General features: G+C 39.7%; 51 protein-coding genes, 11 tRNA genes, 1 pseudogene, 1 riboswitch and 1 other annotated feature. Of the genes and pseudogenes, 54 read left to right on the top strand and 9 right to left on the bottom strand.

What is annotated here, in order from left to right:
* Positions 1-281: 281 nt before the first annotated feature.
* The 3 genes from argS to mgtE all read right to left on the bottom strand — a co-directional run bounded on the left by argS (position 282) and on the right by mgtE (position 5,058).
* The gene (gene argS / locus J2S17_RS25000; protein WP_307479125.1) at positions 282-1,967 is read right to left on the bottom strand and encodes an arginine--tRNA ligase; all 1,686 of its coding nucleotides are present in this window, start codon (positions 1,965-1,967) and stop codon (positions 282-284) included.
* A gap of 49 nt (positions 1,968-2,016) precedes the next feature.
* Positions 2,017-2,237 (bottom strand) — a binding site (T-box leader).
* A 43-nt stretch (positions 2,238-2,280) separates the two neighbouring features.
* Complete coding sequence (locus tag J2S17_RS24995) at positions 2,281-3,471, bottom strand: FtsW/RodA/SpoVE family cell cycle protein (protein WP_307479114.1); 1,191 nt, start codon at positions 3,469-3,471, stop codon at positions 2,281-2,283.
* Positions 3,472-3,699: 228 nt separating this feature from the next.
* Positions 3,700-5,058, bottom strand: a complete 1,359-nt coding sequence (mgtE, locus tag J2S17_RS24990) for a magnesium transporter (protein WP_307479112.1) — start codon at positions 5,056-5,058, stop codon at positions 3,700-3,702.
* A 541-nt stretch (positions 5,059-5,599) separates the two neighbouring features.
* Here mgtE and J2S17_RS24985 point away from each other — a divergent pair.
* The 17 genes from J2S17_RS24985 to J2S17_RS24905 all read left to right on the top strand — a co-directional run bounded on the left by J2S17_RS24985 (position 5,600) and on the right by J2S17_RS24905 (position 20,970).
* Positions 5,600-6,379, top strand: a complete 780-nt coding sequence (locus J2S17_RS24985) for a hypothetical protein (protein WP_307479109.1) — start codon at positions 5,600-5,602, stop codon at positions 6,377-6,379.
* A gap of 63 nt (positions 6,380-6,442) precedes the next feature.
* Positions 6,443-6,642: riboswitch (cobalamin riboswitch) on the top strand.
* Between the two features lie 122 nt (positions 6,643-6,764).
* A complete protein-coding gene (locus J2S17_RS24980; protein ID WP_307479106.1) occupies positions 6,765-7,727 on the top strand; it encodes an ABC transporter substrate-binding protein in 963 nt (320 codons plus the stop codon).
* Positions 7,728-7,773: 46 nt separating this feature from the next.
* Positions 7,774-8,751, top strand: a complete 978-nt coding sequence (locus J2S17_RS24975) for a FecCD family ABC transporter permease (RefSeq protein ID WP_370875121.1) — start codon at positions 7,774-7,776, stop codon at positions 8,749-8,751.
* A gap of 2 nt (positions 8,752-8,753) precedes the next feature.
* Entirely contained in the window at positions 8,754-10,226 is a 1,473-nt protein-coding gene (locus J2S17_RS24970) for a heme ABC transporter ATP-binding protein (RefSeq protein ID WP_307479099.1), read from the top strand.
* Positions 10,223-11,188, top strand: a complete 966-nt coding sequence (gene cbiB, locus J2S17_RS24965) for an adenosylcobinamide-phosphate synthase CbiB (protein ID WP_307479098.1) — start codon at positions 10,223-10,225, stop codon at positions 11,186-11,188. The genes J2S17_RS24970 and cbiB overlap by 4 nt, the downstream gene beginning before the upstream one ends.
* Positions 11,163-12,236, top strand: coding sequence for a threonine-phosphate decarboxylase CobD (gene cobD, locus J2S17_RS24960; protein ID WP_307479096.1), 1,074 nt, complete (start codon positions 11,163-11,165; stop codon positions 12,234-12,236). The genes cbiB and cobD overlap by 26 nt, the downstream gene beginning before the upstream one ends.
* Positions 12,221-12,793, top strand: coding sequence for a bifunctional adenosylcobinamide kinase/adenosylcobinamide-phosphate guanylyltransferase (locus J2S17_RS24955; RefSeq protein ID WP_307479094.1), 573 nt, complete (start codon positions 12,221-12,223; stop codon positions 12,791-12,793). Before cobD ends, J2S17_RS24955 begins: the two co-directional genes overlap by 16 nt.
* Positions 12,790-14,301: a cobyric acid synthase gene (locus J2S17_RS24950; RefSeq protein WP_307479090.1), complete on the top strand. Its 1,512-nt coding sequence runs from the start codon at positions 12,790-12,792 to the stop codon at positions 14,299-14,301. The genes J2S17_RS24955 and J2S17_RS24950 overlap by 4 nt, the downstream gene beginning before the upstream one ends.
* Positions 14,298-15,089 carry an adenosylcobinamide-GDP ribazoletransferase gene (cobS, locus tag J2S17_RS24945; RefSeq protein ID WP_307479088.1) on the top strand — a complete coding sequence of 264 codons (792 nt, stop codon included), beginning with the start codon at positions 14,298-14,300 and terminating at the stop codon, positions 15,087-15,089. The genes J2S17_RS24950 and cobS overlap by 4 nt, the downstream gene beginning before the upstream one ends.
* Entirely contained in the window at positions 15,047-15,682 is a 636-nt protein-coding gene (locus J2S17_RS24940) for a histidine phosphatase family protein (RefSeq protein ID WP_307479085.1), read from the top strand. The genes cobS and J2S17_RS24940 overlap by 43 nt, the downstream gene beginning before the upstream one ends.
* Complete coding sequence (locus J2S17_RS24935; RefSeq protein ID WP_307479082.1) at positions 15,616-16,053, top strand: bifunctional adenosylcobinamide kinase/adenosylcobinamide-phosphate guanylyltransferase; 438 nt, start codon at positions 15,616-15,618, stop codon at positions 16,051-16,053. Before J2S17_RS24940 ends, J2S17_RS24935 begins: the two co-directional genes overlap by 67 nt.
* Before the next feature lie 13 nt (positions 16,054-16,066).
* Positions 16,067-16,651 (top strand): cob(I)yrinic acid a,c-diamide adenosyltransferase, encoded by a 585-nt coding sequence (locus J2S17_RS24930; protein ID WP_307479081.1) that lies wholly within the window; start codon positions 16,067-16,069, stop codon positions 16,649-16,651.
* Between the two features lie 3 nt (positions 16,652-16,654).
* Positions 16,655-17,149, top strand: coding sequence for an ECF transporter S component (locus J2S17_RS24925; RefSeq protein WP_307479077.1), 495 nt, complete (start codon positions 16,655-16,657; stop codon positions 17,147-17,149).
* Positions 17,146-17,859, top strand: coding sequence for an AIR synthase related protein (locus tag J2S17_RS24920; protein ID WP_307479074.1), 714 nt, complete (start codon positions 17,146-17,148; stop codon positions 17,857-17,859). Before J2S17_RS24925 ends, J2S17_RS24920 begins: the two co-directional genes overlap by 4 nt.
* Positions 17,860-17,868: 9 nt before the next feature.
* Positions 17,869-18,477, top strand: a complete 609-nt coding sequence (locus tag J2S17_RS24915; protein WP_307479071.1) for a histidine phosphatase family protein — start codon at positions 17,869-17,871, stop codon at positions 18,475-18,477.
* A 145-nt stretch (positions 18,478-18,622) separates the two neighbouring features.
* A complete protein-coding gene (locus J2S17_RS24910) occupies positions 18,623-19,006 on the top strand; it encodes a VOC family protein (protein WP_307479068.1) in 384 nt (127 codons plus the stop codon).
* Between the two features lie 497 nt (positions 19,007-19,503).
* Entirely contained in the window at positions 19,504-20,970 is a 1,467-nt protein-coding gene (locus J2S17_RS24905) for a SulP family inorganic anion transporter (RefSeq protein WP_307479065.1), read from the top strand.
* A 140-nt stretch (positions 20,971-21,110) separates the two neighbouring features.
* Here the strand turns inward: J2S17_RS24905 and J2S17_RS24900 are convergent.
* Positions 21,111-21,371: pseudogene (locus tag J2S17_RS24900) on the bottom strand (cation:dicarboxylate symporter family transporter); the annotation flags it as partial.
* Positions 21,372-21,759: 388 nt separating this feature from the next.
* On the opposite strand from J2S17_RS24900, the gene J2S17_RS24895 reads away from it, so the two are divergent.
* Together J2S17_RS24895 and J2S17_RS24890 are read left to right on the top strand one after the other, a co-directional pair.
* The gene (locus tag J2S17_RS24895) at positions 21,760-22,839 is read left to right on the top strand and encodes a D-alanine--D-alanine ligase (protein ID WP_307479061.1); all 1,080 of its coding nucleotides are present in this window, start codon (positions 21,760-21,762) and stop codon (positions 22,837-22,839) included.
* A 98-nt stretch (positions 22,840-22,937) separates the two neighbouring features.
* The gene (locus J2S17_RS24890) at positions 22,938-24,311 is read left to right on the top strand and encodes a UDP-N-acetylmuramoyl-tripeptide--D-alanyl-D-alanine ligase (RefSeq protein ID WP_307479058.1); all 1,374 of its coding nucleotides are present in this window, start codon (positions 22,938-22,940) and stop codon (positions 24,309-24,311) included.
* Between the two features lie 494 nt (positions 24,312-24,805).
* Here the strand turns inward: J2S17_RS24890 and J2S17_RS24885 are convergent, their stop codons facing one another.
* From J2S17_RS24885 to J2S17_RS24875, 3 genes are read right to left on the bottom strand one after another with little or no spacing between them, the layout of a single operon-like run.
* A complete protein-coding gene (locus tag J2S17_RS24885) occupies positions 24,806-25,051 on the bottom strand; it encodes a hypothetical protein (RefSeq protein WP_307479056.1) in 246 nt (81 codons plus the stop codon).
* Positions 25,029-25,550, bottom strand: coding sequence for an RNA polymerase sigma factor (locus J2S17_RS24880; protein WP_370875120.1), 522 nt, complete (start codon positions 25,548-25,550; stop codon positions 25,029-25,031). The genes J2S17_RS24885 and J2S17_RS24880 overlap by 23 nt, the downstream gene beginning before the upstream one ends.
* 22 nt (positions 25,551-25,572) lie before the next feature.
* Positions 25,573-25,944 (bottom strand): group-specific protein, encoded by a 372-nt coding sequence (locus J2S17_RS24875; RefSeq protein ID WP_307479051.1) that lies wholly within the window; start codon positions 25,942-25,944, stop codon positions 25,573-25,575.
* 166 nt (positions 25,945-26,110) lie between these two features.
* Between J2S17_RS24875 and J2S17_RS24870 the strand changes: the two genes are divergently transcribed.
* The 9 genes from J2S17_RS24870 to J2S17_RS24830 all read left to right on the top strand — a co-directional run bounded on the left by J2S17_RS24870 (position 26,111) and on the right by J2S17_RS24830 (position 36,129).
* Entirely contained in the window at positions 26,111-26,836 is a 726-nt protein-coding gene (locus J2S17_RS24870; RefSeq protein ID WP_307479048.1) for a hypothetical protein, read from the top strand.
* 27 nt (positions 26,837-26,863) lie between these two features.
* Positions 26,864-27,289 (top strand): GntR family transcriptional regulator, encoded by a 426-nt coding sequence (locus J2S17_RS24865; protein ID WP_307479045.1) that lies wholly within the window; start codon positions 26,864-26,866, stop codon positions 27,287-27,289.
* A complete protein-coding gene (locus J2S17_RS24860) occupies positions 27,273-28,136 on the top strand; it encodes an ATP-binding cassette domain-containing protein (protein ID WP_307479044.1) in 864 nt (287 codons plus the stop codon). The genes J2S17_RS24865 and J2S17_RS24860 overlap by 17 nt, the downstream gene beginning before the upstream one ends.
* Positions 28,133-29,062 (top strand): ABC transporter ATP-binding protein, encoded by a 930-nt coding sequence (locus J2S17_RS24855; protein ID WP_307479042.1) that lies wholly within the window; start codon positions 28,133-28,135, stop codon positions 29,060-29,062. Before J2S17_RS24860 ends, J2S17_RS24855 begins: the two co-directional genes overlap by 4 nt.
* Entirely contained in the window at positions 29,055-30,263 is a 1,209-nt protein-coding gene (locus tag J2S17_RS24850; protein WP_307479041.1) for an ABC transporter permease, read from the top strand. Before J2S17_RS24855 ends, J2S17_RS24850 begins: the two co-directional genes overlap by 8 nt.
* Before the next feature lie 1,131 nt (positions 30,264-31,394).
* Positions 31,395-32,081 (top strand): alpha/beta hydrolase, encoded by a 687-nt coding sequence (locus J2S17_RS24845; RefSeq protein WP_307479122.1) that lies wholly within the window; start codon positions 31,395-31,397, stop codon positions 32,079-32,081.
* A 391-nt stretch (positions 32,082-32,472) separates the two neighbouring features.
* Positions 32,473-33,945 (top strand): degradosome RNA helicase CshA, encoded by a 1,473-nt coding sequence (gene cshA / locus J2S17_RS24840; RefSeq protein ID WP_307479039.1) that lies wholly within the window; start codon positions 32,473-32,475, stop codon positions 33,943-33,945.
* 266 nt (positions 33,946-34,211) lie between these two features.
* Positions 34,212-34,691 carry a PH domain-containing protein gene (locus J2S17_RS24835; RefSeq protein WP_307479036.1) on the top strand — a complete coding sequence of 160 codons (480 nt, stop codon included), beginning with the start codon at positions 34,212-34,214 and terminating at the stop codon, positions 34,689-34,691.
* On the top strand, positions 34,684-36,129 hold the full coding sequence (locus tag J2S17_RS24830) for a PH domain-containing protein (RefSeq protein ID WP_307479033.1): 1,446 nt from the start codon (positions 34,684-34,686) through the stop codon (positions 36,127-36,129). The genes J2S17_RS24835 and J2S17_RS24830 overlap by 8 nt, the downstream gene beginning before the upstream one ends.
* A gap of 68 nt (positions 36,130-36,197) precedes the next feature.
* Here J2S17_RS24830 and J2S17_RS24825 read toward each other — a convergent pair whose 3' ends face one another.
* Positions 36,198-36,917 (bottom strand): rhomboid family intramembrane serine protease, encoded by a 720-nt coding sequence (locus J2S17_RS24825; RefSeq protein ID WP_307479030.1) that lies wholly within the window; start codon positions 36,915-36,917, stop codon positions 36,198-36,200.
* 256 nt (positions 36,918-37,173) lie between these two features.
* Between J2S17_RS24825 and acpS the strand changes: the two genes are divergently transcribed.
* The 14 genes from acpS to J2S17_RS24755 all read left to right on the top strand — a co-directional run bounded on the left by acpS (position 37,174) and on the right by J2S17_RS24755 (position 48,420).
* Positions 37,174-37,530, top strand: a complete 357-nt coding sequence (gene acpS / locus J2S17_RS24820) for a holo-ACP synthase (protein ID WP_307479028.1) — start codon at positions 37,174-37,176, stop codon at positions 37,528-37,530.
* A gap of 160 nt (positions 37,531-37,690) precedes the next feature.
* Positions 37,691-38,704 (top strand): LolA family protein, encoded by a 1,014-nt coding sequence (locus J2S17_RS24815; RefSeq protein ID WP_307479025.1) that lies wholly within the window; start codon positions 37,691-37,693, stop codon positions 38,702-38,704.
* 235 nt (positions 38,705-38,939) lie between these two features.
* Complete coding sequence (gene alr, locus J2S17_RS24810) at positions 38,940-40,097, top strand: alanine racemase (RefSeq protein ID WP_307479119.1); 1,158 nt, start codon at positions 38,940-38,942, stop codon at positions 40,095-40,097.
* 207 nt (positions 40,098-40,304) lie between these two features.
* Positions 40,305-40,586 carry a CopG family ribbon-helix-helix protein gene (locus J2S17_RS24805; RefSeq protein ID WP_307479023.1) on the top strand — a complete coding sequence of 94 codons (282 nt, stop codon included), beginning with the start codon at positions 40,305-40,307 and terminating at the stop codon, positions 40,584-40,586.
* A 4-nt stretch (positions 40,587-40,590) separates the two neighbouring features.
* Positions 40,591-40,941, top strand: coding sequence for a type II toxin-antitoxin system PemK/MazF family toxin (locus tag J2S17_RS24800; RefSeq protein ID WP_307479020.1), 351 nt, complete (start codon positions 40,591-40,593; stop codon positions 40,939-40,941).
* Positions 40,942-41,311: 370 nt separating this feature from the next.
* Positions 41,312-42,136 (top strand): RsbT co-antagonist protein RsbRA, encoded by an 825-nt coding sequence (rsbRA, locus tag J2S17_RS24795; protein ID WP_307479016.1) that lies wholly within the window; start codon positions 41,312-41,314, stop codon positions 42,134-42,136.
* Entirely contained in the window at positions 42,133-42,489 is a 357-nt protein-coding gene (locus tag J2S17_RS24790; RefSeq protein ID WP_307479013.1) for an STAS domain-containing protein, read from the top strand. The genes rsbRA and J2S17_RS24790 overlap by 4 nt, the downstream gene beginning before the upstream one ends.
* Before the next feature lie 4 nt (positions 42,490-42,493).
* Entirely contained in the window at positions 42,494-42,895 is a 402-nt protein-coding gene (locus J2S17_RS24785; protein ID WP_307479009.1) for an anti-sigma regulatory factor, read from the top strand.
* Between the two features lie 10 nt (positions 42,896-42,905).
* Entirely contained in the window at positions 42,906-43,916 is a 1,011-nt protein-coding gene (locus J2S17_RS24780) for a PP2C family protein-serine/threonine phosphatase (RefSeq protein WP_307479006.1), read from the top strand.
* A gap of 57 nt (positions 43,917-43,973) precedes the next feature.
* Complete coding sequence (locus J2S17_RS24775) at positions 43,974-44,306, top strand: anti-sigma factor antagonist (RefSeq protein WP_307479003.1); 333 nt, start codon at positions 43,974-43,976, stop codon at positions 44,304-44,306.
* Positions 44,303-44,776 carry an anti-sigma B factor RsbW gene (gene rsbW / locus J2S17_RS24770; protein WP_307479001.1) on the top strand — a complete coding sequence of 158 codons (474 nt, stop codon included), beginning with the start codon at positions 44,303-44,305 and terminating at the stop codon, positions 44,774-44,776. Before J2S17_RS24775 ends, rsbW begins: the two co-directional genes overlap by 4 nt.
* Complete coding sequence (sigB, locus tag J2S17_RS24765; protein ID WP_307478998.1) at positions 44,754-45,548, top strand: RNA polymerase sigma factor SigB; 795 nt, start codon at positions 44,754-44,756, stop codon at positions 45,546-45,548. Before rsbW ends, sigB begins: the two co-directional genes overlap by 23 nt.
* Entirely contained in the window at positions 45,545-46,135 is a 591-nt protein-coding gene (locus J2S17_RS24760) for a PP2C family serine/threonine-protein phosphatase (protein ID WP_307478995.1), read from the top strand. The genes sigB and J2S17_RS24760 overlap by 4 nt, the downstream gene beginning before the upstream one ends.
* Before the next feature lie 113 nt (positions 46,136-46,248).
* Positions 46,249-48,420 (top strand): Tex family protein, encoded by a 2,172-nt coding sequence (locus tag J2S17_RS24755; RefSeq protein ID WP_307479116.1) that lies wholly within the window; start codon positions 46,249-46,251, stop codon positions 48,418-48,420.
* A gap of 35 nt (positions 48,421-48,455) precedes the next feature.
* Here J2S17_RS24755 and cmpA read toward each other — a convergent pair whose 3' ends face one another.
* Positions 48,456-48,566: a cortex morphogenetic protein CmpA gene (gene cmpA / locus J2S17_RS24750; RefSeq protein WP_307478993.1), complete on the bottom strand. Its 111-nt coding sequence runs from the start codon at positions 48,564-48,566 to the stop codon at positions 48,456-48,458.
* A gap of 166 nt (positions 48,567-48,732) precedes the next feature.
* Here cmpA and J2S17_RS24745 point away from each other — a divergent pair, with 166 nt between their 5' ends.
* The 12 genes from J2S17_RS24745 to J2S17_RS24690 all read left to right on the top strand — a co-directional run bounded on the left by J2S17_RS24745 (position 48,733) and on the right by J2S17_RS24690 (position 50,715).
* Entirely contained in the window at positions 48,733-49,206 is a 474-nt protein-coding gene (locus J2S17_RS24745; RefSeq protein ID WP_307478991.1) for a SprT family protein, read from the top strand.
* Between the two features lie 248 nt (positions 49,207-49,454).
* Positions 49,455-49,529, top strand: a tRNA-Asn gene (locus J2S17_RS24740).
* 3 nt (positions 49,530-49,532) lie between these two features.
* A tRNA-Ser gene (locus J2S17_RS24735) sits at positions 49,533-49,623 on the top strand.
* Positions 49,624-49,657: 34 nt separating this feature from the next.
* A tRNA-Glu gene (locus J2S17_RS24730) sits at positions 49,658-49,729 on the top strand.
* A gap of 26 nt (positions 49,730-49,755) precedes the next feature.
* A tRNA-Asp gene (locus J2S17_RS24725) sits at positions 49,756-49,832 on the top strand.
* 12 nt (positions 49,833-49,844) lie between these two features.
* A tRNA-Gln gene (locus J2S17_RS24720) sits at positions 49,845-49,919 on the top strand.
* A gap of 154 nt (positions 49,920-50,073) precedes the next feature.
* A tRNA-Lys gene (locus J2S17_RS24715) sits at positions 50,074-50,149 on the top strand.
* A gap of 13 nt (positions 50,150-50,162) precedes the next feature.
* Positions 50,163-50,244: transfer RNA gene (locus tag J2S17_RS24710), tRNA-Leu, on the top strand.
* Positions 50,245-50,306: 62 nt separating this feature from the next.
* Positions 50,307-50,393: transfer RNA gene (locus J2S17_RS24705), tRNA-Leu, on the top strand.
* A 59-nt stretch (positions 50,394-50,452) separates the two neighbouring features.
* A tRNA-Arg gene (locus tag J2S17_RS24700) sits at positions 50,453-50,529 on the top strand.
* Positions 50,530-50,535: 6 nt separating this feature from the next.
* Positions 50,536-50,612: transfer RNA gene (locus J2S17_RS24695), tRNA-Pro, on the top strand.
* A 29-nt stretch (positions 50,613-50,641) separates the two neighbouring features.
* Positions 50,642-50,715 (top strand) — tRNA-Gly (locus J2S17_RS24690).
* Positions 50,716-50,861 lie beyond the last annotated feature (146 nt).

Below are 50,861 nucleotides of genomic sequence, written 5' to 3'. Positions count from 1 at the left end.
TGGTGAGGAAAAGCTCAAGAGGGTAAACTAGATGGAGCAACTAGTGCCCGGATGGTGAGGAAAAGCTCAAGAGGGTAAACTAGATGGAGCAACTAATGCCCAGATGTAAGGAAAAACAAAAAAGGGGAATTAGAATAAACAGTCTAATTGAATTCCACCCAGCCTATAAAATCAGTAAAAACACTCTACAGGCTGAATGTCTTCAAAATAAATTTGTCCTACCAAACACTGATTGTATTACTGTTTCATCTATCTTTAAATACCACTATTTTTCAGCACTTCTACATTTCTTCCGGTGCATCCATTCCCAGGAGTTTCATGCCATCAGCTAATACAATCATTACAGCTTTTACGAGTGCGAGCCGCTCTTGTAATTCATTGTCTTTTTCCAATATGCGTACATTTCCATAGTATTTATTAAACGCTTGTGCCACATCAATTAAATGCTTGGCAATGGTTGAAGGGGAAAGCTGATTGTATGCCTGCTTTACCTTATTCGGATATTGCTGTAACAATTTTGCCGTTTCCCAGGCGTAAGCATTCTCTAGTCCAGCTTCGCTCAAGGGAAGTGCTCCTGTTTTTCGGAGTAAAGAACAAGCTCTAGCGTGTGTATATTGAAGATATGGTCCAGTTTCGCCCTCAAATGTAAGCATATCTTTTAATGAGAATTCGATATTATTCATACGGTCATTCTTTAAGTCATGGAAGAGGATGGCGCCGATACCTACGGACTGAGCAATCTTCTCCTTATTCTCCAAGCTTGGGTTCTTCGCTTCTATATTTGCACTTGCCTGCTGGATCGCTTCATTAAGGACGTCTTCTAAAAGAATAATCCTGCCTTGACGAGTGGACATCTTCTTGCCATCCTTCAAATATAATCCAAAGGGGATATGTGTCACTTTCTCATACCAATCCAGGTGAAGCCTTTTTAGCACAGCTTTGATTTGTTTAAAGTGGACCGTTTGCTCCTGGCCAACGATATATAATGCTTGATCAAAGGCGTAAGTTTCCTTCCTGTAGATGGCAGCTGCTAAATCACGAGTGGCGTACAGTGTGGCTCCATCTGATTTTTTAATAAGGTAAGGAGGGAGTTCTTCCTCAGGTAATGTAACAACTTCGGCTCCATCAGACATAGTGAGGAGTTGCTCTTGCTGCAGGCGATTGACCACTGTCTCCATTTTGTCATTATAGAATGCCTCTCCGTTATAAGAATCAAAGTGGATATTCAATAGGCGATAGATGCGTTCAAACTCCTTTAACGAGTCCGCTCTAAACCAGCTCCATAGCTCAGCAGCCTCTTCGTCTCCGTTTTCTAGCTTTTTAAACCAAAGACGAGCTTCATCATCCAGCTCTGGATGATCCTTTGCTTCTTCATGAAACTGTACATAGAGCTTAAACAGTTCCTCAATGGGACTTTCCTTTACCTTATCGAAGTCTCCCCATTTTTTATAAGCAGTGAGGAGTTTGCCGAATTGTGTTCCCCAGTCACCTATATGGTTGATTCGGACGGTTTGATAGCCCTGCTTTTCGGCGATATTAGCCAGAGCCTGGCCAATGACTGCTGAGCGAAGATGTCCCATTGAAAAAGGTTTTGCTATATTGGGCGAGGAGAAATCGACGACGATTGTTTTACCCTTGCCAGTTGTCGAACAGCCATATTGCTCCCCAGTTTCCAGTACGCTGTTTACAATATGAGCACTTCCGCTCTTTTTTGCAAAGAATATATTAAGATAAGGACCCACTGCTTCCGTTTTCTCAATTAACGGATGGGCAAGTTGTTTGGCCAGCTCTTTCGCGATGATCGCAGGAGGCATTTTCATAGTCTTTGCTAAGATAAAGCATGGAAAGGCAAGATCCCCATGCTCGCTATTCTTAGGAATTTCTATGACTCGGCGAATGTCATTTACCTGTATTTCTTTACTTGTCATGTCGCTTATTTGCTTAATGAAAATTTCTTTAAAGTCTATCACCTTTTCCACCTCCAAAAAAAATAGAAAAAGCCCGTCTCTATATAAAAATAGAGACGAGCTTTATTGACCCGCGGTACCACTCTGATTGTCCAAAAGGACCCCTTAAGAAATGTTTATAACGGAAACATTGGTCCGGCACAGCCTAATGGATTGTTCAGCCATGAATCTAAGAAGTGCGGTTCGGCAAAGGATTTCAACAGGCTTCCACCCACCCTGTCTCGCTGAAAGGAAATGTTCTTTGCTTACTCTCTTCGTCAGTGATTGTAGTTATTGTTTCAATATTATACGTTGTTTTTTCGAATTTGCAACATCAAGATGCACGAATATATTTGGAACTATCTGAGAACATATAACTTCTTTGATGGTAACGCATCCCAAATATTAATCCCATCGCCATCATATTACCCATGAGCGAGCTCCCTCCATAGCTAATAAAAGGAAGAGGAATTCCGGTAATCGGCAGCACTTGAATCGTCATGCCGATGTTTTGGAAGACATGGAACGTAATCATGCTAATAACACCGACGCAGACATAGGTGTTAAAAGGATCAGCTGCAGCTAATGCTGTTTTCGTTAAATGATAGATCAGGACAAAGAAAAGGCAGATGACCAGACTGGCGCCTAAAAACCCGTATTCTTCACCAATGACACTAAAGATAAAGTCGGTATGAACATCCGGTATGTAGACTTGCCGATCATTAAATCCCTTCCCGGATAAGAGGCCAGAGCCAATAGCATGAAGTGAATTATAGAGCTGCAACCCGTCATCTTGTCTATGAGTGTATGGATCAAGCCATGAATAAATCCTTCTCATTTGGTATGGGTCTATATCAAGGTATTTGTTTAAAAATTCAGGAGCCCAAATAATCAGCGAAATCAGTGTGCCGCCAACTGCCCCTACAATACCGTATATCGGGAAAATGATTTTCCATGAAATCCCTGATACAAGGATAATGCCTGTAAATATGGCGATAATTACAAGTGCTGTTCCTAAATCCTCAATAATGATTAACCCTAGCGGTACAGATGTAACAAGTCCTAGCTTAATTAATAAAAAGAAATCTGTCTTTAAACTCTTATTTACATTTTTTTCTGTGTGCTCAACAATCACCTTACTTAATGCCAGGATTAAGAATACTTTAAAAAACTCAGAAGGCTGAATGGATGGGACACCCTTAATTCCGTTGTACCATAACTTTGCACCTTTGACAGAGTATGCAAGGCTTTCAGGTGCGATAAAGAGCCCGGCTTGAAGCACAACGCCAATTCCAAACAAAATCCATGTCATTCTTTTTACTTGATCTGTATCGAAATACATAATAACAGCAATAATAGTTATTCCGATGACATAAAAAACAACTTGCTGCAGCACAAAGTTATCGGGATATTGAGCTGTTCTTTGCCCGCTATAAATAGCTACACAGCTAACCAAAAAGAATAAAAATAATATCAGACATAATGTCCAGTCAAACCGGTCAGCAACTTTTTTCTTTGGATTCATTAATTAAACACCTAGCTCCTACACATTGTATTGTTAATATTATTTGAGTAAGAAACGAATTTTATTTTTCAAAAAAATGACAGTTTTATCCTATCAAAGGTGATTCACTTTTACAATGGGGTTTCATTAAAGCGAAGCTGTAAAATCTGTTTCTGTCTATTTAGACGAAAGCGGGAGATTAATAGTTTCCATTTCTTTAAAAAAACACACGGGTTCTTTTCCCGTGTGTTACATGAGATGTTTAATAAACATTGTTGCGATGCCAAAGTAAGTAATGAGTGAGAAAATATCATTTAGTGTCGTGATGAGCGGCCCAGATGCGATAGCTGGATCAATGTTCAGGCGATAAAGAATCAGTGGAATAATGGCTCCGGATAAAGTTCCAATAATTAGGGTGAAGAATAATGATACACCTACAACAAGCCCGAGTACCGCATTGCCTTGCCAAAAGTAGGCGATAAGAGAGATGAGGACGCCGCATGTCAGACCGATGATCAATCCAACACCAAGCTCACGGAAGATCAGGTTAGTGACGACTTTTTTATTAATATCATTTGATACAAGTCCGCGGACAACAACAGCAAGTGATTGTGTTCCCGTGTTTCCTGTCATCCCTGAAATCATCGGCATAAAGAAAGCAAGTGCCACTACTTGAGCTAATGTATCTTCATAGCCTGAGATAATACTGCCTGAGATAATCCCGATAAATAAAAGCAGAATGAGCCATGGCAGCCTTCTGTAGGCGGCAACAAAAGCCTTTGTATCAAAATCAATTGATTTACCTGATGCGGATAATTTTTCGATATCTTCATTTGCTTCTTGGACAATGACATCCATCAAGTCATCGACTGTGGCAATTCCCATTAATACATTATCATCGTTCACAATGGGAATGGCGAGAAAGTCATATTTCTGTACCATATTGGCAACTTCCTCTTGGTCAGTCGCCAAGTTAGCCGAAATGACGCGCTCATACATAATATCGTGAATAAGATCAAGCGGCTCCGCAATGAGTAAATCTCGGTAAGAAACTACTCCGACCAGCTTTCTATCTTGATCAATCACATACAAATAATTGATGGTTTCAGCGTATTCTGCAAAGGTTTTTAATTTATCAACCGCTTCTCGGACAGTATAGTAATCACGAATCCAAACAAAACGGTTGGTCATGAGCCTACCTGCCGTTTCAGACGGGTAATTCATCATGTCCTGGATGATTTTTGATTCACTTTTTTTCATTCCAGATAGAAGGGAAGCAATTCTTTCTGGAGACATGTCATCTAGTAGTAAGGCTAAGTCATCGTTATCCATTAAATCGAGAACTTTACCTGTTCGTTCAATTTCAATTATATTTAAGACCTCAAGCTGCTTTTCTTTATTTAGTTCTTCAAGAAGGTCAGCGAGACGATCAATATTCATAAATAGTAAAAAGCGCTTTTTATGCTTTTCCGGCAGGGTATCATAAACTTGCGCAATATCATATGGTTGAAGTTCGTCTAGTATTCGCTCGAATTCCTTTTTCTTATTTTCTTTCAAGGATTTGATAATTAGAAGTGTGATTTGATTTTCGGTCATATTTTGAATCAAAATTCTCACGTCCTTTCTGCCGAAATAGGTGTCATCTTACTATGAAGAAAGGCGCTTTTGCAGGTTTCTAATGCAACATGATTTATAGCTGAATCTTCATTGGTTACAGGTGTTTATACTCATCGTGATGCCACACGCTTATCTTACCATTGTTCTGCATAAATAATAATGGATTATGTTAAAAAAAATCAAAAATGAAAAATGAATATTTTTGTAATAAAAATGTCTGTGTATGGAAATGGAATGGGGAAATTGTAATGTTTTTTTAATAACCTATTTCACATTCTATTTGTTAAAATAAAGAAGATGTAAGGATACATTAAAAATAGTGGTATTTCAGCTTTTTTCAAAGATAGCTTGTTCTTAGAGAGTGTTTTTTTATAAAAACTACCCTCTTTTTTATGAGTTAAATCCTATACTAAGAAAATAATTTTATAGCTCTAAAGTTTGTGACTAGCATTTTTCACTACAATGAATATATGATGAATAGTGGATTGAGCTAAAGACACGTCTTTTTATTATGCATTCGGAGGTTTCTAAATTGAAAAAGAGAAATCATAGTATTCGAGATCTCATCTACATTCTTTTAAATGAACAGGATCAATATGTCATTTCCTATGGCATAGAATTTACCGAATTTACTTATTCGTTGTCAGATTCAATGAATAACCTTCTTCTTTTGAAACATCATTTTGAAGAGGGTGATATCAATATGCACACAATGTTCGAATATGTTTCTCGGGATGACCTGAAAAAGTTAGCAGAAGATGATGTCTATGGATATGGTGATTTTTGCTGGATTGATTTTGAAGAGGAGGAATCTTTGAATGAACTTCCAGGGCAAGTCATTGCTGAACTTCTGTATTTAGGGCATACCAAGGAGCATTTGCGCAAACCCTTTTATAATTATATAAGAAACCGATTCGTTTATTTAGCACATGATGACGGTTGGTTCAACAAGGTTTTTTATCGTGATTTTAATGACTTTTACCAAATGCTAGGTGATGTCATTCCAGGGAAATTGGAGCAAATGAAGGTTGAAAAGTCTTTGCTCGGGTTAAAGAAAAAGAAATCCTATCCGGCTGTGCCCAAGGATTTACTTCTTTCATTAAAGAAATTAATGAAAGAAGGCATGGTGATTTCACTAAATAATTGTGAACATACACGGTCGAGAATCAGTATTCCGCTATGGACAATTGGTGATTTTGCAAATATGGACGATATGTATGAAGAATTTGAAGTGACTTCTGCTCAAAACCAATGTGAAGCAAAACTAATATTGGATAAAAAGACGAAGGAATGGCAAATTGTTAGCTGTTAGTGCTGGAAATAGATAGATGCTTTATCGCTTTAGGTAGTATATAATAAAACAGACAGAAAATTTCATATTTTTACAAGATCAGGTGTCAATAAAAAAAGAGATTCTTTTTATGACTTAATAGGGAAGTTGGTGAAAAGCCAACACGGTCCCGCCACTGTAAATGGGTAGTCAACTGCCATAATGCCACTGTACAAATGTATGGGAAGGTGCAGGAGACACGATTATCCATGAGTCAGGAGACCTGCCTGATCTTAAAGCACCATTAAACCTACGAGGATAGGAGGTGTTTGTTAAGGTCATTATGGTTATTTTTATTTATGACATCCAAACATCTCCGTATCAACTTGGGGATGTTTTTTATTTATTTTTGGGGGTTGAATGAAGGATGAAAAAACTTTATCGATTATTTATTGTGTTATTGCTTGCAGGAGCTGTACTCGCTGGCTGTGGTAATGAAGCACAAGAGACAGAAGATAATAAACAAGAAGGAAATCAGCAGGAACAATCCGCGTTTCCAACTACGATAACAGATGCCCAAGACCGGGAGATTGTTATTGAGAATAAGCCAGAAAAAATTGTTTCATTAATACCAAGTAATACAGAAATCGCCTTTGAATTAGGATTAGGCGATGAAATTGTTGGTGTATCCGATTTTGATAATTATCCTGATGAAGCAAATGATAAAGAGAAAATAGGCGGTCAAGAGTTCAATGTAGAGAAAATTATTTCTTTAAGTCCTGATCTCGTGCTTGCCCATAATTCAAGTGCGCATAATGGCGAAGCGGGGCTCCAGCAATTAAGAGATTCTGGGATTACAGTCCTGGTAGTTAATGATGCGGCTAGCTTTGACGAAGTGTTTGAATCCATTACGATGATAGGAACTGCTGCAGGGGAGAAGGAAAAGGCGGAAGAGCTTATTAAACAATTGAAGGATAGACTTGTAGAAGTTGAAGAAAAAGCGAAAAGTATTTTGCCTGAAGATAGAAAAACAGTGTTTGTTGAGATTTCACCGGCGCCTGAGATTTATGCAGTGGGACAAGAAACCTTTTTAAATAATATGCTTCAGCTTATACAGGCCGATAATGTAGTTACGGAAGAGGGCTGGCCAAAATTGGATGAGGAATCAGTGATTGAGAGAAATCCGGAAGTGATTATTACAACATATGGTTATTATACAGAGAATGCTGAGGGACAAGTATTAAATCGCAATGGCTGGCAAGATGTCACGGCGATAAAAAATGAGCAAGTGATAGATGTACATTCTGATAAGGTTACACGCACAGGCCCGAGGCTCATTGAAGGAGTAGAGGAGCTTGCTAAAGCAATTTACCCGGAAGTTTTTAAATAATAAAGGTGTTGCGTATTTAACGGCATTTATATTCCTGATTATTACCATGTTAATGGGTATTTCAATTGGAACGGTATCTGTACCCGCTTTAGATATCGTGAAAATCATAGGATCAGAAATTTTTCGGTTAGCTCCAAGTGGAGAAATCGACCCGATGCATGCGAATATTGTGATGAATATCAGGCTACCTAGGGTGATATTAGCTGGAATTGTTGGGGCATCACTTGCGATTGCAGGTGCTGCCTTTCAAGGTTTATTAAGGAATCCGCTTGCAGACCCTTACACATTAGGTGTTTCCTCAGGTGCATCTGTAGGAGCAGTACTGACGCTTTTCTTCGGAATTTCTATTCCTTTTGCTGGAGCGTTTACATTGCCGTTACTCAGCATTTTATTTGCTTTCGTTACGATCTTTGTCGTATTGATCTTTGCGCGTCAAATTGATCGTTCGATGAAGGTGGAGACGATTATACTTACTGGAATCATTTTCAGTTCTTTTTTAGGCGCTTTTATTTCTCTTATGATTGCGCTTACGGGGGACGAATTACGGCAAATCATTGGCTGGCTACTCGGAAGCGTGTCCATGCGAGGATGGGAATATATCAAAATCATTCTGCCATTCTTCTTGATAGGATCAGTGATATTACTTGCCAATAGCCGCGAGTTGAATGCCATGTCCTTTGGAGAAGAGCGGGCACAGCATATTGGTGTAAATGTACAAAGGCGAAAAATGGTCATATTATTTGCTGGTTCTATTTTGACAGGTGCGGCTGTAGCAGTATCAGGAACGATTGGTTTTGTTGGTCTGGTGATTCCGCATTTAACAAGATTACTATGGGGGCCAGACCATTTACATTTGCTTCCGCTTTCAATCATGACAGGAGGGGGATTCCTCATCTTGGCTGATCTTGTTGCCCGTACGATCATTTCCCCAACCGAACTTCCTATAGGTGTGATTACAGCACTCATTGGTGCACCAGTGTTTGCGATGATACTTATGAAGAGAAGAGTGGAAAGAAGAGGTTAAATATGTATAGTATTGAAAAGTTAACAGGTGGATATGCGAGTAAGCCTGTGATTGAGGATATCACCTTTGAAATTGAAAAAAGTCAGCTATTCGGCATATTGGGACCAAATGGAAGCGGGAAGACAACGTTGTTAAAAATGTTAAGCGGCATTCTTCCCTACTCCTCTGGGCAAGTCCTTCTGAAAGGAAAACCGATCAAGCAGTACTCTGCGAAAGAGCTGGCGAAAACAATCGCGGTGCTTTCCCAGCACTCACAGCAAAGCTTTTCTTATACAGTGAAGGAAACCGTTTCACTTGGCAGATATGCCCATCAGAAAGGCTGGTTTCAATCATGGTCAGACGAAGATGAAGCCATTGTGCAGCGTGTAATGGCTCAAACAGGTATCAGTCATTTTGAAAACCATCAAATTCCTGAGTTATCGGGCGGAGAGAGACAGCGTGTCTTCCTCGCTCAGGCACTGGCACAAGAGCCAGAAATATTATTACTAGACGAACCAACAAACCATTTAGACCTTTCCTACCAAAAAGAATTGCTCGATTTGTTGAAGGAATGGACGGAAAACAGCGGTTTAACAGTGGTTTCTATTTTCCATGATCTCAACTTGGCTGGATTGTATTGCGATCAGATTCTCTTAATGGATAAAGGGAAAATACAAATCAATGATCAGCCGAATGAAGTGCTTCAAGAAGAAAGAATACGGCAAATCTTTCGTACACAAGTGCAAAAGCAGCCGCATCCAAAAGTGCCGGCTCCGCAAATCGTTCTTTTGCGAGATCGTGATGAAGAGAAAGAAGGACGAGTCCTAATTGATGACTCCTTATTAAAGTTTTCCTCTGAATATATCGCCTTAACATCTACGGTCCCGCTTCGGACAATGTCTTCGGGAGTAGTCGGTGCAGGTATAGGATGGAACGATACGTTTGTCAATCGCCATGTGAACAAAAACTATCGATGTGAAGATCATCGGGCGGAAATGGCGACTTACTTGAGAGAGAAGGGGTTCGAGCCATCTCAGACAGTAGGGATGATGACAGCTGTTTTCCTAGAAGATGCTTGCTATCATTTTTATGAAGAGAATCATTTTTCCGCTTTGATTGTTGTGACGGCTGGTGTAGGCAATGCAGTAGATGCTTCAATGAGTGGCGCACATTGCTCGCAATTGATTCCTGGTACCATCAATACTTGGGTGTTTGTTAATGGGGAATTAACCGAAGAAGCTTTTATACAGAGTATCATGACGGCAACTGAAGCGAAGGCAAAGGCAATGGTTGATTTAACAATAGAAGATGCTGTCACAAAGACGATTGCAACTGGAACATCGACTGACAGTATTTTAATTGCGGCCACGCAAAGGGGACATAAGCTTGAATTTGCAGGGACGATTACACCTCTTGGAAAAATGATTGGCAAAGGTGTGTATGAGTGTGCAGTTGAAGCGATCAATAAAAGCACGAAAAGGAAAAAGAACTTATGATTTTTAATCATTTACTAGCCATAACATTGGCGTTTTTTATAGACTTGATTATTGGTGATCCGCCTAAATGGCCTCATCCTGTCAAGTGGATGGGTACATTGATAGCCCGTTTAGAAAAAGGCTTGAATCATGGAAAGAACAAAAAAGGAAAAGGGTTATTAATGTTAATAACTGTCCTGCTTGCTGCTGGAGGATTAACCTACCTGTTCATCGGCTTCTTTTATTTTCTTCACCCAGTGGCAGGCGTTCTAATAGAAGCCATTGTTATTTCAACAGCTATTGCTCAAAAAAGCTTAAAAGAGGCGGCACTTGATGTATATGTGCCCTTAAAAAGTGGAGATATAAACGAAGCGAGAAGGCGGCTGTCTTATATCGTTGGAAGAGATACAGATAAGCTGGCTGAACCCGAAATCGTTCGAGGAACAGTTGAAACAGTTGCTGAAAACACGAGTGATGGCATCACGGCTCCATTATTCTGGGCATTAATAGGCGGTGCGCCATTAGCAATCATGTATCGTGCCATTAATACATGTGATTCCATGGTAGGCTACCGCAATGCAAAATATGAAGAGTTTGGTTCAGCTTCTGCCCGTTTAGATGATGTGGTCAACTGGATTCCGAGCAGATTAACTTCTGCATGCATGATGGCGGTGAACAAGCCTCTTTTCTACAAAAAGCGGGAAGCATGGAAAATTGTTATGCGTGATGCGAAAAAGCATCCGAGCCCAAATAGTGGATGGGGTGAAGCGGCAATCGCATCATTGTTAGGCATCCAATTAGGTGGAATCAACACCTACCAAGGTGTCATTTCCAACCGGGCAACAATGGGAGACCCTCTCGATGTGCTTGAAAAGAATCATATTTTACAAGCGAATGAAATTGTAACCCGCACAGTTCCTGTATACATATTTTTATTATGGATGGGAGGGATTGTCATTGAAGTGGCCAGTTCATGGGTCTAATCCACAATATATATACGAAGCTCTCAACCTTCCAATGCCTCATCAAACGATTGACTTCAGCACCAATATTAATCCGCTGGGGCCACCGTCCAATTTGAAAGAGAAGTGGGCGGAGCTTCTTCCCCTTATTACAGATTATCCAGATCCGCATGCGCTATCTATGACTAAAAGTCTTGCGGAAAAGGAGGGAGTCATCCCTTCGCAATTGCTGATTGGCAATGGCGGCGCTGAGATCATTTCCTTAATTGGCAGGCTGCTGGCTGGAAAACGTGCGCTGATTATTCAACCTGCTTTTGCGGAATATGAAGAGGCATGCAGGGTAAATGGATGTGCCGTTGAATACTTTCAATTACAAGCGAATGAATGGAAACTGAATGAGGATGAATTGGCTTCCAAGCTGGCACAGATGGATGCGCTTTTTATCACTAATCCACAAAATCCAACAGGTGTGTATTTTGCTAGAGAACAAATCATTCATCTACTGCAAGCTTGCTGTGACAATGATTGCTATTTGATTGTTGATGAGGCTTTTTATGATTTTGTCTCAACGTATGAGCCGATTGTTGCACTCATTAATGAATATCCTCGGTTGCTTATCGTTCGTTCAATGACCAAGATGTTTGCCATTGCTGGTCTGAGACTCGGTTATTTAATAGCAAACGCGCGCATCATTCAAGAGCTGAAATCGTATCAGCCTCATTGGAGCATCAATGCTATCGCATTAAAGGCAGGAGAATGGTGTTTAGACGAGGAAGAGTTTATAGAAAAGACGAGAACGTTAATAGATGAAGAGAGAGCTAAGTTGTTCTCATTCTATCAGCAGAATGATTTTAACGTCTCTCCCTCTCAGACAAATTTCTATTTATTACAAGATGGTCTAAAGGATGATCAGAGACCCTTATTTCAATTTTTGCTGGAAAAAGGAATGATCCCTCGGCATACGATGAATTTTCGAGGATGTGAGGGGAATTGGCTGCGCTTTGCCATTAAGTCCCCAAAGGAAAATAGACAATTAATGGAGGCTATGGCAGAATGGCGAGGCAATTAATTTTTATTAGCGGCGGTGTACGCAGCGGTAAGAGCAGCTTTGCAGAAGAGCTGGCTGCAGACATTGCGAATCTGACTAACGGGCGGCTTCATTATATCGCAGCTGGTCAGGCAAGTGACAACGAAATGGACCTTAGAATTAAGCGGCATCAAGAAGATCGTGCAAATAGCGGATATGAATGGAAAACTTGGGAGCAGCCAACCGAATTAACGAAGCTTTCTACTTCTTTTCAACATGGGGATATTATTCTTCTGGATTGTTTAACGACTTTACTAAACAATGAATTTTTTCGCGGGAATAGCTTGAATGATCCTGAGTATCAGTACGAAGTAATGTATGAGATCAAGGAAGGAATTATTCAAATATTATCCCAATGCCATACGCTTATTGTCGTTAGCAATGAAGTGTTGAATGACCCTTTGGGAAATAACGAACTTGTTATGGCTTATGGAAAAACATTAGGGGAACTGCATCAGTTTGTTACGAGTTTGGCTGATCAAGCGTATCTTGTAGAGGCAGGAATTCCGCTGCAAATGAAAGGGGGACAGGTCACGTGAAAGGGGTAATGGTCCAAGGCACTTCCTCAGATGTCGGTAAAAGCTTAATCGCTACAGCCATATGCAGGGTATTGGCTAACGAGGGCTTATCTGTATCGCCGTTTAAATCGCAGAATATGTCCAATAACTCCTATGTGACTGCTGATGGTAAAGAGATTGGAAGGGCGCAGGGAATCCAGGCAGAGGCGGCAAAAACAAACGCGACTGTGTGGATGAATCCGATATTATTGAAACCAAGAACCGATGCATCCTCAGAAGTAGTTCTATTTGGAGAAGCGACTAAAACGCTCTCAGGCAGAGGCTATCGAGAGACTTTTTATCATAAAGGCTTAGAGGCGATTCAGACTTCGTTAGCACATTTAGGCGAACGATTCGAATGGATCGTGATGGAGGGAGCTGGATCTCCAGTAGAAATCAATTTAAAAGATAAAGAACTTGTCAATATGAAGGTCGCAGAATTAGCGGATATACCGGTTATCCTCGTTGCCGATATTGATAGGGGTGGTGTTTTTGCAAGTATTATAGGCACCTTGGAGCTGCTCTCGCCAGAAGAAAGAGTGCGAGTAAAGGGCCTGATCATCAATAAATTTCGTGGAGACCTTTCCTTATTTGATGATGGTTTGAACTGGCTGGAAGAAAGATGCGGTATACCGGTGCTTGGTGTTTTGCCTTTTATGGACAATCATATGATTGATGGAGAGGACTCATTATCAATTCCACCATCACTTAATAGGCCGGATAAACCCATTCAAATTGTTGTCATTAAGCCCCCTTACATATCCAATTATACCGATGTTGAGCCCTTTTATTTTGAAGAAGATGTCTCGATTCGTTGGGTGAGCCGTTTAGCGGATATAGGTACACCAGACGCTGTCATCTTACCAGGTACAAAGAGTACGATAAGTGATCTTCGTTTTTTAAAACAAGAGGGCTTTGATCTTTGGCTGAAGGAGTTTGCAGCAAGGGGAGGATACATCGCTGGCATCTGTGGCGGATATCAGATGTTAGGTGAACAGCTTCTTGACCCGTTTGGTACAGATACGGGAAATGAAGAAGCAGTGGAATTAGGAATCGGATTAATTCCAGCTGTTACGACCTTCTTGCCTAAGAAAACAACCATCAGAAGTCAGGGTGTTATGCATATCAATACAAGATTGACATTTGACCAGCCAATCAGCGGCTATGAAATTCACCTGGGAGAGACGGTGCTAGATAGCGAAGTTGAAGGGGAGCGTTTTATTACCCTTGATCATGGAGAAGAGGAAGGCTACTTTGCCCACGAGGGGAAAATCATTGGCACCTATATGCACCACATTTTTCATCATGATCAGTGGAGAAACTGGTGGCTGAATAGGCTAAGGAAAAGTAAGGGATTTGGCCAGCAAGAAGTGGTTCACATTAGCGACCTTAAAGATGAAAAATATGATGAGCTTGCTTTTCACTTTCTCAACCATATTAATTGGGATGCTTTGAAGTCAATCATGAATCATGGTGAGATGGACCGATGAAATGGCTGAAGGGTCTGCTTATTAATATTCAATTCTTCACTGCCATCCCTATCCCGCTTGAATTGCCGATGGATAAACCCCATTTAGAGAAAGCAATAAAAACATTTCCGATTTTGGGGTTGCTGCAAGGCTTCATTTACGCCGCGCTCTTTTACGCATTTTGGCAATGGCTCCCATTTTCAGACCTAACAGCAGTATTTGTGTTATGGCTAGCCGCCATTATTATCACGGGTGGTATCCATTTGGATGGCTGGATGGATTCAAGCGATGCATTCTTTTCTTATCGTGATAAGGAGAAAAGGCTTGAAATCATGAAGGACCCGCGAACTGGTGCATTTGGCGTTTTATCCGTAATTGTCCTGCTAAGTGCTAAATTCCTGTTTATTTATGAAATTTCGCAAATGATTGTGCCGATCACTTTCTTTTTGATTGCGCTCATTCCATTTTTCAGCCGAATGGTGATGGGGATTTTGCTCATCAATGTAGACGCAGCTAAGCAAGATGGATTAGGTACGATGTTTAAAGAAGCGGCAATGAAAAAAACATTATGGATCTATCCTGTTTATTTAATTTTATTGATTGCAACCGCTTCGCTTTTCCTTCAAGGAGCATTGCTGGCAATAGCCCTTTTCATTCTTATTGCGATCATGTCACTCCTGTTTTTGCGGCATAAAATCAAGAAGTGGTTTGGCGGCATGACTGGAGATGTACTAGGTGCCAGTGTAGAGGGGGTGGAGTTGGTCTTATGGATGACACTGTGGTTATTGCATTATATCGTCATGGGCTAACTGAAGCGAACAAACAGCGCGCTTACTTAGGGTGGACAGATTCACCTCTTTGTTCTTCGGAATCAAAAAACATCCGGGAAGAAAAAAGTGCCTATGAACATATTTTTTCAAGTGACCTGGGCAGATGTGTGGCAACGAGCACTAGACTGTTTCCAAATCAAGAACCCATAAAGTTAAAGCACCTGCGAGAAATGAATTTTGGCCATTGGGAAGGAAAGAATTTTCTTCAGTTGAAGGACGATGTCAGTTATCAGCGCTGGCTCGATGCCTGGCAGACCGCTACACCTCCTGAAGGGGAATCTTTTATAGACTTTACAAAAAGAGTGGATGAAGGCTGGTCTATAGCGATCCAGCATATGATTGAAAAAGGGGCAGTGCGAGCAGCGTTTGTCACACATGGAGGGGTCATTCGTCATCTGTTAACGCGATTTGCATCAAGTAAGAAAGACTTTTGGGAATGGCAGGTTCCTTTTGCTCAAGGCTACGAACTGACTTTTACCCTGGAAGGTTTAAGGAGGGGAGATACATGCATTTTATTACAGGAGGTGCCTTTAACGGTAAATCCAAATGGGTTTGTAAACAATACGGAATAACCAAATCGAATGGGATATGGATTTCTGCCTATCGCGGAAGTGCGATACCGAATAGTTTAGAGAGAACACATGAGAATGGTGTCATTGTTTTTGAAGGAATAGAATATTGGGTAAAGGATTGGCTTGAGTACGGTGAAAAAGATGCATTACAAAGATGGCAGAACATCCTGCAAGATTGGCAGCTATGGGAGAAGAGCCACCCTCTTCGCAAGGTGATTCTCATTGGAACAGATATAACCAAAGGAATTGTACCTATCAGCGCCGAAGAACGTACATGGAGAGATGTAACAGGCAGAGTGTTTCAGGCAACAGCAAAGACTTCATCACAGATGGATCTCATTTGGTATGGCATTAGTCAAAAAATCAAGTAAAGGGGATAGGAAGATGAAGATATATACAAGAACTGGTGACAAAGGAAAGACGAGTATTATTGGAGGCAGGGTCGAGAAGGATGATATTCGGGTGGAAGCATATGGCACCGTTGATGAAGCTAATTGTTTCGTAGGGCAGGCGGTAACGCAGCTTGATTCTGCTATCTTTCCCGATATCCTGGATGATTTAGAAAAGATTCAGCACGAATTATTCGATTGCGGCGGTGATTTGGCAAATGTGATGAAGAACCGTGAATTAAAGCAGACGCAGGATGCGGTCGACTATTTAGAAAACAGGATAGATGAATTTATTGAAGAAGCACCAGAGCTGGAAAGATTTATTCTGCCTGGAGGTGCACCTGCATCGGCCTCCATTCATATTGCTCGTACAGTCACACGACGCGCTGAAAGGCTTGTTGTTTCTTTGAAAAAAGCCGACCCTGAGGTGCCTGAAACGGCTCTCCAATATTTAAACCGATTATCAGACTACTTCTTCGCATTGGCGCGTGTCATCAACTTCCGCCTAAAACATCCTGATGTTGAATATGTCCGCAGTGCAAAAGTATTTCGAGGTGGAAAGCGCAAGGAGGATAAATAAGCGATGAAAGGCATAAAAATTACCTGGGCAGGCGTGCTGGTTGCCTTAACGGTCATTGGCGCAGCCATTAAAATTCCTGCCATAATTGGGAGCGTCGCTTTAGATGCTTTCCCTGCACTGCTAGGTGCCGCCATTTTGGGTGGACCAGCCGGCGCAATTGTTGGGGGGATGGGACACTTGCTGTCAGCGTTGATGGGCGGGATGCCGCTCGGACCGTTTCATCTATTAGTCGCAGCTGAAATGGCTATACTCGCTTTTATTTTCGCCGTTTTTTATCGGAGAGGGAGGAAATGGACTGCTTCGCTGCTATTTGTTCTGGGCAATTCATTTGCTGCCCCGCTGCCATTCCTACTGTTAATGGGAGAGGCTTTTTATTTAGCCATTGTACCATCGCTTTTCATAGGGTCTATTTTGAATACGGTTGTGGCCATTCTCATTATTCCGCGCTTGGCAAAAGCTGTTGAACCGCTGCTGACAAATGTAAGGTCAGTAAAATGAGAGACATTATTACCATTCCATTTACTTCAGAAGAATCAATCGTCATAGCTAGCGACAACAGCGGTGGGATTGGTTTAAAGGCAGAAGACTTTGTTCAAGTGCCTTATGAAATGGTCGCTTACTATGCGTTTAGGGTAGCGGTGATGGAGTGTATGGCTGCTGGAGCGAAACCCTTTGCAGTGACCTTGCAAAATTTCTGTGGGGAGGAAGCTTGGCAAGCGCTGACCAATGGAATTGCTAAAGGGTGTTCAGAACTAGACATGAGTGAGGTCCCCCTCACCGGAAGTACGGAGAGTAACTTTTCACTCGATCAGTCTGCAGTGGGCCTCACAGTCATGGGAAGAATGAAGCCAACACATTACACTGGAGCAATTAAGTTTTCTAATCAGCTAAATATCGCGGTCATCGGAACACCGCTCGTGGGTCAAGAACTGGTGGAAAGAGAAGAGGAAGCCGTACCGTTATCATTATTTAAACAAATATGCCAGATGAATGATGTTGTATTGTTGCCAGTTGGTTCGAAAGGGATATTGATTGAATTAAACACGTTATTTTCCAATCGAACGTTTAGAGATGACTCCGTCTCAAGTGAACTTGATTTACATCAATCATCTGGACCAGCGACTTGCTTTATTGCTGTATTTGGACATGAGAAGCAGGAAGAGCTGCAAGCGGCTACCGGCCGCTTTTTCCACAAGCTTATTTATTAGGAGGTTCAGATGCTTACTTTATATATCACAAGACACGGGGAGACAGAATGGAATAAAGAAAAGAGAATGCAGGGGCGGCTTGATTCTGGTTTAACTGAAAAGGGAAAAGAACGAGCGCTTTTATTAGGAAAAAGATTGAAAGATATTCACTTTTCCAGAGTGATCTCTTCTCCAAGCAAACGCACGATGGATACAACCAAACTGATCATGGGTGACGCGGATAATAAGGTTGAAACGGATGAGCGTCTGTTGGAAATCGCCTTAGGAGAATGGCAGGGGAAAACGGCTGATGAAATCAAGGCACTCTATCCAGCACAGCATGATGCATATTGGAATCAGCCGAATACATATGAAAATCATGCTGGTGAACGCTTTCAAGATGTAGTAGATCGAATCGGACAATTCCTCCATGATATAGAAAAATCTCAACCAAATGGCCATGTTTTAGTTGTCACCCACGGAGTAGTGATTAAGGCGCTGTATCTATTGTGCCGCCAAAAAACAATTGACCATATTTGGGCACCGCCATTTGTAGAAGGTACGAGCTTAACTATTGTTCAAATAGAGAACGGAAAAACGGACTTGGTTGTAGAAGCCTGTTTGGAGCATTGCAGCTAGCTAGGCTTCCTCCACTCATTGAAGATTTTACAATAGTATGAGGAAAAACTAGTGGAATTGCACAAAAAATCATGGCGAAAAATTATCTTGATGTAAAATCTCATAGCTTCATCATAAGAGCGATAAAGTGAAAGGAAGATAAAAATTGGATTTGAAAATGGGCTATGTCATCCTATATGCAGAAGATTTAGATAAGACCAAGCATTTCTATGGAGAGCTATTAGGACTTAAGCTTCGCAATGAATTTGATACTTATATTGAATATGATACTGGCAATACAGTGCTTTCCTTTAATACAAGAGAAGGGGGAAGAGAAGTAACAAACCTGCCGATCCCTGATGGAATTAGAAAAGAGCAAACATTTGAGCTTGGCTTTGTAACTGAGGCAGTAGAAGAAACAGTTGAAAAACTACGTAAAGCGGAAGTCCCAGTGCTGCTTGAACCGACAGAAAAGCCTTGGGGACAAAAAGTTGCTTACGTATCTGATCCAGATGGACATTATATAGAAATATGCTCACCAATAGGTTAACGATTTTCCTGAGCGTATACTTTGCCACAATCATCGAGATTGTGGCAGTTTCTGTGCAATCAAAGAGCGAAATACAAAAGTGTGAGATTCCTAAGAGGATAAGATGCTTATCTAATTAGGGAATCTACCGAGAAGTTAGCTTCCCAAACTAATTAGATGCTTATCGAAAAGGTAATCAATCATGGAAACAGCTGCCGAAACCGATTAGATCCCGTCAAAAAGGTAATCAAAGTAAGCTGGAGTCTACTTTTAATCTTTCTATGTTTATTTTCTTATCATAGCTAACCAAGGAAGAGGTACCCATAATGATTCTTCATCATTTTAGGGTTGCTTCTTTTTTCATATCGCTTAAAGAAATCATTTTACATGGAGAGAATAGATTTACTAAAAATTGCTATTGCTTACCCTAGAGTATGTGGTATGATTTTATATGTTTTTGACGGCCCTGGCTTTGATGAGAGTTCAAAGTCATTTTTTATTAAAAAAGAGGTGTTGGTTTGCGAGTATTAACAACAAAAGAACAGTGGTTTGGCAATGTGAGAGGTGATGTGCTTGCAGGTATCGTAGTGGCGTTGGCGCTTATTCCTGAAGCAATTGCTTTTTCAATTATTGCTGGTGTTGATCCGATGGTAGGGCTGTACGCATCATTTTGTATTGCCGTAACCATTGCAATCGTTGGCGGAAGGCCGGGTATGATTTCTGCTGCAACAGGTGCAATGGCTCTGCTGATGGTCACATTAGTGGCGGACCACGGATTGCAGTATTTATTTGCAGCGACCATTTTGACTGGAATTCTGCAAATCTTATTTGGTGTATTCAAATTAGCAAGGTTTATGAGATTCATTCCAAGGTCAGTAATGACTGGCTTCGTCAACGCATTAGCGATTTTAATCTTTATGGCTCAGCTAGATCAATTCGTTGATGCAACTTGGGCAATGTATGCAATGGTAGCGGGTGCATTAGCAATTATTTATTTATTCCCGAAGGTTACGAAAGCTGTTCCTTCACCCCTAGTGGCGATTATAGTAATAACTGTCATTGCTCTCATGACCAAGAGTGATGTAAGGGCAGTAGGAGATATGGGTGCGATCACATCATCTCTGCCATCATTTTTCATCCCGGACGTTCCTTTTAACCTTGAAACATTAAAGATTATCTTTCCATACTCTATAGCGCTGGCAATTGTAGGATTATTAGAATCATTGATGACAGCTTCCATAATAGATGACATGACTGATACTGCCAGCGACAAAAATCGTGAAAGCCGGGGGCAAGGAATAGCCAATATCATTACAGGATTTTTCGGAGGTATGGCTGGCTGTGCGATGATCGGACAATCAGTTATCAATGTTAAATCCGGTGGAAGAGGCAGACTATCCGCTCTTGTAGCAGGGATGTTTCTCATGTTCTTAATCCTTGTATTAGGGGATATTGTTGTCCAGATTCCGATGGCCGCCCTGGTTGGCGTAATGATTATGGTATGTATTGGCACATTCGATTGGCGATCTATTAAAGATCTGCCTAAAGCACCGCTGACAGATTCGATTGTCATGGTAACCACTACAATAACAACCGTTGTTACACATGACCTTTCAAAAGGAGTGCTGGCTGGTGTCATTCTTAGCGCACTTTTCTTTGTAGCAAAAATATCCAAGGTCCAAGTCACCACACATCTATCTGATGGAAAAAGGGTTTATGCGATAAAAGGACAAGTGTTTTTTGCCTCAATTGATCGGCTCAACACTTTAATTGATTTGAACGAAAACGTTAAGATAGTTGAAATTGATTTTACACAGGCCCATATTTGGGATGATTCGGCAGTTGCCGCGATAGATAAAATCGTATTAAAGCTTGGTGAAAACGGGATTTTCGTCAGCTTGACTGGATTAAATGAATCCAGCTCTCGATTGATGAAGCGTCTTTCCATTCATGGAAACCCGGATGCTAAGGCTTCAGGGCAATAGAAAGGAAAGTTGTGTATTTCTGCAACTTTCTTTTTTCTTATTTCTATAATGACGGGTTGTGCGATTATTCAGTTTGAAGATATTTAAGTCTTAATCCTTTTAGCAGAATTTCCTTTAGAAGACCTTTGGCTTGGGCCTGTTAACAGCTTGCCGGCACCTCTGCCCATAGTGCCGATTCCTGGTGCAATGAAACCAATAATAATTAATGGTATGACAAAGCCGAGGAAGCTTCCGAATAATCCGTTAAAAGTAGAAAACACTCTTATAATCTCTTCAGAAGCGAAAGAGCCTATTAAAATACCTAAAAGGATTGCTAATATGATTCTAGGAAGTAACCCAAATTTCTTCTTGTTATCCTCCTGAGAAAAATATTTGTATTTATTAGGAGGATTATAACGCACACCCAGTAAAATGTTAACCCGTTGAAGAGAATCTATAATAGTGAAATAACTTACTTAATTCAGATATCTTTGATTAAATAGGGAAAATGGTCTAAGAAATGCGATTGTAATAGAAAACTAGAGCTTTTGTAACATAATATTAATTGTAGGTCGAGAGAAAGAAAGTATAATAATGGTATGAAGCATTCTTAAGAATGTAAAGATAAATCGGACGGATTTTTAAATGGGCTAATTTTAATGAAAGAAGCTTCCTTTTATTATTTTTTTCATACATATAGCATATGCAATAACCAAAAAAATCCTCGTCAAAGAATGGTGAATCATTGACTTTCTTAATTTAGAAAGTGGTAAAATGATATCATGTGAGTAAAAATGGAGGTTCTTTAACATGACAATTAAAATTGGTTTATTATATGGTGGTAAATCCGCAGAACATCATGTGTCAATGCAAACAGCATTAGCCGTGATTAAAGCGTTAAATCCTGATAAATTTGATATTTACCCGATCTATATAACAGAAGAAGGACAATGGGTAAAAGGTGCCCAATTAAATGGACCTGTGGAAAACGTGAAGGAGCTTGCTTTTGCTGAAGGGAACGCATTGTCTCCAATGGCATTAGCCCCAACATTATTTCAGTCATCAGAAAATCAAGGACCTTTTGACGTCATTTTTCCGTTATTGCATGGACCGAATGGGGAAGATGGTACAGTCCAAGGCATGCTTGAATTGTTGAATTTACCGTATGTAGGAAATGGTGTTCTTGCTTCTTCTGCTGGGATGGATAAAGTCATTATGAAAAACATCTTTGCTCAAGCTGGGCTTTCCCAAGTCAATTATGTTTGGTTTATTAGAAATGAATGGGAAAAAGCGAAAGAAGAAGCCTATCACAAGGTTGAAGATGAAATTGGGTACCCTTGCTTTGTAAAGCCTGCCAATTTAGGATCTAGCGTAGGAATCAGTAAATGCTCGAACCGCGCAGAGCTGGAGGAAGCATTTAAAGAAGCATTCATTTTCGATCGGAAAATTATTATTGAAGAGGGTGTCACCGCAAGAGAAATTGAAACAGGAGTACTTGGAAATGATTATCCAGAATGCTCAGTAGCTGGTGAAATTGTTCCTAAGGATAAAGCCTTCTATGACTATAAAGCAAAATACCAGGATGGCGAGACTTCGCTTATAATTCCTGCAGAAATGACAACGAATCAGTATGAGACGTTAAAGGATATGGCGATAACTGCATATAAAGCCCTGGATTGTTCAGGCTTGGTGAGAGCGGATTTCTTCTTAACACATGAAGGTGAATTTTATATTAATGAAGTGAATACAATGCCAGGCTTCACGCCGTTTAGCATGTTCCCGCTTTTATGGAAGCATACTGGCGTAGAGTACCCTGAATTAATTGAGCGTCTTGTAAACTTGGCGATCGAAAGACATCAAGAGAAACAGCAGATTAAGCATACTATGTAATGCTGAACACGGCATCATTGCCGTGTTCCTGCGATGTACATATAAGATAGGAAAAGCATGCGAGACTGCATGCATCTGTCAGAATAGGAGGCAGGCTGATGATAAGAAAAACCCTAAAAGAAATTGCGGAAATGATTAAAGTCGAGAATGATATTTCTTCATTTGCTGATCTGCAAATTGCTGGGGCGAGCATTGATACAAGAAAAATTGAAAAGGGCCAGTTGTTTATTCCGTTTAAAGGACAGAATTCCGATGGCCATCGCTTTGTGGAAGATGCGATTAAAAAAGGCGCTGGTGCCGCGTTATGGCAAAAGGATGTGCCTAATCCGCCTTTGCATTTACCGATCTTAGTGGTAGAAGATACATTGATTGGCCTTCAGGAACTTTCAAGAAGTTATAGAAATGAGTTAAATGTAAAAGTAGTTGGAATTACAGGAAGTAATGGTAAAACAACTACAAAGGATATGACGACAAACCTTCTTGCTCAGCGCTATAAGGTGCAAAAGACAGAGGGGAATTACAACAACCATATGGGCCTCCCGTTAACTATTCTTAGTCTAGAAGAAACAACGGAAATTGCCGTTTTGGAAATGGGTATGAGCAGCAAGGGTGAAATTGATTTCCTTACGCGTTTAGCTCGTCCAGAGGTAGTCATCATAACGAATATCGGAGAAGCACATCTGCAAGATTTAGGTTCCAAGGAAGCGATAGCTGAGGCAAAGCTTGAGATTATCAATGGTCTTACAGATGATGGCTTAATTATTTATCTAGGCGACGAGCCGTTACTGCATAATAAACTCGAAGCGTATATCAGTTCTGCGACAAAGAAAACCTTCGGAAGAACAAGATTGAATGATATTTATCCACTAGATATCATTCAGGAGGATAGCGGGAGCACATATAAAATCAACCTATCTGATGTGGAGTTTTTCTTACCTGTATTAGGTACGCATAATGTGTTGAATGCGCTATCTGCAATGATGGCAGCCATTCACTATAATGTACCTTTTGAGGACATAAAAGCAGGATTAGCGAAAGTGAGACTGACAAACATGAGGATGGAAATTTTACAAGGTAAGCACGGAGAAAAGATAATAAATGATGCATATAATGCTAGTCCAACCTCAACACAAGCATCCATTGAATTACTCGCAAACCTCCCAGGATATAAAAATAAAATCCTAGTGTTGGGGGATATGTTAGAACTTGGCCCAGATGAGGAAAAGTATCACTTTGATATCGGAAAGTCCATCTGTGGTGAGAACATCGATGCAGTGTTTACATTTGGAAGATTAGGTGCGTTTATCGCAGATGGGGCGAAACAAGTTCTCCCTGCTGAGAAGGTATTTGCTTTTGACGATAAAGAGCCATTGATTAACGAATTAAAAAATCATGTGGATGATGAGACGATTGTATTGGTAAAAGCGTCAAGAAGTATCAAACTAGAAGATGTTGTATCAGGTTTGCAATAATAGATCTAACAGAATTATTTTCTAAATATCTTAAAATAGTTTTTTCAACTGAATTAACTGGTTATACATTTGCTAATAGTTATTTAGGAAAAATAATAATAACTAACTGTACTATCAAATTAAACCCTCTGTTTCATGTGAAACAGAGGGTTTTTTATTTACTTCTATTTTTGTTGTATTGATGCCAAAACAGAAGCTGTCCGCACCAAAATAATAAATATAGTGCAGAGAAAAAAAAACAGCATACATCTCCCCGTTTTGTCATGATGAAATAATCCCATTCGTTTCCTTCCGTTCTTTCAGCAGTTTTCATTAACATCATAATGGGAATGAGTATGGCAAGTACAGCAGCTAAGGCGGATTAGTTCATTCTCTTTTTTTTACTGTTGAGTAAATGGAAAATACAAAGGTTAATACTAAAACCAAATAAAAAAGAGCTCAAACTCATAAAGGGAGTGTTTCACCACTTAAATCGAACACCTCCTAACTATTTATCAAACAATAAATAATTGAATGACAGTAAAAATGGCAGCTATTAAAATGGGGGTGAAGGCGATCAAAGATAAGCTCCCGGTATGAGTGACATAAATCTCAAATGGATTAACAGCGGGTGAAGCTAAGTAACGCATGAATCGCTGGAACCGGCTTCTTTTTAAAGGGATGTCAGGTATGTCTATATGATCTGTGTCTAAATGCCATTTTAGGAGCGGATCGACCTCACTTCGTCTTTCTTTGTTCATCTTCATCATCCTCCAATAACTTTCTTAATGTTTTCAAAATATGATGCAGTCTGGATTTTACAGTTCCTATAGGAATGTCGATAATTTCTGCAATTTCTTTTTGAGGCATGTCATGGTAATAGCTGAGCAGGATCAGTGCTCTATGTTCTCCGGGCAGCTTTAGGAGCGCCTCTCTAATCGTGATTCTCTCTTCATGACTGACAATGGTTTCTTTAGGTTGAGGAACAAGAAACGGAATGAACTTCATAGCTTTTTTTCTGCGGTTTATTTTTGTAATCATCAAATGGTAGGCCATTTGAAAAATATAGGTCGTTGCATGCCCTTTGCTAGACTGGAAATGATTTTTATATCGATGGAGTTTAACAAATGTGTCCTGAACCAAATCGGCACTTCCTTGTTCATCTCTAGTATAGCGAAATAAAAAAGCATATAACGATGGTTTAATTAATGTATATAACTTCCCAAATGCCTCATCATTTCCTTGCTGGAAGGCTTCCATCAGAAGGTTTGCTTCCTCTTTGTTAATCGCCATCCTTTATGAACTCCTTCACCCCTTTAAGTACGAGAGATAATCTTGAGATTAAATAAGCTGAGCTTACAATCACCCATACCTGTCCCTGGTTCGTAAAGAATTGTACATAGGGGTTTTCAATTGTTTGACCGCCTGTAACAAGCAAGTTTAGAATTTGCACACAAATAATAGTATAGATAGCGAGAGAGACAGACATGGTGTCAAAGACATTCCACCGGTATAGAATCTTTGACGCCTTTAAATCGATTTTTCGATTTGATTTTCTGACGATATATTTTCTTTCCATCGGTATGACAACCATCATGATCAACATCATGATAATCCCCGCGACAACCATTGAAATAATAAACCCTATTCCCATCATCCAATCCCCTTTAGCTTTATATTATCTATTTCTAATACAAACGAGAGATTCCTGCGGTTCAAAATAATTAAATATTTATTTGGATTTTTATTGGCATTTTCAATTCAATTGTAATATAGTGTATATATATATATAAACAGTATAACAGTTAGGAGGAATATTTATGAATGAAATGAAAGAAGCATGGCGGTTGGCCACTTTTGAAATAAAGGCTTCACTAAAATGGACGATACTTCAGTTTTTATTTGCACTCCTTTTCGGATGGTTTTTTTCAATGACTCTTCCAGATGGTAAAGATCATTTGATGTTTGATTTATTCTTAGTCCTTATGTTTTGGGCGGGATCCTCTTGGTTGAGACCGAAAGTGTTTCAGCTCCAAAAGCTTGATGAAGGAGTGCATGCATCCACCTATTTCCTTATGCTTAATCAGTTGCCAGTCAAGCGGAATACACTGATTAACAGCAGGCTGCTCGTACATTACACTTTTTCGATTCCCTTTAATTTATTAATGCTTATCAGTCTTTTTATCCTATCGACAGAAGTTCCAACCATCATGCCAGACAGTTCATTTCTTGTCTTTTCCGTTATTTGGTTGAGCTTTGGCATTGTGGCAGGATCAATGTTCCCAACAGCTGACATTGGTGAGAAGTTAAAAGGGGGAAAGGTCGCGATTGTTCTCTCAGTTATCTTATTTTATGGCGCTGCGGGTGCTGTTCTTGTATTAGTTAATCTATTTACTTCCAGAAGTATTGCAGGATGGTCCATTTATGCAGCGGTTAATTGGCCAATCGCATCAATTATTATTTCAATTGCTGCAGTTATCCTTTCTATTTGGTATACAAAGCGATATATGAGTAGGAAAATCCCTACTATCGATTATTTAAAATAAAGCGTGTTTTAGGAAGGAGGCGATGAGATGGAACTGCCGATTCGAATGGACAAGGATTCGAAAACGCCGATTTACCACCAAATTGAAGAACAAGTGAAGGCGTTAATTGCCGGCGGGCACTTGGCTGCAGGATCAACCTTGCCATCGATCAGATCGTTATCAAAGGAATTAGAAATCAGTGTTATTACAACAAGAAGAGCTTATCTAAACCTTGAACAACAAGGCTTTATCAAAACAACCCAAGGAAAAGGGACTTTTGTTGCTGAAGTGGAGGCAGACAAAAAGAAGGAGGTCACTGTGGCTGCTATTTATCAGGCATTAGAAAGAGGAATAGAAACCGGACTCCGTCATGATTACACCATTGAGCAAATTGAAGAGGCATTTCAGGAGATCATCACATCGTTCAAAGCGAAAGAGAAAGAAGAGGTGAAGAAGCATGGAAACTTGGATTAAGGTCAAAGGATTGGAGAAAAAGCTAGATGGATTTAAGCTAGGGCCGTTAGATGTAGAATTCGAATCAGGAACGATTCATGTGATTGTCGGCAATAACGGCTCGGGGAAATCTACGTTATTCAAACAAATGATGAATCTTGTGACCTATGATAAGGGGCAAATTGAAGTCATGGGGTATTCAGTTGATGGTAAGGAAGAAAGCTGGAAAAAGAAAATAGCCTATCAGCCGCAAACGCTGATTGGATGCGTTGAATTTACCGGTAATCAGTTACAGCAAATAATCTCTCCTATGTACTCCAATTGGGATCAAAGTTTATTTAGCAGAATAGTGGAAATGCTAAACCTCCCGCTGGATAGAAAGTATGGCAAGCTTTCTCAAGGTGTGCAGCAAAAGCTTTCGATTGCACTGACTTTAGCACGGGATACCGATATTTTACTATTGGATGAACCTACAGCACATATGGATATTCCTTCGAAACGACTGTTAATGGATCTGTTCGTGGAGTGGATGGAGAGAGGGGAGAAGTTAATGGTGATCTCGAGCCACCAAACAGAAGATATTCGTAAATTAGCTGACTACCTCCTGTTAATGCGCGATGGTCAATTAATTGGTAAATACCTAAAAGAAGATTTATCCAGTAGCCATAAAAGATATTGGCTTGCACAACAGCTTCCTGTTGAAAAAGTTCCTGGAGAAATAGAACGGAAGAACGAACGAATGGTTGTGACAAGTTCTGCAGAGGAAGCTGAATCATTCTTTGAAGCAAGACAAATCAATTGGCTGGAAGCAGAGGCGCTGGATATTGATGAGATTGTTTCCTATATGCTGGGAGGAGGAAGACAATGAAGACACCTATACTCACTGTTAATAAGATAGGCAAGTCCTTTAAGGATAAGCGAATTATTAAAAATATATCCTTTCAAGTTTTTGAAGGGGAAATCATGGCGCTGCTAGGTCCAAATGGCGCTGGGAAGTCGACAACAATTCGCAGTATTATGGGGATCTTATATCCTGATGAGGGCACCATCCATTTCAATCGCCATGGTGAAGGAGAGATACCACGGCAAAAAATCGGCTACCTTCCTGAAGAACGAGGATTATACAAAAAGGTAAGTATTATGGATATATTGCTTTATTTTGCCGAGTTGAAAGATTATCCATTAAAAAAAGCGAGAGAAAGAGCATTATTTTATTTGAAGAAATTTGGTTTAGAAGGAAAAGAAAAAAGTACCATTGAAGAGTTTTCTAAAGGGATGGCTCAAAAAGTTCAATTCATTGCTGCAATTATTCATGAACCAGAGTTGCTCATACTGGATGAACCGTTTTCAGGATTGGATCCTGTAAGTCAGGATGTCATTAAGAATGAAATAAGGAATCTGGCCAGTAACGGAACGGCCATCCTTCTCTCTGCCCACCAAATGAATGTAGTAGAGGAGCTTTGTGATCGACTCCTTATGATTCATCGAGGGGAAAAAGTGATTGCAGGCACAATGGAAGAAGTGAAGACGGAATATGCGAATTATAAATGTGTGCTCCGGGGTGTGGCAGATATTGAAATGCTTAAAGGATTACCTCAAGTACAAAGCATGACACATCAAGGAAGTGTGACGACGCTAATGTTAGATGCTGAGGTTAAACCGACTCAATGGATCAAACATTTGCCTGAAGATGTGAATTTCCATGAACTATCACTAAGCAGAGTTTCACTGCATGAAATTTTTATAGATATCGCGACAGATCATCTACCGGAAAGGAGTGAGCAAAATGCGTAATATTAAAAAGGTGGCTAAATGGGAATATAAGAAAAATATAAAAAATAAATCATTTATCATCTCCTTGCTATTAACCCCAGCTATTTTTCTGCTATTTTCATTTTTACCAGGATTAATTGATTCTTTTGGAAAGGAAGAAGCTGCTACAACAGTATATGTTAAGGATGAGCTAAATGCTTTGAAGAATATGGAAGACACACTGAAAGCTCAAGGGATTGAATGGGATATGAAATCTTCCCAAGAGGATATGACTGCTCATGTAAGAGAAAATGAAAATACTGCTTATATTGAACTGGGTGAATCTACGCTAAGTGAAGGGGTCGTTCATGTATATACTAACGAAGTGATGTCTTCAGAGTTTAGTCAACAAGTAAACAATATCACTGCGATTGTGCAAATGCTGCAGCTCGAAAGCTTATCGTTAACCCCTGAACAAACCCACCTCATCACAAAAGGAATGACACTTGAGACGATAGCGGTTTCCGAGGAAACGGTAGAGACAGCAGGTGCGGATCCATTGAAAAGATTGGTGCCTGGAGTATTTGCAGGAATTATCCTCTTATCCGTTGTGACAACAGGAATGATGATTTTTCAAAGCGCGTCTAATGAAAAAAAGGAAAAAGTATCAGAGATTGTCCTTTCATCTATTACCCCAGCAGAATTAATGCAAGGAAAGATCATAGGTTATTTTGCACTCGGAATCACGCAAGTATTTGTATGGATCATCTGCCTTTTGCCATTCTTTATGTGGAAGCTTGATTTCCCGATTATGGAATACTTGCTCGTTCCTGAGACTGTTTTACTTGTGGTTATTGCGATCCTAGGATATCTATTATTCGCTGCTCTTTTTGCAGGAATGGGTGCTTCGTTTGAGGATGTCGATTCAACAAGCAATTTTCAAGGAATCGTGTTCGTATTGCCATGGCTTCCGTTGTTCTTATTTATGCCGGTGCTGAATGACCCTACTGGATGGATAGCGCAGGCAGGCTCATACTTCCCATTAACTTCACCGGGCGTACTGCTCATGCGCCTTTCGGTACTTGAACAGTGGCCATGGATGGAAATTATTATTTCACTGTCTATTTTATTGGTTAGCATCTGGTTCCTCATGAAGCTAGCTGGAAAAATATTCAGTATTGGCATATTAAAATACGGTAAGAATGCCACTCCGCAAGAAATGTTAAAATGGCTTAAATATTAATTTGACTGCCCCTGGCACGTAGGTTGGGGGCGGTTTTTTTCGTCGGGCTAGAAAAAAACAATCTCAACTTACGATCCAGTAGAAAAAAAGCGATAATAATCCCAAACTAGGGTTCAAAACAAAGGAGAAGGTCGAAAAAAAACGATAATAATCCCAAACTCGGGTTCAAAACAAAGGGGAAGGTAGAAAAAAAGCGATAATAATCCCAAACTAGGGTTCAAAACAAAGGAGAAGGTCGAAAAAAAGCGATAATAATCCCAAACTCGGGTTCAAAACAAAGGAGAAGGTCGAAAAAAACGATAATAATCCCAAACTAGGGTTCAAAACAAAGGAGAAGGTAAAAAAAAAGCGATAATAATCCCAAACTAGGGTTCAAAACAAAGGGGAAGGTAGAAAAAAAGCGATAATAATCCCAAACACAGCCTCAAAACAAAGGGGAAGGTAGAAAAAAACAATAATAATCCCAAACTAGGGTTCAAAACAAAGGAGAAGGTCGAAAAAAAGCGATATTAATCCCAAACACAGCCTCAAAACAAAGGAGAAGGTAGAAAAAAAGCGATATTAATCCCAAACACAGCCTCAAAACACAAAAGAAGGTAGAAAAAAAGCGATATTAATCCCAATCTCGGGTTCAAAACAAAGGAGAAGGTAGAAAAAAAGCGATAATAATCCCAAACACAGCCTCAAAACAAAGGGGAAGGTAGAAAAAAAGCGATAATAATCCCAAACACAGCCTCAAAACAAAGGGGAAGGTAGAAAAAAACAATAATAATCCCAAAGTAGGGTTCAAAACAAAGGAGAAGGTAGAAAAAAAAGCGATATTAATCCCAATCTCGGGTTCAAAACAAAGGAGAAGGTCGAAAAAAAGCGATATTAATCCCAATCTCGGGTTCAAAACAAAGGAGAAGGTAGAAAAAAAACAATAATAATCCCAAACTCGGATTCAAAACAAAGGAGAAGGTCGAAAAAAAACGATAATACTCCCAAACACGGCCTCTCGCTTTTAACCTGAAATTCATTCATGACCGTTTATCTTCAAAAGACAAAATTGGTTTAATTCCTCTCAATAGCGTGAACAATAGTAATAGGTGTAAAATATAATTATAACTCTTGATAATGGCGGTGGTCGTTATAATTGGTTGCATGTGTGTTCACGGATTTACAGGATCACCTTACGAGGTCGAGCCTTTGTCTGCTTTTTTAAAGCAACATACAGATTGGGAAGTTGTATGCCCAACCTTACCAGGTCATGGTGAATTATTAGCATTAAGAGGAATCCAATATAAGATTTGGATAGAGCATGCCGAAAAGGAGCTCGAAAAATTATTTGAAAAATGTGAAACTGTTTATGTTGTCGGTTTTTCGATGGGCGGGATGATTGCCAGCAACTTAGCTGTCCGTTATCCAGTTGAAAAACTTGTGTTGTTAAGTGCTGCTGCCTATTATGTGAATCCAAAACAGCTGCTTATAGATATTGGTGAAATGGTGAGAGAGGGCATTAAAGGCAGGATCAAAGACAATGAATTGTATAAAAGGTATAAGCGGAAAATAAAGTCGACCCCTATCACAGCTACCTTACAATTCAGGAAGCTTGTATCTTCTGTCCGACCGCTGTTAAACCAGGTGAATGTTCCTACACTCATTGCCCAAGGGGAAAGTGATGGGATTGTTCCTGTAAAAAGTGCCCAATATTTATATCAAACGATTGGTACACCATCGAAGAAGCTGATCTTTTTTAAGGATTCCAACCATTTAATATGTCATTGTAATGAAAAGGAAAGATTGTTTGATGAGGTGCTAGATTTTCTGGGGAAATAGCTGCCGAACAAGTGTGTTTAGACTTTCGAAGGATTGCAATTACGTAGACTAGATGGTAATATTAACAACAAAGTGTCAACAGGAACTTCTCAGAAACCCGGACATACTCCCAATGGAGAATGTCTTTTTTCATTAGACAGGCGCCATGTTTTTAGATTTTAGTTTATGTGGCGGAACTTAGGATGCGGAAGCCATCATTATCATACCTGTAGATTTGTATATTTTAGGCCTATCTTTGGTTGAAATAAACCTTTCCCACATCCTCCCTCTAAAGCGGGTTTCATGCGATTCGCCCGGACGCTAATTCATTCGGGCAATCGGCTTATCAGGAGATTATTCCTGCCTGCATAATAGTAACTATTTTTCAAAGATAAGAAGGAGATTGGATACATTGACAAAGTTTCAAGATTTGGGTATTAGCGCAGAAACAATGAAATCACTTAAAAGAATGGGATTTGAAGAATCCACACCTATTCAAGCTGAGACGATTCCATTAAGCTTAGAAAATAAAGATTTAATCGGACAAGCACAAACGGGTACGGGAAAAACAGCTGCATTTGGTATTCCGATGATTGACAAAATTGATTACGAAAAAAATGTTATACAAGGGATTGTTGTTGCTCCAACACGTGAGCTTGCAATTCAAGTATCAGAAGAATTATATAAAATTGGTTTTGGTAAAAAAACAAGAGTCCTTTCCATTTATGGCGGGCAAGACATTAATCGTCAAATTCGTGCATTGAAGAACAATCCGCATATTATTGTTGGTACGCCGGGGCGTCTCCTTGATCATATTAACCGCAAAACATTGCGTCTTGATCATGTGCATACAGCGATCTTAGATGAAGCAGATGAAATGTTAAATATGGGCTTCATTGATGATATAGAATCGATTCTTGCCAGCATTCCTAAGGAGCGTCAAACATTACTTTTTTCGGCAACGATGCCAGCGCCTATTCAAAGAATGGCAGAACGCTTCATGAGAGATCCTCAAGTGATTCGTGTAAAAACAAAAGAGGTTACAGTCCCTCTTATTGAACAATTTTATGTAGAAGTGCAAGAAAAAAGTAAGTTTGATGTACTAACAAGATTCCTTGATATTCAATCTCCTGAGCTTTCGATTGTATTTGGCCGGACAAAGCGCAGAGTGGATGAGCTGTCAGAAGCGTTAACATTAAGAGGATATATGGCAGAAGGTATTCATGGAGACTTAAGTCAAGCTAAGCGGATGTCAGTATTGCGTAAGTTTAAAGAAGGTTCCATTGATGTGCTTGTGGCAACAGATGTCGCTGCGCGTGGGTTAGATATCTCTGGTGTCACACATGTGTATAACTTTGATATTCCACAAGACCCTGAAAGCTATGTTCACCGAATTGGCCGTACAGGCAGAGCCGGTAAAGAAGGGGTTGCAATGACTTTCATTAATCCTCGTGAAAAATCTTACTTGAAAATTGTTGAGAAAACAACAAAGAGAAAGATGGAAAGAATGGAAGCTCCAACTCTGGACGAAGCGCTTGAAGGTCAGCAAAAAGTAGTGGTAGAAAGAATCGAACAAACAATTGAAAGTAATCAATTGCAATTCTATAAACAAACAGCAGAAGATTTATTGCAGAAGCATGATTCATCAACGGTTGTTCAAGCCTTGTTGAAAATGATGACTAAAGAACCTGATACAACACCTGTTAAATTAACAGAAGAAAAACCGATGCCAGCGAAAAGAGACAGAAAGCCCTACGATCGCAACAACTCAAGAGGCGGCTACGGTCAAAAGGGAAGATCAAAAGGTACGTATAAACCTCGTCAAAATCAGACCGGGAAAAGAAATCATTCAAGCAGTAAATCAAACTCCAGCAGCTTTAGATAAAAAAATAGGCTAATAAGATGACGACTCAATATTTGAGTCGTTATTTTTTAGGTCTCCTTCCTGCTTACAGGTAAACATCGGTTCGTTCACACTCTCCGTTTCTTTATCCGAGTCGATGCTCTTTTTGGCCCCCCTTGAGAGAGCAGAGCGCATCCACTATGCTTATTATGTACAAACTAAATATTTGAAAAGACAGTACAACTTCCATTTATGTCATGTATACTAAAAAGAGTAATTTGACAAGGAGCTTTCAGGAGGTTTTACATATGCTTACTAAGCCGCAAAAAAGAATATCCAAACGAGGGTTGACTGCCTGGAAAATTTCAGGCGCAATCAACTCAATTTTCGTATTATTGGTTGCTGGAGGAGTCATAGCTTTAACCCTAATATTTGATTGGCCAATATGGATTATTGGTGCAGCGCTTATGTTTTTTGCTATTTATGCCTATCTTTTCATCATGCTCATCCCGACCCTGCGCTGGAAAAGGTGGCGATATGAAGTAAGAGAAAATGAAATAGAGCTTCAGCACGGTGTCTTTATCATCAAAAGGACGCTCGTACCGATGATCAGAGTCCAGCATGTAGATACCCAGCAAGGACCGATATTGCGCAAATACCGTTTAGCAACGGTCACTGTATCAACAGCAGCGACGATACATGAAATACCTGCTTTAGATGTTGAGGAAGCGGAAGAGCTGCGGTTCTTTATATCTAATTTAGCAAGGGTGGCTGTGGATGATGTCTGAACCAAAGAGGCTGCATCCTATTTCGGCTCTTGCAAACTTTGTTAAACAACTAAAGGAATTACTTATTCCGATTCTTTTATTTGTTGTAGTAGGTAATAGCGAAGGATACATACAATTTTTCATTACTCTAGGGTTCGTTCTCTTAATACTAATCACTGGAATATTGACCTGGCTCCGCTTTACTTACCGGATTGAAGAGGGAGAGCTGAGAATTGAATCAGGTATCATTGTAAGAAAGAAAAGATATATACCTTTTGAAAGGATTCAAAGCTTGGATCTATCAGAAGGGATATTACAACGTCCTTTTGGACTTGTGAAGATGACTGTGGAAACGGCTGGCTCTGGCACGGAGGCGGAGGCGGTTTTAACAGCCATCACGAAATCAGATGCAGACCGTATTCAACAAGCACTTTCTTATTCGAAAAGTGAGAACCAATTGGATATGGAATCGCAAGTGACAAAGGAAGAATCAATCATTTATAAAATCAAGCCGAGCGAGCTGCTATTGCTGTCTTCAACATCAGGCGGTGTTGGTGTGGTTATTTCCGCTGTGGTTGCTTTCATGTTTCAATTTGCTGAAGTGATTCCTTATGAGAGGGTTTATGAAGAGCTTGAGGTGTTTATATCGAGCAGCCTCATATTCATCAGTATCCTTGTTTTCCTTGGCTTTTTGGTTGCTTGGCTCATTGCATTAATTGGCTCTGTATTAAAATATGCGAATTTTACTGTTAAGAGGACAGATGAGGATATCATTATTTCTAGGGGTTTGTTGGAAAAAAGACAATTGACTATTCCGCTCCATCGCATTCAAGCCCTTCGTATCAGTGAAAATATCATTAGACAACCGCTTGGCCTTGCCTCCGTATTTGTAGAGAGTGCAGGTGGATCGGTCAAAGATTCGGATAATGCTCGAGTGATGCTGCTCCCTGTTATTAAGAAAAGCCAGATAGAAATGATTATGGCGAGCTGTTTACCTGATTATGATTTGAATCATTCATTTACACCTGCTCCTAAAAGAGCGTTAAGAAGATATATGTATCGAGGGCTTATATTATCAGTTCCCATTAGTGCGGCTTTAATCTACTTCTTCAGACCTTGGGGATATATAGGGTTTGCAGTCATTTTCATTTCTCTTTTCTTTTCATATTTGCAATTTAGAGCGGCGGGGTGGAATTTAGAGGAGAGTCAAGCCACTCTTAGGTATAGAGGTATAACAAAAAATACCGTGTTTCTGAAAAAGAATCGAACGCAATCTTTGACTATGAGCGAAAGCCATTTCCAAAAGAAACGAAAACTGGCTACCATCCAAGCGATGGCTATGTCCGGATCGGGGGCAACGGGTGGAAAGGTTGCTGATTTGGAGCAAGATGATGTAATCACGCTTTACAAATGGTACTCCTATACTGACTGTGATCAACAGGAAAAACCGCTACACTAAAAACTCTTAATGGCTGTCGACTTTGTCGACAGCCATTTTAGAATTTCCATTTGCATGGCGTTTTTATCTTATCGAAAAATTAAGCCAAGGATAGCCAGTAAGACGATTCCTCCCCAAACAAGCAGGGTCTTAAGGGGAATGCCATTGAAGCGTTGCCGGGCAGGTTTCCAATTGCCTGTTTTAATTGTTGAGAAGCCTGACGTTTTGTTTTTTATTGTTGCTGCACCTATGAGGAAGCCGGCAAGCAGTCCAAAGAGGTGGGCGGTTACATTAATATTAGCCTGCATAAATGTCATGACGATACCAATAATGGTAATGGTCAAGACGAGCTGGGTGTTTTGCCTCGATAATAAGTCGCGTCTGAAAACGATAATCGAAGTGAAAAAGCCGAAGAGGCCGAATATCGCTCCGCTCGCACCTACATGCATATACGTAAGCGGCTCTAATATTAGGGTTGCTACATTTGCGCCAATACCAGAAATGAAATAAACGAGCAGAAAACGGACCTTTCCAATCAACCTTTCAAGAGCTGGTCCAAATAACACCAGCGAAAAGCTATTGAACAATAAATGAGCGAAACCATTATGCATGAAGATAGGTGTGACAAGTCTCCAGTATTCACCCATCACAATATTCAGATTGACGCCTGCAAACAAGTTCATTAACCAGCCAGAAGGTAAAATCGGCAAAACCGTCAGTAAATAAAGTACAATATTAATAGCGATTATCCAAGTTACTATCGGATAAAAGCGAATGAATTCTTTAAAGCTCTCAGTTCTTATAAACATCGAGAACCTCCTCATAATATTTTTAAACAGTTGGGATTTTGTACAAAGATATGAAATGATAAAATTATTCAAATAAGAGAAATGTCTAGCACTAGCGAGTGTCTAGGAGAATTCCTCCCAGAAAAGTAAAGAGCACCTTACCGTGAGACTCGCCTGGTGCTTGCCTTTAGGCTGAGCAAGGCGCCCCGCGCTTTTCTTAAATCATACTATAGTTTGTTTTATGCAGCGATTAATTTAAATAGAAGGAAGATGAAAAATGATTATTGGTATTGGAATTGATATTACCGAGCTCAGCCGCATTCAAAAAATGGCAGCTTATAAAGAAAAATTTGCTGCAAGAATTCTAACAGATAAAGAACAAGAAATTTATCAATCCTTATCAGAAAGAAGAAGAGTAGAATATTTAGCAGGCAGATTTGCTGCAAAAGAAGCATTCTCTAAAGCATATGGTACCGGGATTAGTAAAGATCTTTCTTTTCATGATATCGAAATCACAAGTGATCATAAAGGAAAACCTTTTATCATAAAACCATTTAAGGAAGGAGTTCATCTTTCTATCTCCCATAGCCGAGAGTATGCGGCTGCTCAAGTAGTAATAGAAAAGATTGATTAATTTACCATTAGAAACATTTCCTTAAATTTTATAGAGCTTGTATGAACGTCTGGAATATTCCCTAAGGTTGTCTCATATATTCAGTAGTGCAGAGGAGAAGACAAGGCCACGGATGCGCATTATCTTGCATTAGCTGAATTGAGACAAAGGGGTTGAAAGGATGAAAAAGAAGCTTATCATGCTGCTCATCGGGTTGTCAGTCATGTTATTATTAGCAGCTTGTGGGACAAAATCACAGGAAGATGTAACAAAAGAGCTAAGTGGAAAGGTTGAATCATTAAAGGGCTATAAGGCAAATGCGAAGATGACTTTACAAATGGGCACTGATCCCCAAACCTATGATATCGAGGTTTGGCATAAGGAGCCTGAATTCTATCGTGTAGCATTAAAGAATGCGCAAAAAGACCAAAGTCAGATGATTCTCCGCAATAAGGAAGGCGTATATGTGTTAACACCAGCCCTAAATAAGAGCTTCCGTTTTCAAAGTGAATGGCCAAAAAATAGCAGCCAGGCTTATTTATATGAATCTTTAGTAAAAGATATTATGAATGATAAAGAAGCCAAGTTCACAGCAACGAAAGATCATTATGTGTATGAAACAAAAACAAGATACCAAAACAATCAAATGCTTCCAACTCAAGAAATCACATTGAAGAAATCAGACTTATCTCCTGTGAGTGTGAAGGTGATGGATACTGATAAAAATCCTTTAGTAACCGTAGAGTTTACTAAAGTGAAATTCAATGAGGAATTTGATAAAAAGGATTTTGATATGCAAAAGAATATGACAGGTGCACAATTAGAGATTCCTGTTATGGCCGAAGTGGACAAGGAAGAGGGATTCACAGTCATGTATCCTGAAGCAGAAATCCCAGGCGTAAGCTTAAATACAGAAAAAGAAGTGGATATTGAAAATGGGAAGCGCGTCATATTGAGCTATACTGGAGCCAAATCGTTTACATTAATACAGGAAAAAGCAACGGCTGTTCCAGCAAGCGCAGCAACCTCGGTTAATGGCAATCCAGTTGACTTAGGCTTTACCATTGGAGCTCTTTCAGAAAATATGATCTCATGGACACATAACGGTGTGGATTATATGATTGCTTCAAATGAACTATCCGAAGAGGAGTTTGTAACCATTGCTCAATCGGTCCAAGGTGAAATGGTGAAATAATAAAAAGAGCCAACTCAGAGCAAGAAAACTGGGTTGGTTTTTTTGACTTTAATTCTCTCCGAACATTTTTTGAAAGAACGCTTCTTTTCTCCAAAGTGCTATTTCAAGCAATCTCCCGACAAACATTAGAATAAAAAATCGAAATTTATCGAATATGGTCTTTGCTGTATAATTTTCATATGACATAATCAAATATATCTATATAAAAAGTGGCAGAGAAGAGGAAGTGAAAGTGTTGGATCAGCAGTCCCGTTTTTTTAGAGATACATGGGCAGAGATAAATTTAGATCATATCACATATAATGTAGAGTCAATGAGAAAATATGTGGCTGAAGATATTGAAGTATTTGCAGTCGTTAAGGCAAATGGCTATGGTCACGGAGATGTGGAGATAGCAAACGCAGCATTGGAAGCTGGTGCAACATATTTAGCAGTAGCGACATTAGACGAAGCACTTGCATTAAGGCAAAAAGGGATAACTGCGCCTGTTTTAGTATTGGGAGCAAGCCGGTCCGAAGATGCCCAAACAGCTGTCGAAAATGGAATCACTCTAACCATCTTTCAAGTAGAGTGGTTACTGGAAGCGAAGAGATTCATTGATGATACAAAAGGTTTAAGTGTGCATGTGAAATTTGATAGCGGTATGGGGAGGCTTGGGATACAGCGACAAGAAGAATGGCAGGCAATTGAAACAGAGTTAAAGGCTGGCAGTCACTTTAAGCTTGAAGGGATATTCACTCATTTTGCAACTGCGGATGAAATAAAGGTGGATTACTTTGACATGCAGCTTGAACGATTTAATCAAATGCTTTCCTGGGTGGACCAAAAACCGAAATATATTCATGCAAGTAATAGTGCAGCTGGATTAAGGTTTGCACAATCTCATTTTAACGCTGTACGTTTTGGGATTTCTATGTATGGATTAACACCTTCATTAGAAATGGAATCCGTTTTGCCGTTTCCTTTAAAGGAAGCTTTTTCACTTCAAACAAAGCTTGTACATGTGAAGAAATTAAATAAAGGTGAAAAGGTTAGTTATGGTGCTACTTATGAAGCAGAAGCGGACGAGTGGGTAGGAACATTGCCAATTGGCTATGCAGATGGATGGATTCGGAAATTAGGCAAGCAAGAGGTTTTAGTCGGCGGCAAGCGCACACCCATTGTCGGAAGAATATGTATGGATCAATGCATGATTAGGCTTACCGACGAGCTACCGCTTGGTACAGCAGTGACCTTAATTGGTGAGCAGGGACAAGAAAGAATATCGGTAAATGAAATCGCCCAAAGGCTTGAAACCATTAATTATGAAGTGACTTGTCAAATCTCAAGTCGTGTTCCGCGTGTGTACAAGCGAGCTGGAAAAGTAGTTTCTGTAAGAAATATGATACTTTAATGCATACCTTGCTTTAAGTTTGCAGATAATAGTTATTAACATATGGGAATTTATAACTTCGTTTCCTTGGAAGGGAATGAATAATCGATTTTTTTACGGATTAATCAGGAAGAATATGAAAACCCCCTTTGCATCGTTTGAGAATAGTGGTAATATGAAAATTGGTAGATATAAAATGGTATGCAGTGATGGTGGAGGTGTATGTTTGTGTCTGAATCCAGCGCAACGACAGAAATTATGGTTAAATTGCCGCAGCATCTATTGACAGAGTTAGATGTTTTTGCGAAGCAAGAGAACGTGAACCGAAGTGAGTTTATTTATCAAGCAACCAAAATGTATTTGCGTGAACGGAAAAAGAGACAAATTCGTGAATCCATGAGAAGAGGCTACATGGAGATGGCGAAAATAAACTTGACGATAGCATCTGAAGCATTTCAAGCGGAATATGAGGCAGAAAACGCAGTTGAACGTCTAGTAAGCGGAGGATGATCCTTTGATTGTCAAACGTGGTGACGTTTATTTTGCAGACCTATCCCCAGTTGTTGGTTCAGAACAAGGCGGTGTCCGTCCAGTGCTGGTCATACAAAACGACATCGGGAATCGGTTTAGTCCCACAGTAATTATTGCAGCGATTACCGCACAGATTCAAAAAGCAAAGCTGCCAACTCACGTTGAAATTGATGCGAAGCGATATGCTTTTGAAAGAGATTCAGTAATCTTACTAGAACAGATTCGTACAATTGATAAACAGAGATTAACCGATAAAATTACCCATCTCGATGACGAAATGATGGAAAAAGTGAATGAAGCCTTACAAGTGAGTCTAGGTCTCATTGAATTTTAAAGTAAAACGCTCTAGTATAGGGGCGTTTTTTATTTTACACATATTTAGGCTGTAGAATAAAAAGTCAGAATAATAATAAAATTCTGCTTTTTCCAAAAGATGAAAAGTAACAGATGGCAAAATTATTTTACATAAAAGGTTTCGAATGTTATAAATGAGGGTAACTTGGATATTTGGATAGCCTAATTGTATCTTTCTCCTTAATAAGGAAGATATCCTTATGCTAAACAACATTTTTTTTATGATAAAATTAAATAGAGTGTAGAAATATGAGGATTCCTTTACAATTTTGTATTTTGTTTTACAATACCCTATAAAAGGAAGAAGTAACCAAAATCTATGATAAAATAGGGAGGATCATGGAAATACAATGACTTTAAATTATATTCGTTCTAATAGACAGGCCATTTTTGAAGAATGGGTTCAAAGATTAAAAGAACAATCGGATGAAACAGTAAGTAATGTAATTTTAGATCAAAATTTTTCAACAACAAGCACTGAGCTAATTAATTTAGCCATTTTAAAAATATCAGGATCAACTGAAGAATATACGACAAGACTTGAGGATTTTTCTGACAAGATTGTACGTCTTGGTTGGCCTTTAAGATTTGTGGTAAATACCTTAGATGTTTTCGGCGACTTAGTTTATGAAGGCATGGAGAAGGACGGGCTAGTCGATTCGAAAAACCAGGTTAAAGTGATGCATGATATTAACCATTGGATGAAAGCAATGATCAGTGAGATTATTAATGATTACACATCCACTTGGGAAAGAACAATCTCTAATCAAAAAATGGCTCTTCAGGAATTGTCGGCCCCGCTTATCCCGGTATTTGACGGGATTACCGTTATGCCGCTTGTTGGGACCATTGATACTGACCGAGCAAAACAAATAATGGAGAACCTTCTTCAAGGTGCAGTGAAACACCGGTCAGAAGTCGTATTAATTGATATTACAGGCGTTCCCGTTGTTGATACTATGGTGGCACACCATATTATACAAGCGGCAGGTGCTGTTCGTTTAATAGGTGCCACATGCATGATTGTTGGAATTCGTTCGGAAATTGCCCAAACGATTGTGAGTCTTGGAATCGACCTCAGTCGCGTCATTACTAAAAACACATTAAAATCTGGTGTAGAAGCAGCCTTAGAAATCACGAATTGCAAAATTGTGCCATTGGAGGTTAAAAAGTGAGAATTCCAATTTTAAAGTTACATGATTGCTTACTTATCTCCATTCAATGGGAGCTGGATGATCAAACGGCACTCCAATTTCAGGAGGACTTACTGCAAAAGATTCATGATACAAGCGCCAATGGAGTGGTAATTGATTTAACTTCCATCGACTTTATCGATTCCTTTATAGCTAAGGTGTTGGGCGATGTCATCGAAATGTCGAAACTCATGGGTGCGAAGGTTGTCATTACAGGGATTCAGCCTGCTGTAGCAATCACTTTAATAGAGTTAGGAATAGGTTTAAATAATGTACTTACGGCATTAGACCTAGAAAAAGGCTTGGAGAAATTACAACAGGAATTGGGGGAATAACCGAATGGAGAACCAATCCTGCGTTAAGATATTAAATGAATGGGACATTGTGTCCGCTAGGCAGCTAGGGCGAAATGTCGCAAAAGAACTTGGATTCGGCACGGTTGACCAAGCAAGAATTACGACTGCGATAAGTGAACTTGCCAGGAACATCTTTCTTTATGCGGGACAAGGTCAAATTTGTATAGAAAAAATGTATAAAAACGGAAAAGTGGGTTTGCGTATTATTTCTCTAGACAAAGGCCCAGGTATTAACGATCTAAGACAAGTAATGGAAGATGGTTATTCAACATCAGGAGGATTAGGAGCAGGTTTACCTGGAGTAAAACGTCTTATGGATGAGTTTATGATTGACTCCAATCCAGGGGATGGTACAGATATACAGGCGACTAAGTGGCTCCGATAGGGGGAGAATGATGGATTTCAGAAATATGATGGAGTCCAAATATCGGGAAATACTGGTTAACTATTTAAAAGATGGTTCTGAACAAGCGCTTTATCAGAGCCAGAAATTCAGCAGAAATTCGATGGAAGACTCTATTCCGCCAGAAGAAATTGTAAGTATGCACAAAAGTTTGATGATAGAACTTTTCCCGGATTTCACACCGGAAATGCAAGAATCATTTGATATTTTGCTAGAAGTAATGGTCGGGTATGGGTTTGCTTATCGTGAACATCAAAATTTGAAGCATATTCAACAGGAATTACGTACTGAAATGGAGATTGCTGCCAATGTTCAACAAACGCTTTTAGGTACAAAGGTGCCGAGTGTTGAAGGGCTGGATATAGGGGCAATCAGTGTTCCAGCAAAGCATATGAATGGTGACTATTTTCATTTTGTCAAAGATGAAAATGGAAGCGTAAGCATCGCAATTGCCGATGTTATAGGCAAAGGGCTACCAGCTGCTCTTTGCATGTCGATGATTAAATATTCGATGGACAGCTTGCCGGAAAACAGAAAAAGTCCGACACTTGTGTTAGAAAATCTTAATAGGGTAGTGGAACAGAATGTCGATCTAACGATGTTCATTACAATGCTCTACGGAATCTACAATATCGAGAATCATATGTTCACCTATGCTTCTGCAGGTCATGAACCAGGACTTTATTATAATGCTAGTGAAAAAGAATTTACTGAGCTCACTGCTAAAGGGCTTTTGCTCGGAATTGAAAAAACAACAAAATATCGACAGTATGAAAAAGAAGTATCGCCGGGAGATATGATTATTTTAATGTCTGATGGAGTGACTGAATCAAGAACGGAAGAGGGCTTTATAGAAAGGGAAACATTGTTATCGCTTATCGAAAAGAACATTCATTTAGAGGCACAAGCGATTGTACATAATGTTTACAAAGAGCTCGAGAAGTTACAGGACTTTCATTTACAAGATGATTTTACATTAATTATATTGAAACGAGAGGTTTAAGTTTCTTTAATAGGGGTATTAAAGAATATCCAGCTATACGTAAAGAGGTGGGTCATAATGAATATTAATATAAACGTTAACGATAATGAAACATTAACAGAGATCAGTGTGAGCGGAGAAATTGATGTATATACAGCGCCTAAACTGCGTGAAACTTTATTGCCGTTATCGGAAAAGGAACAAGTCGATATGATTGTTGATCTTTCTGGCGTTTCTTATATGGACAGTACTGGGTTAGGTGTATTTGTAGGATTGTTTAAAAATGTCCGTGCGCATGAAGGTAAATTTAAAATTATTGGATTGTCTAGCCGATTGCAGAGATTGTTTGAAATCACGGGTCTAGCTGATATTATAGATATTAGCAGCAAGGTGGAAGGTGATGTGAAATGAGTGAATCGTTCGATTATATTGAAATGAAGATTCCTTCCAAAGCTGAATACGTAGGGATTATTCGGCTTACTCTTTCCGGAATTGCCAGCAGAATGGGTTTTACTTATGATGAAATTGAAGATTTAAAAATAGCTACGAGTGAAGCGTGCACGAATGCTGTTCAACACGCATATAAGCAAAATGAACAAGGTGAAGTGCAAATAGGTTTTGGGTTGTACAAAGATAAACTGGAGGTTATGGTTGCCGATAGCGGAAAGAGTTTTGATTTCAACCAAGCGAAAAATGGAACAGGTCCGTATAATCAAACGGATTCTGTTGAATTTTTACGTGAAGGGGGATTAGGACTATACCTGATCGAAACTTTGATGGACGAAGTCAAAATACATCACCAAGAGGGTGTGACGGTCTTTATGACTAAATACCTAGAGGGAGAGCAGGTGGAGAGGGATGCAGAAGCAATCTCAACCTAACCAGAGATCTAAAGAAGAAATAAATGAGTTAATTAAAGCCTATCAACTAAATCAAGATGAAGTAGCTCAAGATACTCTTGTGAAGCAGTACCATAGACTAGTGGAATCGATTGCGCGTAAATACTCAAAAGGTCGTTCTTATCACGAAGATATTGTTCAAGTAGGCGTGATTGGTCTTTTAGGAGCGATTCGCAGATATGATGATTCGTTCGGAAAGTCATTCGAGGCGTTCGCAATTCCTACTATTATAGGTGAAATCAAACGTTATTTACGAGACAAGACTTGGAGTGTGCACGTTCCGCGACGCATTAAGGAACTCGGGCCAAAAATTAAAGCTGCGGCAGAAGAATTAACGACAGAGCTGCAGCGTTCACCAAAAGTGGATGAAATTGCTGATGCGCTGGGTGTATTAGAAGAAGAAGTATTAGAAGCGATGGAAATGGGTAAAAGTTATCAAGCGCTATCTGTCGATCATTCAATTGAAGCTGATTCCGATGGCGGGACAGTTACATTGCTTGATATTGTCGGTAATGTAGATGATGGGTATGAGAAAGTTAATCAAATGCTTGTTCTGGAAAAAGTACTCCATGTCCTTTCGGATCGGGAGAAACAAGTCATTCAATATACATTTTTAGAAAACTTGAGCCAGAAAGAAGCTGGAGAAAAACTAGAAATATCACAGATGCATGTATCTAGGTTGCAGAGAAAAGCAATTAAAAAGCTTCAAGAGGCAATCCATTTGGAAAATGAAAGTTCTGAGTATATGTTATGACCGAGGCTAATCAATTCAAAGTCATTACCCATCAAACTGCAAAATCAGGACAGTCAGTTTGTGGTGATTCCTTTTATTATATGACAACTGAGAAATACTTTATTTGTGCGATAGCGGATGGTTTAGGCAGCGGGCAATTTGCCCATGAGGCCTCATCCGCAGTGACTGCGGTCATTGAGGAGCATCATGACAAAGATGTTGATACACTTATGCATCTAAGCAATGAAGCACTTTCACATAAAAGAGGAGCAGCTGTAGGGATTGTTAAGGTCGATTTTATGACTAAAGAACTAATATACAGTTGTGTCGGAAATATACGTTTCTTCTTTTATGGCGACTCAGATAAACTCATGTATCCGATGCCTGTCACAGGTTTTTTATCAGGAAAGAGGCAAGTTCTTAAGACACAAAGGTTTAAGTATGAATCTAGTATTAAATTCCTTATGTTCTCTGATGGATATAATATATCGGGTATTAAAAAGATCATGAATAAATATCTTTCTGCAGAATCAACCTCGCAGTTAATCAAGGCGAATCACCCTTCAATCGATGACGATGCAACATTTATAATAGGAAGCTTGCGCTGAAGTAAAAACAGGCAGGCTTTTTTGTTTGCAGCGTGTAGTGACTGGGATAAAATGTGAAACATGTCTTTCTATTTGTTAAAATGGAATTAAGAATGGCTCCTGGAGGAATGAATGTGGAAAAAACATTGGATAAGAAAGAACAGATTATACAGTCGATTGCCAAAGAACAATCCTTATCATTGAAGCAAGTGAACAATACAATTGCTCTTATAGAAGAAGGCAATACTGTTCCTTTTATTGCACGTTATAGAAAAGAAATGACTGGTGCATTAGATGAAGTGCAAATTCGTGATGTAGTGGAACGGTGGCAATACATACAGAATTTAGATCAAAGAAAGCAAGAAGTCATCCGCCTAATAGACGAGCAAGGGAAATTAACATCTGAATTAGCTGTGGAGATAGATAAAGCGTTAAAATTACAAGAAGTAGAGGACTTATATCGTCCGTATAAACAAAAAAGACGAACAAAAGCAACAGTAGCAAAGGAAAAAGGACTTGAGCCGCTTGCTGAGTGGATGATGACCTTCCAAGTGAACCTTTCCCCAGAAGAAAAGTCAAGGCAATTCATTTCAGAAGAGAAGGAAGTTACCTCTGCTGAAGAAGCGCTTGCAGGTGCTATGGATATTATAGCGGAGTGGATTTCAGATGAAGCGGAAAGCAGAAAGTGGATTCGAAATGAAACATTTAAAAATGGTAAAATTCATTCTACTTTAAAAGATAACACCAAAGATGAAAAAAATATTTTTGAAATGTATTACGATCATGAGGAAAGTGTAGCAAAAATCGTTCCTCATCGTATTTTGGCGATGAATCGCGGAGAAAAAGAAGAAGTAATTAGAATGAGTATTAAAGCCAATACTGACTTTATTGTTGGCCATCTTTATAAAAGGTGGATAAAAAAGGATCATTCCCTTGTAGCTCCATTAGTAAAAGAAGCGATTGATGATGCTTATAAACGATTAATCTCACCTTCTATCGAAAGAGAAATTAGAACTGAACTGACAGAGAAGGCTGAGGAACAAGCCATTAAGATTTTCTCTGAAAATTTAAGAAAGCTACTCTTGCAGCCGCCGTTAAAAGGGAAAGTGATTCTCGCTGTTGACCCGGCCTATCGAACAGGATGCAAGCTGGCTGTCATTGATGAGACAGGGAAGGTAATGAACATCGATGTTGTCTATCCGCATCCACCTGTATCAAAGATGAAGGATGCAAAAGCGAAGGTCATTGAGCTATTAAAAACCTATAGCGTGAAAATGGTTGCGATTGGTAATGGTACCGCCTCAAGAGAAACAGAGCAGTTTATTGCAGATATACTAAAGGATATGCAAGAAATTTACTACTTAATAGTGAATGAAGCAGGAGCGAGTGTGTACTCAGCTTCGGATATCGCTCGTGAAGAATTTCCTGACTTTCAAGTAGAGGAAAGAAGTGCGGTATCCATTGGCCGCCGACTTCAGGATCCTTTAGCTGAATTAGTGAAAATCGATCCGAAGTCAGTCGGTGTAGGGCAATATCAGCATGACGTATCTCAAAAAAAATTAACTGAGTCACTTAACTTTGTAGTAGAAACAGCCGTCAACCAAGTAGGTGTGAACGTGAACACCGCTTCACCTTCTCTGCTTCAGCATGTAGCAGGCTTGTCCAAAACAGTGGCAAATAATATTGTGAAAAAACGTGAAGAAGAAGGGAAATTTATTAGCCGTAAGCAGCTAAAGAAAATTCCCCGCCTTGGTGCAAAAACTTATGAACAAGCCATTGGCTTTTTGCGAATATTAGATGGTGATGAACCACTGGATCGTACAGGAATTCATCCCGAAACCTATCCCGAGGTGATTAAGCTAATCAAACGTCTAGAGTTAGGTACAACGGATTTAGGAACAGAGGAATTAAAAGAATCGCTAGCTAATATAGATGTGAAAACAACGGCAGGTGAACTTGGAATTGGAGAGTTAACATTAAAGGATATTATTGAAGCGCTTGTCAAACCAGGCAGGGATCCCCGGGATGACTTGCCAGCACCATTATTAAAGAAAGATGTCCTTCAGTTAGATGACTTAAATGAGGGAATGGAGCTACAGGGAACAGTACGCAATGTCGTGGACTTTGGTGCTTTTGTTGACATTGGCGTTAAACAGGATGGACTTGTGCATATCTCAAAATTGAGCAATAGGTTTGTAAAACATCCGTTAGATATTGTATCTGTAGGTGATGTGGTCACCGTATGGGTTGACTCTGTAGATAAAAATAAAGGGAGAGTCGCATTAACAATGCTTTCCCCTAAATAAACTTCAGGCACTGCTTATGAAGCTTCAGCTTTTTACTAGCAGTGCTTTTTCCTGTAGAAAAACCAGCATTGATTCAATAATTTAATTTGATAATAGTCCTTTTCCAAGAAAGCACGCTGCATTTGATTTTGAAACCAAACCGGCATCTGAAACCCTCCCTTAAAAACACAATTTTCATAGGTTCATGCAATTCTAACCTTCATAATGTATATATAATGTATGCTATAATAGGTTGTCATGTTCCGATAAATTAAGCGTTATTACTATTCAATTATTTGTATTGCTTTATTGAAAGGAAGGAGTGGGTAATGTATGGAAGATAAAGAGTTGCAGCTGCTTGTAGAGGGTATATCACTCCGTTACTTTGGCAAAGCCTTTCGTCATAAAGCCTTATTTAACGCAAGACTAAGAACTACTGGCGGACGCTATATGCTCACTGACCATCGAATAGAAATAAATAAGAACTATTTCATTCAGCTTGGTGAAGGGGAATTGATTGGCATCATTAAACATGAACTTTGTCATTATCATCTTCATCTAGAAGGTAAAGGCTATCAGCATCGGGACCCTGAGTTTAAGAGTTTAATGAAGCAAGTGGGTGCTCCGCGTTTTTGTTCAACCCTACCTCAACAGAAAAAACGAAAAAATACAAAGGTTATTGTCTATATGTGCATTGATTGCAAACAAATATATCAAAGAAGGCGTCAAATGGACATATCCAAATATGTCTGCGGGAAATGCCGTGGCAGGCTTATTAAGCAAAAAGAAATAGTGAAATCTAATTAAAAAAAGCGAAAAAATTAGTCTGCAATAGTTTTTAAAACATGCTTGACTTTTAAATTAGTGGTTATTATAATTTAAAGAGTCGATAAGACACTATTGTAATAAACACTAGCTCAACAATTGATTTAGTTTCATCATAGTGAAATATATGAACTCTATTTTTTTGCATATTGAGTACGTGTTTGTTAATGTTTTTTAGTGAGAAGCTTTGTTTAGGACAAACAGTTTTCCTTGGAAGACATCATTATTATTCCGCAGTAGCTCAGTGGTAGAGCATTCGGCTGTTAACCGAACGGTCGTAGGTTCGAATCCTACCTGCGGAGCCAATCGGGGAAGTACTCAAGTGGCTGAAGAGGCGCCCCTGCTAAGGGTGTAGGTCGGGCGACCGGCGCGAGGGTTCAAATCCCTCCTTCTCCGCCATAAACTTTACATAAGCAAAACATATTAATATGAAGGCCCGTTGGTCAAGCGGTTAAGACACCGCCCTTTCACGGCGGTAACACGGGTTCGAATCCCGTACGGGTCATTTTTTATTTATAAGTGCTTTTTAGAGGTCCGGTAGTTCAGTTGGTTAGAATGCCTGCCTGTCACGCAGGAGGTCGCGGGTTCGAGTCCCGTCCGGACCGCCACTATAAATATGTTGGGCTATAGCCAAGTGGTAAGGCAACGGATTTTGATTCCGTCATTCCCTGGTTCGAACCCAGGTAGCCCAGCCATTTTTTGAGCCATTAGCTCAGTTGGTAGAGGATTTGAAAATTAATAGCATCGAAGCTCTACTTCACCGAATGATTAATTTTTAAATCTGCAACAAAGATCGCAGGTCTTTGCCGCACCGAAGCAAAAAGATTCCAGGGAACGAAGCCAAAATACGAGCCATTAGCTCAGTTGGTAGAGCATCTGACTTTTAATCAGAGGGTCGAAGGTTCGAGTCCTTCATGGCTCACCATTTTTAATTATTTGCGGGTGTGGCGGAATTGGCAGACGCACTAGACTTAGGATCTAGCGCCGCAAGGCGTGGGGGTTCGACTCCCTTCACCCGCATCAAAAGTTTTTGTTGAACTATCGCTGTAGATGTGATAGAATAGGTTTTATCGCTCAAACGAGCGGTCGTGGCGGAATGGCAGACGCGCTAGGTTGAGGGCCTAGTGGGGGTTAACCCCGTGGAGGTTCAAGTCCTCTCGGCCGCACCAAAAAAACTTCTTGACTTAAATTAATCGACATGATATTATAATAGAGTTGCTTTAAGAGGGCGCCCGTAGCTCAATTGGATAGAGCGTTTGACTACGGATCAAAAGGTTAGGGGTTCGACTCCTCTCGGGCGCGCCATACATACGGGAAGTAGCTCAGCTTGGTAGAGCACTTGGTTTGGGACCAAGGGGTCGCAGGTTCGAATCCTGTCTTCCCGACCATGCAGATTCTTCTCATAACCTAATAATATGCGGGTGTAGTTTAGTGGTAAAACCTCAGCCTTCCAAGCTGATGATGAGGGTTCGATTCCCTTCACCCGCTCCAAACTTTTGCTCTTTGAAAACTGAACGAACAAAAAACGTCAACGTTAATTCAAAAAAAGCTGATTTATCAGCATCGCACTTTTAGTGCAAAAACGAGCTAATCAAACAACACTTTATTGGAGAGTTTGATCCTGGCTCAGGACGAAC

Source organism: Cytobacillus purgationiresistens, assembly GCF_030813235.1.
In the GTDB taxonomy this organism is placed as follows: Bacteria; Bacillota; Bacilli; order Bacillales; family Cytobacillaceae; genus Cytobacillus; species Cytobacillus purgationiresistens.
This window is presented reverse-complemented; position numbering and strand designations above follow the sequence as displayed.

What these genes read in the sequence shown, in the direction of transcription:
- J2S17_RS24920 (WP_307479074.1), top strand. Translation starts at nt 17,146, where the DNA reads ATGAGAGACATTATTACCATTCCATTTACTTCAGAAGAATCAATCGTC.
- J2S17_RS24930 (WP_307479081.1), top strand. Translation starts at nt 16,067, where the DNA reads ATGAAGATATATACAAGAACTGGTGACAAAGGAAAGACGAGTATTATT.
- cobS (WP_307479088.1), top strand. Translation starts at nt 14,298, where the DNA reads ATGAAATGGCTGAAGGGTCTGCTTATTAATATTCAATTCTTCACTGCC.
- acpS (WP_307479028.1), top strand. Translation starts at nt 37,174, where the DNA reads ATGATTATTGGTATTGGAATTGATATTACCGAGCTCAGCCGCATTCAA.
- rsbW (WP_307479001.1), top strand. Translation starts at nt 44,303, where the DNA reads ATGAGTGAATCGTTCGATTATATTGAAATGAAGATTCCTTCCAAAGCT.
- J2S17_RS24955 (WP_307479094.1), top strand. Translation starts at nt 12,221, where the DNA reads ATGGCGAGGCAATTAATTTTTATTAGCGGCGGTGTACGCAGCGGTAAG.
- cmpA (WP_307478993.1), bottom strand. Translation starts at nt 48,566, where the DNA reads ATGCCGGTTTGGTTTCAAAATCAAATGCAGCGTGCTTTCTTGGAAAAG.
- J2S17_RS24825 (WP_307479030.1), bottom strand. Translation starts at nt 36,917, where the DNA reads ATGTTTATAAGAACTGAGAGCTTTAAAGAATTCATTCGCTTTTATCCG.
- J2S17_RS24785 (WP_307479009.1), top strand. Translation starts at nt 42,494, where the DNA reads ATGGAGAACCAATCCTGCGTTAAGATATTAAATGAATGGGACATTGTG.
- J2S17_RS24890 (WP_307479058.1), top strand. Translation starts at nt 22,938, where the DNA reads ATGATAAGAAAAACCCTAAAAGAAATTGCGGAAATGATTAAAGTCGAG.
- J2S17_RS24980 (WP_307479106.1), top strand. Translation starts at nt 6,765, where the DNA reads ATGAAAAAACTTTATCGATTATTTATTGTGTTATTGCTTGCAGGAGCT.
- J2S17_RS24865 (WP_307479045.1), top strand. Translation starts at nt 26,864, where the DNA reads ATGGAACTGCCGATTCGAATGGACAAGGATTCGAAAACGCCGATTTAC.
- J2S17_RS24995 (WP_307479114.1), bottom strand. Translation starts at nt 3,471, where the DNA reads ATGAATCCAAAGAAAAAAGTTGCTGACCGGTTTGACTGGACATTATGT.
- J2S17_RS24925 (WP_307479077.1), top strand. Translation starts at nt 16,655, where the DNA reads ATGAAAGGCATAAAAATTACCTGGGCAGGCGTGCTGGTTGCCTTAACG.
- J2S17_RS24895 (WP_307479061.1), top strand. Translation starts at nt 21,760, where the DNA reads ATGACAATTAAAATTGGTTTATTATATGGTGGTAAATCCGCAGAACAT.
- cbiB (WP_307479098.1), top strand. Translation starts at nt 10,223, where the DNA reads ATGATTTTTAATCATTTACTAGCCATAACATTGGCGTTTTTTATAGAC.
- J2S17_RS24830 (WP_307479033.1), top strand. Translation starts at nt 34,684, where the DNA reads ATGTCTGAACCAAAGAGGCTGCATCCTATTTCGGCTCTTGCAAACTTT.
- J2S17_RS24870 (WP_307479048.1), top strand. Translation starts at nt 26,111, where the DNA reads ATGAATGAAATGAAAGAAGCATGGCGGTTGGCCACTTTTGAAATAAAG.
- J2S17_RS24815 (WP_307479025.1), top strand. Translation starts at nt 37,691, where the DNA reads ATGAAAAAGAAGCTTATCATGCTGCTCATCGGGTTGTCAGTCATGTTA.
- J2S17_RS24775 (WP_307479003.1), top strand. Translation starts at nt 43,974, where the DNA reads ATGAATATTAATATAAACGTTAACGATAATGAAACATTAACAGAGATC.
- rsbRA (WP_307479016.1), top strand. Translation starts at nt 41,312, where the DNA reads ATGACTTTAAATTATATTCGTTCTAATAGACAGGCCATTTTTGAAGAA.
- J2S17_RS24975 (WP_370875121.1), top strand. Translation starts at nt 7,774, where the DNA reads ATGTTAATGGGTATTTCAATTGGAACGGTATCTGTACCCGCTTTAGAT.
- sigB (WP_307478998.1), top strand. Translation starts at nt 44,754, where the DNA reads ATGCAGAAGCAATCTCAACCTAACCAGAGATCTAAAGAAGAAATAAAT.
- J2S17_RS24885 (WP_307479056.1), bottom strand. Translation starts at nt 25,051, where the DNA reads ATGAACAAAGAAAGACGAAGTGAGGTCGATCCGCTCCTAAAATGGCAT.
- J2S17_RS24860 (WP_307479044.1), top strand. Translation starts at nt 27,273, where the DNA reads ATGGAAACTTGGATTAAGGTCAAAGGATTGGAGAAAAAGCTAGATGGA.
- J2S17_RS24760 (WP_307478995.1), top strand. Translation starts at nt 45,545, where the DNA reads ATGACCGAGGCTAATCAATTCAAAGTCATTACCCATCAAACTGCAAAA.
- J2S17_RS24970 (WP_307479099.1), top strand. Translation starts at nt 8,754, where the DNA reads ATGTATAGTATTGAAAAGTTAACAGGTGGATATGCGAGTAAGCCTGTG.
- J2S17_RS24835 (WP_307479036.1), top strand. Translation starts at nt 34,212, where the DNA reads ATGCTTACTAAGCCGCAAAAAAGAATATCCAAACGAGGGTTGACTGCC.
- J2S17_RS24880 (WP_370875120.1), bottom strand. Translation starts at nt 25,550, where the DNA reads ATGGAAGCCTTCCAGCAAGGAAATGATGAGGCATTTGGGAAGTTATAT.
- J2S17_RS24875 (WP_307479051.1), bottom strand. Translation starts at nt 25,944, where the DNA reads ATGGGAATAGGGTTTATTATTTCAATGGTTGTCGCGGGGATTATCATG.
- J2S17_RS24855 (WP_307479042.1), top strand. Translation starts at nt 28,133, where the DNA reads ATGAAGACACCTATACTCACTGTTAATAAGATAGGCAAGTCCTTTAAG.
- J2S17_RS24850 (WP_307479041.1), top strand. Translation starts at nt 29,055, where the DNA reads ATGCGTAATATTAAAAAGGTGGCTAAATGGGAATATAAGAAAAATATA.
- J2S17_RS24935 (WP_307479082.1), top strand. Translation starts at nt 15,616, where the DNA reads ATGCATTTTATTACAGGAGGTGCCTTTAACGGTAAATCCAAATGGGTT.
- J2S17_RS24940 (WP_307479085.1), top strand. Translation starts at nt 15,047, where the DNA reads ATGGATGACACTGTGGTTATTGCATTATATCGTCATGGGCTAACTGAA.
- J2S17_RS24780 (WP_307479006.1), top strand. Translation starts at nt 42,906, where the DNA reads ATGGATTTCAGAAATATGATGGAGTCCAAATATCGGGAAATACTGGTT.
- J2S17_RS24915 (WP_307479071.1), top strand. Translation starts at nt 17,869, where the DNA reads ATGCTTACTTTATATATCACAAGACACGGGGAGACAGAATGGAATAAA.
- J2S17_RS24745 (WP_307478991.1), top strand. Translation starts at nt 48,733, where the DNA reads ATGGAAGATAAAGAGTTGCAGCTGCTTGTAGAGGGTATATCACTCCGT.